Here is a 57,671-nt window from a genome sequence, read left to right as displayed (position 1 = left end):
AGCTGGCGGCGGCCTTCTACCGCTACCTGTGCTCCGGCAACGACGTGGCCGAGGCGGTGCGGCAGGCGCGCCTCAGCATGGCCGGGGCCCACCCGGCCAAGATGGGGCTGCTGGTGGCCTACGCCTGCCACGCGGCCTGGAGCGCCCTGCCGCTGCCCGGCGGCGCGCCCGACTGCGACCTGGCGCTGCCCGCGCGCCTGAGCCTGCCGGAGAACGTCATACCGCCCGCCGGCGGGCTGCTGGGCCGCAACCGCGAACTGGCGGCGCTGGCCCGGGCGCTGGACGAAAGCGCCGTGGCGACGGTGGCGGGGGCCGGGGGCATGGGCAAGACCGCCCTGGCGGCGGCGTTCGCACGGCGCTTCGGCTGGCGCTTCCGGCGGGTGGTGGGGGTGAGCTTCGCCGGCGCGCCGGTGGACGAGGCGCGGGTGTGCCGCGAGCTGATCGAGCGGCTGGCCGGCCCCCAGGCGCTCCAGGCGGCGCTGGAGGGGGGCGATCAGGCCGGCATGGCCGCCCGGCTGCGCGCCACGCTCACGGCGCTGGTCCAGCCCGGCGATCTGGCGCTCTTCGACAACTACGAGAGCGTACTGACCCCCGACCCCGGAGGCGAGGAGGCGGCCGAGGCGGTGGCCCGCCTGCCCTGGCTATTGCTCGACCGGGGCGCGAAGCTCCTGCTGACCAGTCGGGCCCGGCCCGCCGGGCTGCCGGGAGAGCGCCTGATCCCGAGCCGCGAAGGGATGGGCGGGCTGGCGCGCGACGCGGCGCTGGCGCTGTTTCTCCAGCACTGCCCACGGGCGCGGGATGGGGCGACGCACCGGCAGGTCGCCGCGCGGGTGGCGGAGGAGACCGAAGGCTACCCGATCGCCGTACAGTTGCTGGCCGCCGCCTACGAAGCCTACGATGGCGAACCCCAACGCTTTCTGGCGGAATGGCCGCGCATGCTGGCCGAGGCGAAGGCGCGCATGCCCGACCCGCGGCATGCCTGCTTTGCCGCCGCGGTCGAGTTCAGCCTGCGGCCGCTGGCCGAGGAGGACCGGGAGCGGCTACTGGCGCTGGCGCGGCTGGACTTCCCCTTCTTCGCCGAGGCGGCGGCGCTGCTCTGGGGCCTGCCCACCGACGGCAACGGCGCGCCCACCGGGGAGGCCCTGGAAACAGCGCGGCGCGTTCTGGGCGATTTCACCCGCCGCAGCCTGTTGCAGGTCGAGAGCTATTTCAACGACGACGAGGGGAACCTGACCGACCGGCCGGCCATCTACCGCTTCCAGCCGGCGCTGGGCCAGGAACTGCTGCGGCGGAGCCACCCCGGCGCGCCGATGCCGGCGGGCTACGCCGCCTACGGCGCGTGGCTGGCCAGGCGGGCCCATGGCGAACTGGGGCGCTCGGCGGCCCTGGCGAACCTGGTATACCGCAGCATGCCCGCGCTGGAGGCCGCCACCCATACGCTGACCGGCGAGGAGCGGCTGCGGCACCTGGTGCGCCTGGCGAACTTCCGCCGGCACTTCGGGGCCCTCGACCGGGCGCGGGAAGAACTGGAAGCGGCGCGGGAGGCTGCCGCGCCGGCGACGGCTACCCGCGGCGCGTTGCTCCACGAGCTGGCCAACATCTATGTGGTGCAGGGGGAGCTGGGGCGGGCGATGGCGCTCTACGAAGAGAGCCTGGCGATCACAGAGGCGCTGAAGGACCTCAAGGGCAAGAGCGCCACGCTCGGCGAGATGGCAAATGTGCACATGGCGCGCCAGGAGTGGGACGCGGCAGAGGCGGCGCTTACCGAGGCCCTCGCCCTGGCCCGCCGGCTCAAGGATCAGAGCGGGATCGCCTTCACTACCGTCAAGCTGGGTCAGGTGGCCCGGGCCCGGGGCGATGGCGCGACGGCCCTGACGCGCTACCGCGAGGGCCTGGCGATCTTCGAGCGCCTGGGCATGGCGCGGGGGGCGCAGCAGGTGCGGGAGATGATTGCCGATCTCGAGTCGGGCGAACTCGTATGATTTTGGATTGGCGTTGCGGTGTCCTGATGGGACGTCGTATCTTGTATACGCAACTTTCCTAACAGTTGTACATTGTCCTTGTCCTCACGTACGCCGGCGCCGACTATCACCCCGAGCCCTGCGGCTGCGCTCAGGGCACACTCCGCCGCAGGGCTCAGAATGACAGGGGCCGTGCGCGGTATGACGGGCCGCGGGCGGCACGACCGGGACCGCGGGCGGCACGACCGGGGCGATAGTAGGCGAAACACAACGGTAGTAAAATCCAAAATCCAAAATCCGAAATCCAACACAGGGAGGAGGCGCTCCCCATGACGAAACCGCTGGAGAGGACGGTGATCTGCCGGCGCTGCGGCCATCGCCGGACGGTGGACCTGGCGCGGCTGGGCCGGGCGGAGCGGGTGCTGTACCGTGACAACAACCGGCTGCGGGTCGAAACCTTTCGCCTGGCGTGTCCCAACTGCGGCAACGTGGAGATGCTCGAGGTCACCTTCGAGGAGCGCGGCCATGCCTGAGGAGATCCGCGCCGTGCGGCAGCGCCCGCCGACGCCCGAGGAGGAGGCGCTGAACCGCTGGTTCGAGCAGCAGGAGAAGGACCCGCCGAAGCATCTGGAGGAGGGCGCGAAGCAGATCATTACCCTGGTGAGCGCGCTCTACGGGGTGATCTTCGGCATTCTGGCCCTGGCCAGCGATCCCCTGCCGGCCTACCTGGCGCGGCCCAGCGTGCGCGTTCTGGGCGTCGTGGTGGTGCTGGGCTACCTGGCGGCATTGCTGGCCGCGCTGGTGGTGGTGCTGCCGGGGGCCTACCGCTACGCCCGGGCCAGCCAGACCCAGCGGGAGCGCGTGTTTCGGGCGCTGATGGCGCGCAAGCTGATCGGGTTGCGGGTGGCGCTGGCGGCCTTCGGCATTGGCAGCGCGGCATTCGCGGCGTTGTTTGTGGTGGTGGTGTTTGGGGCGTGAAACGGCCCGGCGTAGTAGAGACGACCCGCCGGGCCGTCTCTACGCCGGGCCGTCTCTACCACGCCGGGCCATCTCTACGCCGCCGCCGGGCCACGGGATTACGCAATTGACAAATCGGCCCACTGGCGGTATGCTCGCCCCCACTTCTCACGGGGCGATGCACTGGCCTTTCCGCAAACCCTGGAACTGGCACGTAGCGGCAGTGGGCGATCCTGGAGCTTCGCATTTCCCTTCCTTGCGGTTACGATCCGGCGCGCTGCCGGCGCCGCGGCGCCGGGCGCTTCGACGCCGGGGCGCGCTGGCCCGCGCGGCGCTGGCCCGGCTCCGCGGCGAGGCGGCGAAGGTCGGGCGCCTGGCGGAGCCGGGCAGGGAAGGCCCGCGAATGGCGCTGCGCTGGCCGCGGGGCGACCTGGCGTTGCGGCTGTGGAGCCACGCCTGGGTAACGGCGCTGGTGGCGCTGGTCCTGGCAGCGGAGCTCGGCGGATGGCGGGGCGCGCCGGCGGCGGGGCCGCGGCATACCCTCCGCGACCCGCAGCCGTTGGAAGGGGTTGTGGCGGCGGCGGGGCCGCTGGGGGCCGGGCCAATCGTCCTGGAGCGGCGGCATGAAGCCCTGGCGCCGCCCATGCAGCGGCCGCGGCTCGTGCCGAGCGCCTACCAGGCGATCCATTACCTGGAGGAAGGTGAGACGCTGGGGGCCATCGCCGCGCGCTACCAGGCGCGGCTCGAGGCGCTGGTGCTGGCGAACGGGCTGGAGCAGGGCGACGCCCTGGTGGTGGGCCAGGCGCTGCGCATCCCGCGGGTGTCCGGCTTTCCCCACGTGGTTGTGGCGGGCGAGACGGTATTCGACCTGGCGGCGCGCTTCGGGGTGCCCTACGAGGCGATTGTTGCCTTTCCGGCGAATCGGATCGACGCTGACGGCGGTTTAACAGCAGGGAGCGAAATCTTCATTCCCAGCGAGCGACTGGAGCTGCCTGAAGGGTGGTTGCGGGCGGTTGGCGGGATAGAGGGGCTGGCGCGGCGGGAACCGGCGCCAGCGGCGGTGGTCAGGGCGGGGCCGGCGAACCTGCGGGCGGGACCGGGCGTGGAATACGAACGGGTGGGGCAGTTGGCCGGCGGGCGGCGGGTGGCGCTGCTGGGGCGTCACGGCGACTGGGTTCAGGTCGAGCATGGCGGGCGGCGGGCCTGGATGCGCGCCGATCTGTTGGAGCTTACCGCCGAGCGACTGGCGGCGATGCCGATCGCCAACGACGTGCCGCCGCCGCCGGAACGCTGGGTGTGGCCAGCGCGGGGCAGGATCACCTCGGGCTTTGGCCCGCGCTGGGGCGGCTTTCACAACGGCATTGACATCGCCAACCGGGCCGGGACGCCGATTGTGGCCGCCCGGGCGGGGCGGGTGCTGGAGGCCGGCTGGTGCCGGGGCTACGGCTACTGCGTGCGGCTGGGCCATGCCGGGGGCATCGAGACGATCTACGGCCACCTGCTGAACCGTCCGGTGGTCGCGGTCGGCGCGGAGGTAGCGGCGGGGCAGGTGATCGGCCACATGGGGAGCACCTACGACCGGCGCGGCGGCGGGTACGCAACGGGGGTGCATCTGCACTTCAGCGTGCTGGTCAACGGCCGGGCGGTGAACCCGTTGCGGTTTCTGCCGTGAGGGATCGGGCGTGTGTGGAGGTGTGGAGGTGTAGAGGTGTGGAGGCATAGGGGAATGGTCGGGACCGGGTCGGGCAATCCCGCATGACCAATTGACCTTCACCTCCACATCTCCACACCTCCACACCTCTACACCTCCACAGGGCTACTATGCGGCTCGCCGGGGTGACAGGCTGAAGCGGCCCTGTCCGTGATACAATGGGGCTGGTTCGATTGCAGATTCTGGATTGGGATGTCACTGTCAGGATGCCGTCCCTAAACCGACGGCGCGACTCTCGGCGTACTCTGCGTCTCTGCGGTATATATGCGAAACCGGCGTACCCAGGGGTGTTTCACGTGAAACAGGGTGGTGGCGCTATGGCCCCGTACACGATCGCGATTGCCAACCAGAAAGGCGGCGTTGGCAAGACCACTACCGCCGTGAACCTCAGCGGCGAACTGGTGCGGCGCGGGTATCGCGTCCTCCTGATTGACGCCGATCCGCAGGGGAATGCTACCACCAGTCTGGGTATTTCCAAACGCAATCTCGCAGCCACCACCTACGACCTGTTGCTCGGCGGCGAGGTGGAGGCGGCGGTAATGGCCACCGGCCGTGAGCGCCTCATGCTCGTGCCGGCGGACCAGGATCTGGCCGGCGCCCCCGTTGAACTCGCCAGCGCCCCGCAGCGCGAACAACGCCTGGCAACCGCCCTGCGCAGCGCCGACGCCTACGACTACATCATCATTGATTGCCCGCCCTCCCTGGGCCTGCTCACCCTCAACGCCCTGTGCGCCGCCGACAGCGTGCTCATTCCCCTCCAGTGCGAGTATCTGCCCCTCGAGGGCCTCGCCCAGCTCAAAACCACCCTGGAACGGGTGCGCGCCAGTCTGAACCCGCGGCTGCATATCCTCGGCGTGCTCATGACCATGTACGATGGCCGCACCAACCTGGCCCATGAGGTGGTTGACGAAGTGCAGCGCCATTTTCCCCGGCTCATCTTTCGCACCATCATCCACCGCAGCGTGCGCCTCTCCGAGGCGCCCAGCCACGGCAAGCTGATTACCGAATACGACCCCGCAGGTCGTGGCGCGCAAGCCTACGCCGCCCTTGCCGACGAAGTACTCCAGCGAAAGGAGCGCCGCCAATGAATCGCCGCCGAGGCCTAGGAAGCGGACTGGACGCGCTCATCCCCGGCGCCGCGGGCGACCTGGTGCGCCAGGCGCCGATCGAGGCCATTCGCGAGAACCGCAACCAGCCGCGCACCGTGTTCGACGAGCAGGCCCTGGACGAACTGGCGGCCTCCATCCGCGAACACGGCCTGATCCAGCCCTTGATCGTCAGCGAAGCCGCCGACGGCGGCTACGAGCTGATTGCCGGCGAGCGTCGCCTGCGCGCCGCGCGCCGCGCCGGGTTGCGCGAAGTTCCGGTTATCGTGAAGGATGTCACCCCGCAACAGGTGCTGGAGATCGCCCTGGTCGAGAATGTCCAGCGGGCCGACCTCAACCCGCTGGAGGAGGGGCTGGCCTACCAGACCCTCAAAGACGAGTTCGGCCTGACTGACGACGAGATCGCCCGGCGGGTGGGCAAGAGCCGCGTGGCAGTGGTGAATACCCGCCGGCTCATCCGGCTCGTGGCCCCGGCGCGCCAGGCCCTGCTCGACGGCGCCCTCAGCGCCGGGCACGGTCGCGCCCTGCTGCGCTTTGAGGACCCCGCGGACCAGGAGGCGGCCTTCCGCCTGGTGCGGCAGCGCGACTTCAGCGTGCGCGAGGCCGAACGCCTCGGCGACATCGCCAACCAGCCCGCCCTGGCCTCCGCGACCCGCAGCGCCCTCTTGCGCGGCCAGATCAGCCTCGCTCAGGCCGAGGCCCTGGCGCGGATTGAAGATGCGGACCTGCAAGTGCTCGTGCTGGAGCGGATTACTGCGGTGGGGTGCGATGAGCGCGAGACCGCTGTCCTGGCCGATCTCGTTAATAGCGGATTGCCCCTGGAGCAAGCCCTGGCGCGCGTGCGCCCGCCCCTCACTGCCGGTGAACCAGGGCGCCGCCAGCGTGATCCCCGCGGCGCCCAATCCGAGACGCGCCGGACGCGGTCCCGCGTCCAGTCGCCGGAAGATGCCGAGGCCCAGCGAATGTTCGAGGAGATCCTCGAGACCCCTGTGCAGCTTTCGCGCAGCGGCAATGCCATTCGCCTGACCATAACCCTCTACAGTGATGAACAACTCCAGGCGCTGTATGACCGCCTGAGCAGGTAGGGCAAACGATTGTGGATTTTGGATTTTGGATTTTAGATTTTGGGTTTGGAAGCAGGGGGCCGGACCGGGCCGGGTAGGGCAGACGATTGTGGATTGTGGATTTTAGATTTTGGATTTGGAAGCAGGGGGCCGGACCGGGCCGGTCGGGGCGCCGGTGCCTGAGTATGTCTCCTGTACCTTTCTAACCCGGGCGACCCGGCGCGACCGGCGCTCCGCGATGAACTACTGGTGCATTTCTCCGCCGTGTCAAGGGGTGCGACTATGCTGCGCAGACGACTCGAGCAGACGGTGCGATCACGGGTTGAGATCCTGGTCACGCGTGTGCCGGCGCTCCACAGCCTCAGTCCCAATACTCTCACCGGTATGACCCTCGCGCTCACCATTGGCGTAGTAGCGCTGATCGTGCAGGGATCGCTTCAGTGGGCCGGGGCGCTTTTCCTCGTCGCCAGCGCCTTCGATATGCTCGACGGCGCCGTCGCTCGCGCCAGACGAGCAGCCACACCCTTCGGCGCCTTTCTCGACTCGACCGTGGATCGCTACTCCGAGTTACTGGTCTTTCTAGGATTGCTGATCCACTACCAGCGTGCAAGCAGCGACTCGCTCCTCGTCACGGTGTTGCTCTTCCTTGCCGCCACCGGGTCCATACTGACCAGTTATATCCGCGCGCGGGCCGAGGCCCTGGGATTCAACGGCCGCGGCGGGCTGCTCGAACGCCCGGAACGGGTGCTTATCCTGGGGATGAGCCTGATTACCGGCTGGACAATGGCGGGTCTCTGGATTCTCGCGATCTTCTCCCACCTGAGCGCGCTGCAGCGTTCAGTGCGAGTCTGGATGCGGAGCCGCAGTGGCGCCGAGCGCCTGCCCTCGATCCGGTGACATGCTCAGGAACGATGACCGGCGTCCGGGGTGTATGGCCGAAGCATTCGCGGAGCCAGTGCTTCAGCCGACGCGGCAACGAAGCTCGGACGCGGTATGTGAGAGGGGTGCAACGGTCGTGTACAGCTCTCCCCTTCGCCTGGCCGCGCTCCTGCACGTGCTTCGCCCCCACGTCGCCGCGCAGGCGGCTGCCTACACCTTTCTCGGGGCCTATCTGAGCGCCGGCCCCCGGTTCACCCTCACGCCGCTCACCGCTCTCGCCGCCCTGATCGTAGCCGTGGTAGTGGCCTTCGGGTTCGTTATCAACGACTATGCTGATGCAGACATTGATCGCCTGACCAAACCCGAACGCCCCATTCCCTCCGGCGCTATCTCTCGCTCCCAGGCCGTGGCGCTTGCGCGCCTCCTGGCCGGCCTGACCGCCGTGCTGATCCTCTTCGCACCCGTTGTGCTGCAAGCCATTGCAATCCTTAATCTGGCCCTGACCACGGCTTACGCCCTGGTGCTCAAACGCACCGTGCTGATCGGCAACGCCACGGTTGCCCTGCTCAACAGTTCGATCCTGGTGTTCGGCGGGCTGGCGGCGGGAGGCGTCTCCACCGTGGTCTGGGCGGTGGCGGGTATGAGTTTCCTGTACTCTCTGGCTCAGGAGGTGTTGTACACCGTTGACGACGTAGATGGCGACGCGCGGGCCGGGATCATGACCACCGCGGTCTACTTCGGGGTTGAGCCTGCGTTGCGGCTCTTCCGCGGGTTGATCGTTCTGGCCCTGCTCTGCGCCACAGCGCCTGCCTGGCTTGCCGGTGTTACGCCGCTCTACCCGGCGGCGCTGCTGGTCTGCGTGGCGCTGCCGGTCAGCCTGTACATACTGCCGCGTATCCGGCGCTACGAACCCCGCGCCGTCCGCCAGGCCTGCGCGGCCATAAAGGCAGTGCGCATCGCCGGTCTGGCCCCGTTGATGCTGCTGGGGCTTCCGCCGGGGTGAGGATGGCAGTGCGGATCGGACGAACCTCTGCTATTATGTGCGGAGAAGGTGATGGAACGGTCTGAAAACCTGGCCGGCCATTCTAAACCTGCACATACAAGGAGATTTCCTCATGGCGCTGTCACACCAGGAAGTCCTCCATGTTGCCCGCCTCGCCCGCCTGCGCCTCGATCCTGAAGAGCTTGAGCGCATGCGTTCGCAACTCTCGGCGATCCTTGATCACATCGCCATGTTGCAGGAAGTTGACGTCTCCGGCGTGCCGCCGACGGCCCAGGTGACCGAACTGGTCACCGTGCTGCGGCCTGACGAGGTCACCGAAGAGCTCAGTCGCGAGGCGGCTCTGGCCAACGCCCCCGATCAGCGCGATGGCATGTTCCGCGTGCGCGCCGTGTTCGATGAGTGAGGCGCCTCGGCGCCGTTGCGCTGAGGGAAGGGGATTTTCGCCGTCTGTTCTGGTGATCTTCCGCCTCCCGCGCAACATTGCCGCCAGCGGGCCCGTCAAAGCAGCAGGAAAGCACGACACGGTTCGCGCCGACTGCAGCCGACCATCAACGAAAGGATCGCCAATGTACAACGGGAATGGATCAAACAACGGCGGCCGATACACCCGCATCGCCGGGGTTCCCATCAAGCCCGTCTATCTCTACATCGCCGCAGCGGTTGTCTTGCTGGTGGTTATCTATCTGGTCATGCGCTTTCTGAGCACCAGCCTGGTTATGCACTTCAGCGCCTACGCTGGCGTCCTGCTCCTGATAGCCAATCTCCGCGAACTCCTTGGCAATAGCTACGGACAGCGCGGCAGCACGGCCCTGCTCAACGTGATGGTCGGCGGCGGGTTGATCTTCGCCTGGCTGACACAGTTCTTTGGCGTCTTCTTCTGGATTCCGGCCCTCATCCTGGTGGCCGTGGCCACCCCCCTCATCTTCGGGCGCGCCAACGTCTACAATGTTTACCTGGATATGGCCCGCTCCCTCGCCATCAACGTGCGCCGTACCTTTGTGCGCTAAAACCCTTCGTTGACGCGAAGGCGCAACGACGCAAGGAGGTTGCATTCGTACCGCAACCTCCTTGCGTCGTGATTCGGACCTGTAAGCAAGCAGTCCAGGTTTGAGCTATGTACGCAATGCTGTGGCGCGTCTCATCTGCGCGCCGAGTGCGCGGTGCTCAATTCCTTCTCTCTGTCACTCCGAGCCCTTCGCTCAGCGTGACCGGGCGAGCGAAATACCGGGAAACGTAGTTCACAGACTACTTAAGGGTAGATGCGGTAGAGCATACGCGGGAAGGGAATGGCCTCGCGGATGTGCCGGGTGCCGGTGATCCAGCACACCGCGCGTTCGATCCCCATGCCGAAGCCGCTGTGCGGTACCGTGCCGTAGCGTCGCAGGTCGAGGTACCACTGGTAGTCCTCGACGTTCAGCCCATACGCGCGAATGCGCCGTTCCAGCAACTCCGGATCGTGAATGCGCTGCGAGCCGCCGATGATCTCGCCGTAGCCCTCGGGGGCAAGCAGATCCGCGCACAGCGCCACCTCGGGACGCTCCGGGTCGGGTTGCATGTAAAAAGCCTTGATCGCCGCCGGAAAGCGCTCGACGAAAACGGGCCGGTCAAAGCGCGAGGCGATCAGTTGCTCGTGAGGCGCGCCGAAATCCTCCCCCCACGGCAGCGGATCGGCCCCCTCCACCTCTCCCTGGTGGTCGGCGATGATGCGCAGCGCCTCGTCGTAGGTGATCCGCGGGAAGGGCGGGACGCAGCGCTCCAGCGGCGCCGTGTCTCGCCCTAGCGCCTTCAGGTCCTCGGCCCGGCGCTCCAGCACCCGCTGGACAATCGCGCTGACGAACTGTTCCTGCAACGCCAGGTTGTCTTCGTGAGTGGCGAAGGCCACCTCTGGCTCGATCATCCAGAACTCGGTCAGATGGCGCCGGGTCTTGCTCTTTTCCGCCCGGAAGGTGGGCCCAAAACAGTAGACCTTGCCGAAGGCCATCATCCCCGCCTCGACATAGAGCTGGCCGGTCTGCGCCAGATAGGCCTTGCCCAGGTCGAAGTACTCGGTGGCGAAGAGGTTCGTGGTGCCCTCTGCGGCAGTCGCGGTCAGGATGGGGGTGTCGAAGCGCACGAACCCCTGGGCGTTCAACCACTCCTGCGCCGCGGCGATCACTTCGGCCCGCACTCGCAGCAGGGCATGCTGCTTCGCCGACCGCACCCAGAGGTGGCGGTGCTCCATCAGAAACTCGACCCCGTGCTCCTTCGGAGTGATCGGGTAGTCCACGCTCTGACCGATGATCTCCAGATCCTCTACGTTGAGTTCGTAGCCGCCGGGGGCCCGGGCGTCGGACCGCACCGTCCCGATAATGCGCAGTGATGTCTCCTGCGTCAGGCTCTGGGCCCGCGCGAATACCGCCTCGCTCACCTGGGGTTTGAACACCACGCACTGCATGGTTCCGCTGCCATCGCGCAACTGGATAAAGATCAATTTGCCTTTCTCGGTTTTGTGGTACACCCAGCCCGCCAGGGTCACCCGTTCGCCCTCGAAGGCCCCGATGGCGGCAACGGAAGCGGTTGGCAGCAGAGACATAGCACGCTCCTCGATGGCATCTACACGCTTTTCTGCGTCAGTATGCCATGAGTTCCAGAGCCTGGCAAATTGACAGCCTCGCGTTCATCGGTGATAATTTGTGAATCATGGATCCAGGTAATGACCTGACTACCTCCGCGGAGTTGCCAACAGAGTGTGCAGGGTTGTGGAGGTGAAGATCAAGCTGCTTATAGCCTGGTCTTAGCGTGGTTCCAGGCGACCTGTTCGGGCGTCAGCGCGATGCCGACCGTGCCCGGATGCGCTGTTCCATTGCGCGATCTATAACCGGCAATCTGCAAGTGCTTTGTCTGCCAGGTGCTTATGGAGATCCTGCGGTGGTGCGATGTTCCAGCCGTGCGGCGCGCCCTGTCCGAACTGGCCGATTACCGGCCCGTGCTCGAAACTGCCATTGCCGTGCAGCAGGTGCCCGCGCCGACCTTCGATGAGGGTGAGCGCGCGGCGCTGGTGCTGGATCGCCTGCGGGCCCTGGGCCTGAGCGATGTCGCCAGCGATGCGATCGGCAATGTCTATGCTCGCCGTCCTGGCCGCGCGCCCCGCCCCGCTGTGCTCATTTCGGCCCACCTTGATACGGTCTTTCCCCGCGAAACCGATCTGCGCCTGCGCTACGAAGGCGATCGAGTCTACGGACCCGGCCTCGGCGACAACAGCATCGGCGTGGCCGGTCTCATCCATCTCGCGCAGGCCCTGCAGCGCCACGATCTGCCCAATGGCGGTGATATCTGGTTCGTTGCCAATGTCGGTGAGGAGGGTCTCGGCGATCTGCGGGGGATCAGGGCCGCCGTCAACCGCCTCAGGGATCGCATCGGCGCCGTTATTGTCCTCGAAGGCTGCGATTTCGGCACCCTCCACCACCAGGCCATCGGCGTGCGCCGCTATCGCATCGAGGTGAGCGCCCCCGGCGGTCATTCCTGGGGCAACTATGGCACCCCCAGCGCCATCCATACCCTCGTGCGGCTCGCCGCGCGCATTACCGACATCCAGGTGCCGCGCTCGCCCCGCACCACCTACAATATCGGGGTCATCGAGGGCGGCACGTCGGTCAACTCGATCGCCGAGTCGGCCAGCATGCTCCTCGATATGCGCTCGGTCAGCGCCACTGCCCTCGACCACCTCATCGCCCAGGTGGATCGTCTCATCGCCGCTGCTGCTGGCGATCATCCCGATGTGCAGGTGCGCGTGCAGATGGTTGGCAACCGTCCCTCCGGAGCGATTGAGCGCGACCATCCGCTGGTCCAGGCGGCCGTGGCCGCCTTTCAGTACGTTGGCGCGACGGTCAGTTTCCAGCAGAGCAGCACCGACGCGAATATTCCCCTCAGCGAGGGCATCCCCTCGGTCTGCATCGGGTTGACCGATGGCGGCAACGCCCACCGCCACGATGAGTATATTCAGCCGGCCAATCTCGGTCGCGGTATGCAGGCGCTGCTGCTCCTGACCCTCGCCGCCTCCGGCTGATGGTTTTTGCGCATCTGTAACGTGCCCTAGCTCGCTAAAACTTCCTCAATCGCTTCCAGCGCCTCCGCGCTCAGGGTGATCTCTGCCGCGCCGGCGTTGTCGTCGATCTGCTCGGGCCGCGTGGCCCCGATGATCACGCTGCTCACCTCCGGCCCCCGCAGCGCCCAGGCCAGCGCCAGTTGCGCCCGCGAGACGCCTAACCCATCGGCGATCGGCTTCAACCGCCGCACCCGCTCCGCGTTCGCCGCGGTCAGGTAGCGCTCCCGCGCCCACTCCTCGCGCCAGAAGCGCGTACCCTCCGGAACCCCCTCGTCATACTTGCCCGTCAGCATCCCCATGGCCAGGGGCGACCAGACCACCAGGCCGATCCCCCGGGGGCGCGTTACCGGGGCGATCTCGCGCTCCACCCGTTCGCGCCAGAGCATGGAGTACTGGGGCTGTTCCACCTTCGGCTTCGCCCACCCGTAGCGCTCGCAGATCGCGTGCGCTTCGACGATCTCGGCTGCGCTCCACTCCGAGGTGCCCCAGTACAAGATCTTGCCCATCCGCACCAGGTCGTGCATCGCCTGTGCCGTTTCCTCAATCGGGGTCTCGGGATCAGGACGGTGGCAGAAGTAGATATCCACGTAGTCGGCGCCCAGCCGCCGCAGGCTCTTATCAATGCTCTCAAAGATGTGCTTGCGTGATAGACCCCGGTCGTTCACATCGTCGCTCATGGGCCAGAACACCTTGGTGGCGATCACCAGCGTGTGACGCGGGAATTGCCGCAGGATCGCGCCCATCTGCGCCTCGGCTTCGCCTTTGCCATAGATGTCGGCCAGATCGTAGTAATTGATACCCCGCTCGTAGGCCCGCTCGACCACGCGCCGCGCCACCTCCGGAGCAACCTTGCCCTCTCCAAAGTTGATCCAGCCTCCCAGCGCCACAACGCTGACTTTCATCCCCGCATCGCCCAGCCTGCGGTACTTCATGATTGCTGTTCCCCCTGTTGTCGTGAAACCATAGCGCCACTCTATCTGCCAGGGAGGGTACAACCCCTGCGGCTGCGCCGCACATAATGAGAGCCCGGCAAGCTATGCCCTCCCGGACCATCCTGATTGGAGCGATACGCAAACCGGAACGCCCGACGGCCAGACCGGCTTCTCCAGAGGCCGATTCCGTTCCAGGAGACCTGTTCGGCCAATCCAAAATCCAAAATCCCCTACGCTTTCCACTCCTCCAACCGGGGGCGGTACCCGCCATGCCCGTCAGGTTCCAGGAGCACGTAGGTGTAGGTCGCCGTGTAGTTCGCCTCGTCGGCGATCTCCGCCCAGGTATAGCTCAGTTGCTGCTCGTCTTTGAGGTGTAATGTCCAGGTTCCGCTGTTAAAGTAGTACCCCTGTCGCCCGTCGCTCAGGATAAGCGGATCGGTCAGACCATTGAGCGCTACGTGCGTATGTCCCATCACCACCGCACCCACGCGCGGATCCTCCTCCAGCACCGCGAGCGCCGCGTTGCGAAAGGCGTCGCCGCCTATGCCGCCAAGCACCACTTCGCCCCCGGTGGCGATTTCCGTCTCGTCCAGGGTCAGTTGGGGCGCTGCGCCGCTCAGGGCCAGCGCCAGGTCGCCGCTCCTCGCTCCCAGGACGCTGCGCTCAAACTCTTCGCGAAACGCCGGTTCAGCAATCCGCCTCTCGAGCACCTCCCGCAAGTCGGGATCGGCCAGGGCGGCCACAATATCCTCGACCTCCGGCGCTGCTCCTGCTTCCGCTTCGCTCCACCCTAGCAGCGGCGGGAGACCGCTGGTGAGCAGGAAGCGCGCCACCAGGCCCAGCGCCGTGGCGGTGAAGATCGGGTCATGCCGCAACCCCAGCTTCACCACGCGCAGGATGGGTTTCACATTGTCAATGAACCAGCGTTGCCGCTCCAACTGGTTATAGACCTTGTCCACAAACAGCGTGCCCCAGCAGCGCTTCAGCCGGCGCACCCCCATGCGGTCAATGCCGAAAGGCTGCTCCATGCGCTCCCCAAAACGGTTGGCTCGGTCGTGCTCGTGCCCATGCTCGATATGTACGCGCCCGCGCGGGCCTTCGCCCACGGTGTAGGCGTAACGCACCCGGCGCAGATCGCCCGCTGCGCCGGGCGGGTAGATCGCCTCGAATATGCGCGCCCAAACCCCCGGCCATAACAGATCAATGTCGTGGTTTCCCGCGATGATCGTGATCGAATTGCCCTCGACCATGAACCGCCGCAGGGCCGCGAAGACTTCTGAGTGCCCCGAGGCGATCCACGGCGATCGCCCCAGGATTACATCGGTGCGACGGATGGACTCTTCCTCCGTGCTGCCCAGGTCGTCTTCCGGCGAGGCCAGGCCGATTTCGGGCAGCGTCTGGCAGTACTCCAGAAAATCGCCCGCGATCACCAGTTCCACCGGCCTGCCGGTCGTGCCAATCGTGTCCAGAAAGCGGGCGAAATCAGCATCAGCCGTAAAATCCTCCAGCGGGTCAGGCTCGCCGTTGGGCAGCCAGCCCGGCCCCAGGTGCAGATCGCTGACCACGTATACCAGACGCTCCATGAGCGGTTCTCCTTGCGTAATTGGATTTGCCGCGGAGCACGCAGAGGATGCGCTTTTTGAAGCCCCTTGCGCCCCTCCGCAACCTCTGCGGTGCCACTGTATTCAGTGGATATGTGAACCCGATCCTCCTCGCCGCGATCCCACAGGCTCCCGTTCCGCGGTATCATAGCATGCCGTGCATCACCAGGCGGGTTTAACGACCCGCACCCGGAACGACCTCCCTGCCGGCAGGGGCATTGTTCCTCACTCTGCTGCGCCTCGCCGTTCTCGGCGCGCCCTTTCGCTCCACGGCCGGTGAAGCGGAGGAGTGGGAAGGGCAAGGACCATTCGCGCCCGCGAGCGCCTAGAAAGGTATTCGCTGCCGTGTCCGCCCAGGAGTTTTTCGCCCGTGTGGGCCTGCACGGGGAGCCGGTCGCCGATCCCTCTGCCAGCGTCGTTCACGGCGAGACGCGCTTTACCATCCTTACTCCGCGCCTGATCCGCATCGAGTGGGCGCCCGACGGCGCCTTCGACGACCGCGCGACCTACGCCTTTCCCACTCGCCGCGCCCCCGTCCCTCCCTTCCACCTCAGAGCGTCTGGCGAGACCCTGACTATTGATACCGGCGCCCTTCGCCTCCAGCGTATCGGGATGCGCGGGCCGCATACTTCCGACAACCTTAGCCTGGAACTGCCCGTCGCCGGCAGGATTGCCCGCTGGACCCCCGGCACGCCCGACCCGCTCAACCTCCGCGGCGCCCGGCGCACCCTCGATGGCTGTCACGGGCAGGCGGCCATTGAGCCGGGGTTGCTCTCCCGCTCTGGGTGGGCGCTGCACGATGATAGCGCCGCCGTGCGTTTCGATCCCCGGACCGGCTGGGTGCAACCGCGTCCGGAGCCGCCCCGCCAGGACTGGTACTTCTTCGGCTATGGTCACGACTTCCGGGGCGCTCTGGCCGAGTATGCCCGCTTCGGCGGCGCTGTGCCGCTCATCCCCCGCTGGGCGCTGGGGGCCTGGTGGTCACGCTATTATGCCTACAGCGAGCAGGAGCTTCGCGACCTGGCGGCCGCTTTTGCCGCCCACGACTTCCCCCTCGATGTGCTGGTGATTGATATGGACTGGCACACGCCCCACGGGTGGACGGGTTACACCTGGAATACCGACCTGTTTGCCGACCCGTCCGCCTTCCTTGCCTGGCTCCACGAGCAGGGGCTGCGCGTAACCCTCAATCTGCATCCCGCTGACGGGGTCCAGCCCCACGAAGCCGTCTATCCCGCCTTTGCCGCAGCCATGGAGGTCGAACCCGGCCAGGGAGTGCCCTTTCGCATCGGCGACGCGCGCTTCGCTCGCAACTACTTCCACCTCCTGCACCATCCCCTTGAAGATCAGGGCGTGGACTTCTGGTGGATAGACTGGCAACAGGGGCGCGCGTGTGAAGTTCCAGGACTCGACCCCTTGCCCTGGCTCAACCATCTGCATTTCAGCGACATGCGACGCCGCAGGGATCGCCGGCCCATCATCCTGTCACGCTGGGGCGGCCTGGGCAACCATCGCTACCCGGTCGGCTTTTCCGGCGATACCTATGCCACCTGGGAGGCCCTGCGCTTTCAGCCGTACTTTACCGCCAGCGCCGCCAATGTGCTCTATGGCTGGTGGAGCCACGACATCGGCGGGCACTTCGATGCCGCTGAACCGGAACTCTACACCCGCTGGGTGCAGTTCGGGGCCTTCAGTCCCATTCTGCGCCTCCACTCCACGAAGGACCTCGCCGCCGAACGGCGCCCCTGGGCCTTTCCCCCCGCTGCGCGCGACGCCGCCCGCGCGGCCTTTCAGGCGCGCTACGCCCTGCTGCCTTACCTCTACACTCTCGCGCGCATCCACACCGACACCGGCCTGGCGCCCTGCCGTCCGCTCTACTATGAATGGCCCGACGCTGAGGCCGCCTATGTCGCTCGCGAGCAGTTCGCTCTCGGCGACCAGATAATAGTCGCCCCTATCGTCCATCCCTCCGACCCCTCAACCGGCCTGGCCCCCGCCGACGTCTGGGTTCCGCCGGGCGAATGGATCGAGCGCGCTTCCGGCGAACGGTTCCGCGGCCCGGCCTGGATGCGCCTGGTGGGCGATCTTCACGCCATTCCCCAACTTGTGCGCGCTGGCGGCATTCTGCCTCTGGCCCCCGTAACATCCCGCAGCCACCAGCAGGCACATGATCGGCTGATCCTGGCGATCTTCCCCGGAGAACACGGGATGCTGCGCCTGTATGAAGATGCGGGCGAGGGCGAGGCCTATCGCCAGAATGAGTATGAGTGGACCCCGGTCGAGGCGCGCTCTGCCGATGGTGGCCGGACCGTCGAGGTTTCGATTGGCCCGGCTGAGGGCCATTGTCCGGCTCTCCCGCCGGAGCGGGCAATCACGGTGCGGTTTGAGCATTGCCGCCCGCCGACCAGGGTGTGGCTCGACGGAAGGGAGCACGCCGGCTGGCGCTACGATGCGGCCACGCAGACGATCATCGTTGACATCACGGCCCGCCCCAGGACCATCTCCACCTCACTCGTCGTCCAGGGTGACGCGCCGCTCACCTTTGCTGGCGACGAGCGCAACGCCGCCCTGCGCCTGGCCGACGCGCGGCGGCTGCTCCGGCTTCCCGACGCCGCCAGCGAGACGTTGCTGGCCGCAGCTCTCGCCGGCGACACCGCCGCGCACCGCCATGCCCTCGCGCGGCTCGGCGGGCCGTTCGCCCGCGTCTTTGAGTACACTACCCCCGAAGATGCCGCTCGAACCCTTGGCGCACTGGTCGTCGCTGCGCCCCGCGACGGAGCGCCCGTCCGGGTTGCCGGCCACTGGCGCCTCCACGGCCCTGGGGGGGTCGCCGAGATCCCCTGCGACCCTGGCGATCTCTACGCCGATACCATTGTGTATGCTCCCTTCGCCTGGGACGGCTCATCCGCCACCTGCCGCTGGTCGCTGGATCTGCGCCTCCACTGGCGCGGCCACGCCATCGCGTACAGCTTTACCTCGGCGACCCTCTTTCCTGCCGTTAGCGCCTGGCGCACCCTCGCCACCCCGGCGATTTCGCCCCTGAGCCTTGATGCGCTGCTCGACCTGGCTGGCGCGCCGCGCCGCGAACTGCCCTGGGATCATCACACCCTCGCCTCAGCGCCTGATGAGATGCGGAGTCTCACCGAACCGTTCCCTGTACCCCTGAGCCAGTACGCCCGTGCCAACCGCGATGCTGCGCTGGTTGGCTACGCCGTGGCTGAACTCCGCGCTCCGACCGCCCTTGAGGCGCGCGTCGCCTACCAGTCGCCCCGTCTCGTGCGGGTCTGGCTCAATGGCGTCGAGTTGATGACCGAGAGCTTCACGCCCTGCGCTGTCAACAAGGTTAATCCCCGCTGGTCGCGCACCATTCCCGCCACGCTGCGTCCTGGCGCGAACGTGCTGCTCATCGCCAGCGATCGCCCCGCAGGCGAAGAACCCTGGTTCTGGTTTCTGCACGTCGCCATCGTCGGACCCGATGGCCTGCCCGCGCCGGAGGTGGCGGTTGTAACCCCTCATCTTCCCTGAACGGGGCGCTTCGTAGCGGGCTGTAGCGCAATCCTCCGGGTTGCGACGGGCAACCTGCTTGCTATATATCCGACGTGCTACAATACAATCACACCGTACCTGACCCGGACGTAGTTTGCGATCCCGGCGGTTGCGACGGTCCTGTGGAGGAAGGCTATGCAGCGCAGTGAACGAGGGGGCGGCTGGGTCGGCTGGCTTATCTTCTTTTTGCTGATCTTCGGTTTCCGGTTTTTGCCGCCGATCGCTAACTGGCTCACCCAGGTCACCGGTATCACAATCACGGTGCCGATGCTGATCATTGCCTTCACCGTTCTGGCCGTCGTAGTGAGCATCGGCGGTTCGCTGGTGCGCGCCGCGGGACGATCCGGCACTTCGGGCCGGTCTCGTCTCCCTTCGTCGCTGCCCCTGCCTCCCCAGCCCTCGGCCCCGCCGAAACCCGCCGCGCCACCCTGGCCCCCTACGATCCCCTCCACCAATCTCCCCCGCGCCCGCCTGCCCGGCGGGCAGGAACAACTTCCCAGACCGCCCCGTTTCGAGCCGATCATCGATCCGCGCATTTTCGCCGCGGGGATCGCCGGTCTGGTAATCCTGGGGGCGCTGACCCTGTTCTTCCTCGTACTGGCCGGCGCCCTGCCATAGGCCGCTACGAAGAGCGTCCATTGGTCATAACTCATGAACGCCTACGACGTGCTGGCCCGGTACTACGACGCCGATCTGCGCGATTTTCATGAGGATCTCCCCTTCCTCCGCGAGATGGCGCGCCGCGCCGATGGTCCGTTGCTCGAATTGATGTGCGGTACCGGGCGCCTGCTGCTTCCTCTGGCCGAGGCGGGCTTCACCATTACGGGAGTTGACAGCTCGCCGGCAATGCTGGACATCGCCCGCGCCCGTGTGCAAGAGGCCGGGCTGGACGACCGGATAACGCTTCTTCAGGGTGATGTGCGCGATGTCACTCTGCCTGCCGGCGCCTTCAGCCTGGCCTTCATCGCAGTCAATTCGTTCATGCACCTCGAAACCGTGCGCGACCAGCTAGCCTGCCTGACCAATGTCCGGAGGGCCTTGCAGCGTCATGGCATGCTGATCATTGACCTTTTTAACCCCAATCCCACAGAGATCCTCCGTGAGGATAACCGCCTGGTGCTTGAGCGCGAATACGAGCTCGACGGGCGGCACGTGCAGAAGTTCGTAGCCATTGACAGCGACATCGCTGCTCAAATCAGCCGCGTGACCCTGCTTTATGATGAAACCGACGCCGATGGCCGCGTCACCCGCCGCACGCTGCGCTTCGTCCTGCGCTGGCTCTACCGCTTCGAGGTCGAGCATCTCCTCGCCCGGACGGGATTCATGACGCGCGCAGTCTACGGCTCCTACGATCTCAACGAGTACGACAGCAATAGCCCGCGCCTGATCGTCGTGGCCTCGCCGGCTCGTTGAGGCCAACGTGCGGAAGCCAGATGACCCCACATTCACCCGGAGCGTGCGGAAGGGCGAAGCTCTCAAAATAATCCTGTGCTGTCTCTCCGTTTTGAGCGCGTAGCCTGTGCGGCATTGCTCGCACATCTTCAACCGAGGCTTCCCAATCGTTCGTGACCCCTGGGATGCAACCGCGCAAAGGCCGGCATGGCCACCACGAACTCGTTGCGCCTTCGCGCCTTTGCGTCAACCTTTCCGAGCAATGCGCTAAAGCGGCAACGGCTGCTCATAACGAGCAGCCGTGGGGGAAAAGGGAGGCGGTGTGAGTTGGTGGAGGATTGGCTGTGCTGGGCGACGACCACCGCAAATCGTGCATCCCTCATAAGCCGATGGGAGTATAAACCATCCAGATTAGAACCTGATTAATCCTCTATTAGATGTTTGTTAATTCTCCCACAAAGCCGGCTGAGAGGTCTGTGAACGGAGTTTCCTCGCAGTCTGCCCCCCTCCCAGCCTCCCCCCAACGGGAGGAGGGTTGGGGAAGGAGCGGGGTTAGCGGAAACCTTCGTTCACAGACTACTGAGCAGCGGCCGCCGGATCTCTGGTGGGGAATCCTGGCCTCCCTGGCCCCCTTGCCCCTGGAAGGGCGCGGCCGCCCGGCCTTGCTGAAGGGCAGGGTGTGGGAGGGCTCCGCCCTCCGCCCTCTCACAGAAACCTTCTCACGCCTTGACGTTCGATCAGCGCGGTAGTATCATTCAGGCGGCACATCACAACGCTGGCTTGGAACGCGGTGATGAGGACGAGTAGCCCGGCGACTGCAGTCAGGGAGGGTGCGTCGCGACTGGAAGCGCACCTCTGCACGGCCTGGTGAAAACCCCCTCGGAGCGGTCCCCTCAACGTCGAATGGCCAGTATGGGGATCCGGGAAGCGCCCGTTACAGCGCTCCACGAGGATGTCTTCCGCTGCCGTGGAAGGCATTAAAGATGGGTGGAACCACGAGGCAACCCTTCGTCCCATTGGGAAGAGGGGTTTTTTGTTGATACGCGCCGTCCTCGCCGGCGTCCCGGCGGCCAGGCGCGACCGGTAGGCGGGTTTGTGAACGTTGCCCCCTCGCAGGAGGTGTCGTTCTTTTTGTGCGGCGAAGCCGCATGAGGCATCCCTATGCGCTCATCGTATCGGCGTCCACAAGCTGCTCGCGTTGCCGGCGCCCGCCGCGGATGTCTGCGCGGCAGCGCGGCGTTGCTGTTTATCGCCGCCCTGCTCTTGCTGGTATATGCCTTTGGGCTGCGCCCTATGCTAAGCCGCGCCGTGGCCGACCGGATCGCGCCTCTCCCCGTGGCGACGGCTATGGCCGCCGATGGCGGCGGGCGCGTGGACGGTCTCCTGCCCACCGCGATCGCCGCCCTGCCGCCTGGTGAGGTGGTGTTGACCGAGGAACGCGCCAATGAGTTTCTCGCCGCCCGCCCGGACGCCCTTGCGCCCCTCGAAGCGGCGCGCCTGAGCTTTAGCGAGGGTCGCGCCAGCGCCGCTATTCGCGCCTACGGGGTAGTCAGCGTCGCCAGCGTCTCCCTCGCCGCCGAACAGGGTCGCCTTGTGGTGACCGGCGCGCGCCTGGAACCGCCGCTCGCCTATGTGCTCTCCGCCAACGAACTGGCGCGTCTGCTGGCCGAACGGCTCAATGCCGAACTGACTGCCCAGGGGCGGCGCATTGACGTAGTGCGTATCGAAGAGGGCCGCCTGATCCTGGTTACCAGTTGATTGCCGCCCACCCGCGGGCCATGCGCGCCGCGCAACGGAGGAGAACCGGAGAACCTGGTTTTCCCGGCCCCTGCCAGATGAAATAAGGAGTCTCATCATGCCCGTCAATCCCAACGACGATCCATACTATCGCCTGCGCCACTCCCTGGCCCACGTGATGGCCCAGGCCGTGCTTGAGTTGTTCCCGGAGGGCAAAATCGCCATCGGCCCGCCGATTGAGAACGGGTTCTACTACGATTTCGATCTGCCCCGCGCCCTCACGCCCGAGGATCTGGTCGAGATCGAGGCGCGCATGCGCCGGATCATCAGCGGCAACCATCCGTTCATCTACCGCGTTGTCAGCCCGGAAGAGGCCCGTGAGCTGTTTAAAGATCAGCCCTACAAACTCGAGTTGATCGAGGGTCTCATCCAGGGCGCCGATGAGTATGGCGAGCGCTCCGAGGGCAACGGCGCTCGCCCCGGCGGTACGATCATCTCAACCTACCGCCAGGACACCTTTGAGGATCTCTGCCGTGGACCCCATCTGGAGCATACCGGCCAGATTGACCCCGAGGCCTTCAAGCTGTTGAGCGTCGCCGGCGCCTACTGGCGGGGCAATGAGAAGAATCCGCAGCTCCAACGCATCTACGGCACCGCCTGGAACAATCGCGCTGAGCTTGAACAGTACCTCTGGCGCCTCGAAGAGGCCAGGAAGCGTGACCATCGCCGCCTGGGCAAGGAGCTTGACCTCTTCAGCATCTCCGACGAGGTGGGTCCCGGGCTGATCCTCTGGCATCCCAGAGGAGCCATGATCCGCGTGATCGCCGAGGATTTCTGCCGGCAGGCCCATCTCAACGCTGGCTACGAGTGGGTCTTCTCGCCCCACGTGGGCCGCGCCCACCTCTGGGAGACGTCCGGCCATCTCGATTTTTACAAGGAGAACATGTATGCTCCGATGGATGTTGAAGGTGACACGTACTACGTTAAGCCGATGAATTGTCCTTTTCACATTCAGATCTATAAGTCTCATTTGCGCTCGTACCGCGATTTGCCGCGGCGCTACGCTGAGTATGGCACGGTCTATCGCTTCGAGAAGAGCGGCGTGCTCCACGGCCTGACCCGTGTGCGCGGCTTCACCCAGGACGACGCGCACATCTTCTGCCGGCCCGATCAGGTAGAGGAGGAGATCGGCCGGGCCCTCGATTTTTCGCTCTACATCCTGCGTTCATTTGGCCTGAGCGAGTTCACCGCCTACCTCTCGACCCGCCCCGAGAAGTACGTCGGGCGGCCCGAAGACTGGGAGCGGGCCACCGCTGCCCTTGAGCGGGCCATCGAGGCCCATGCGCTGCCCTACAAGCGCGATGAGGGTGGCGGCGCCTTCTATGGCCCCAAGATTGACCTGAAGGTCAACGACGCCCTGGGCCGCGAATGGCAGTTGAGCACCATCCAGTTCGACTTCAATCTGCCCGAACGCTTCGATCTGGAGTATATTGGCGAGGATGGCCAGCCCCATCGCCCCTACATGGTTCACCGTGCGCTTATGGGAAGTATGGAACGCTTCCTGGGCGTGCTCATCGAGCATTTCGCCGGGGCTTTTCCCCTCTGGCTCGCTCCCGTGCAGGTCAGCATCATTCCCATTACCGATAAGCAGATGGAGTATGCCTCCCAGGTGCGCCAGCGCCTGACCGATGCGGGCCTGCGCGTCGAACTCGATGACAGCCGCGACCGCATGCAGGGCAAGATCCGCCGGGCGCAGTTGCAGAAGGTGCCGTATATGCTTATAATCGGCGCCAGGGAACAGGAGACCGGGTCTGTGGCTGTGCGCACCCGCGCGGGCGAAGATCTGGGCGCAATGCCGCTGGCGGCATTCGTTGAGCGCGCGCTGGAGGAGGTTCGCACTCGGGCCGCCTGAGCGGCTGCGGAGCAACGATCAAGGTGGGCGCCTGGTAGAATCTGCTTTCACTTCGGTTCACTTGCAGGAGCGTCAGGTATGGCACTGGAGTCCGACACGCTCGCCGATATCGCCCGTCGCTTTAGCGAGACCATTCGCGCCGAGCGCCAGAGCACCCTCGAGGCCCTGGCTGCCGAACGTCAGGCCGTTCTGGAGATCATCAAGGCGCTGCGGCAGGAAACCGCACGCCGGCGCAGGGCGGCCTCCGGACGGTTCGTCTTCGGCATGCTGCTCGGCGCGACTGCCGGCGCCCTGACGGTCTATGTCGCCAACCAGCGCGCCAGCGAGGAGACGCGCCTCGGCCTCACCGCCCAGGCCTCCGCCGCTCGCGGGTCGCTTGCCGAGCGCTTCAAACAGGCCCTTGAGGCGGGCCGCCGCGCCGCGCAGAGCCGTGAGGAGGAGCTCTGGGAGCGATATCGCCGCCAGGTGTCCGAGGCGCTCCAGCCTCCCCCCCCGAAGCCTGAAGAGCCGCTTTTCTAGCCCGCCCCGGTCGTCTGGAGGAAGGTGGGGAGCCCCGGGTGGCCCACGCTCCCGCCTGCCGGGAGGGTCAGGGCGGGCATAGCCCTCCTTGACGGATGCCCCTGGCATTCGAATATCTGCTTGATCGTTTGTATCGCTACATCCCCGCCCACCTCCCAACCTCCCCCCAACGGGGGGAGGAGCCGGACCCCCTCCCCCAGCGGGCGAGGGTTGGGAAGGGGGAGGAGTTGCCAAAAAACTTGGTTCACAGAGTACTTAATCCTGAAAGCTCTCAATGATGGATGCCGAGATCATCGCTATTGGCTCCGAGTTGCTCCTTGGCGCCACGATTGACACCAATAGCGCCTACCTGGCCCGTGAACTGGCCGCTGCCGGCGTCAATCTCTATCGCAAGACGGTGGTGGGCGATAATGCCGATCGTATCGCCCAGTGCATCCGCGAGGCCCTTGGCCGCGCCGATCTGGTGATCTGCTCTGGCGGTCTTGGCCCCACGCCCGACGATGTGACCCGCGAGGCGGTCGCCCTGGCCCTCGGCCGCCCGCTGGAGTTTCGCCAGGAGTTGCTCGACCAGATCCAGGCCCGCTTCAGCGCCATGGGCCGCACCATGAGCGAGAGCAATCGCCGCCAGGCCTATGTGCCCGCCGGCGCCCGTCCTATCCCCAATCCCCGCGGCACCGCGCCCGCCTTCATCGTTGAAGACGCCCGTGGCACGGTGATCGTGCTTCCCGGCGTGCCTTACGAACTGCGCTACCTGTTTGAACACGCCGTGTTGCCCTATCTGCGCGAGGAGCGCGGCGTCACCGATGTGATCCTGGTCAAAACGCTCCACGCTGCTGGCCTCGGCGAAAGCGTGATCGGCGAACTCCTGGCCGACCTGATGCAGCAGGCCAACCCCACCCTGGGCATCTCCGCCAAACAGGCGCGTTACGAACTGCGCATCGGCGCCCGCGCCTCCAGCCGCGCCGAGGCCGAGGCGCTTATCGCCCGGGCCGAGGCGACCATTCGCGAGCGCCTGGGTCCCCACCTCACCGGCGACGAGCCGCTGGCGGAGACGGTAGTGCGCCTCCTGCGCGAGCGCAATCTCACCCTCGCGCTGTTCGAGGGCGCCGCCGAGGCGCCGATCTACCGCGCCCTGGCCCGTGTTCCCAACGCCTTGCAGCGCCTGCGCGGCCTGATCGTCCATCCGCTGGATCAGCCCGCCGATGAGTCCGCCGCTGCCGCCCTGGCCCTCGTCGGCGCCCGTGAGGCTGCCGCGCGCCAGGGCGCGACCCTGGCCCTGGGGGCGCAGGCCGCTTCCACCCCCGATCCGAGCGGCCTCACGCCCGTCTGCGTCGCCCTGGTCACCCCCGAAGGCAGCCGCGAGGTGACCCGCCGCTACGACCTCCGCCAGCCCGAGGGCTGGGAGTTCGTCGCCACCCTGGCCCTCGACCTCACCCGGCGCTACCTGTTGGGAGACGCGGCTTGAGGCCAGCGCCCGCGGCGTCCGGCATTCGCCTCGGTGCGGCCCTGGCCGTGGTGCATCGGGACCGGCGGTGGTGGCTGAAGTGCCTCGGCTACGGGGCCGCCGCCGCCACCGGTCTGGGCCTGCCCCTGGCTGCAGGCTTCGTGATGGAGAGTCTCGACAACAGCCGTCGCGGCTACCCTACGCCCCTGCCGCCCTGGAGCGACCCCTTCCTGCGCGTCCTCACCGGTCTCTTTGCCCTGCTGATCGACTTTGCCTTCTTCGTCCTGCCTCTGCTCATCGGCGGCATGCTGATGGTCGGCGTGAGCCTGGCCTTCCTCGTCGCCGGCCCGCCGGTCGCCCCGATCCTGCCCTGGCTGCTGACCGCCATCGCGCTGCTGACCGCCCTGGTCGTGTTGCTGATGTTCGTCGCCGGGGCGGCGCCGGTGGGCCGGCTGCGCTTCGCCCGCGAGGGGCGCATCGAAGAGGCGCTCGACCTGGCCACTCTGCGCGAAGCCCTGACGCCCCCGCAGCGGGGTCGCTTCCTGCGGGCGCGCCTGGCCTCTCTGCCGGCCTACCTGCCGGCCACGCTCATCGCCGGTCTTACCTGGGGCCTGGCCTCCATGCGCTTCCCCGGCCAGGCCCTCGTTTTCGCCCTGGGGGTCTGGTTGACCATGGCGGCCCTCGTTTATGCCCATCTGATCGTGGTGCAACTGTATGTGGCCGCCGAGTGAAGGATTGGCGCAGCCAATCCTTCGGCCCTACGCCAGCGCCCCGCGGATCGCCTCCACCGCCTCCGCCCGCGCCACCCGCGCCGCCTCGCCGCGCCGGGGCTTCAATTCGACCTCGCCCGTGGCGAGGAGCTTTTCGCCCACCACCAGGCGCAGCGGCAGGCCGATCAGGTCGGCGTCGTTGAACTTGACCCCGGCGCTCTCGTCGCGGTCGTCGAGCAGCGGGCGCAGCCCCGCCGCGGCCAGTTCGTCGTACAGCCGCGCCGCCTCGACCCGCGGGGCCTCCCCTTTGCCCAGGGCGATGATGTGCACATCGGCGGGGGCCACAGCGGCCGGCCAGATGATGCCGCGCTCGTCGTGGTGCTGTTCGATCACCATTTGCAGCAGCCGCTCGACGCCGATTACATACGCTCCCAGCGCCAGCGGGCGCGCTAAGCCCCGCTCATCGAGGCAGGTCGCCCCCAGGACCTGGCTGTACCCCGTGCCCACCTTGCGAATGTGGCCGATCTCCACGCCCTGCTCCAGCCGCAGGGGCGCGCCGCAGCGGGCGCAGGGGTCGCCTGCCCGCACCGCGGCGATGTCGGCCACCAGGGTGGCATGCCAGTCGCGCCCGTGGACCACGTTACGCAGATGGTAGCCCGGGCGGTTGGCCCCGGCCACCAGCGGCCCGGCCTCGACCACCGAACGGTCGGCGACGACGAAGACCCCCTTCAGGCCCACCGGCGAGGCATAGCCGGGGGTCGTGCCGGTAGCGGCGATGTGCTCGGGTTCGGCAGGGCGCAGTTCGCTCACCCCGGCGGCGGCCCGCAGGCGGGCCTCGTTCACCTCCAGATCGCCGCGAATGACCACGAAGAGCAGGCCCCGCTCGGGGGTGTCGAAGAACACCGCCTTGGCCGTCGCCGCCTCGCTGATGCCCAGGAAGGCCGCCAGGCCGGCGATGGTGGACGCCCCGGGCGTGGCTACCTCCTCCAGCGGCGGCGCCTCAGCGGGTGGCGGCGGCGTTGTCCGCGCGCATGCGGCGACCTCGATGGCAGCCCCGTAGCCGCAGGCCCTGCACACCGCGAGCGTGTCGTCGCCGAACGGCGAGAGGGCCATATACGCCCGGGCCTCGCCCTCGTCCGGCGCGCTGCCAGCGGCCTCGACGGCGACGCAGCGCACCCCGCAGCGGGCAAAGACGCGCTCAAAGGCCGCCCCGACACGTGTGAAGGCCGCATCAAGGCCGGCGGGATCGGCATCGAAGGAGCAGGCTGTCAGAAGGGTGAACTCGCGCAGGCCCAGCAGGCCGCCCCGGACGCGCGCCTCGTCGCGGTAGACCGGCTGGATGGCGTAGACCAGTGCCGGCAACTGGCGGTAGGAGCCGATCTCGCGCCGGGCCAGTTCGACGAGCGCCGCCTCGTGGGTCGGGGCGAGCGCCAGGGGCCGCTCGGCGCGATCGCGCAGCCTGAGCATCAGCGGGCCATAGACGGCGTCGTGTCCGGTCCGTTCCCAGAATGCGACCGGCAGTACCAGCGGGAGGCGCGCCTCCTGGCCGCCTAGGCGCGTTAGTTCTTCGCGCATCAGCGCTTCAATGCGCCGCGTGGCAGCCAGGCCGAGGGGCAGCAGGGCGAAGCTGCCGGGGGCCAGCGCCCGCGCCAGTCCGGCGCGCAGCGCCAACTGGTGGCCGATCTGTTCGGCTTCCGCTGGAGGCTCGCGGAGCGTGCGACCGAGCAGTGAGGAAAGGCGCATAGTGGGTCTCCTGATATGAACATGCTCCCCGCGCGGGAGGGTCCGGGGATGGCAGTGTCGTTGTCAGCGCTGTAGATGACACATGCTCCCCGCGCGGGAGGGTCCGGGAGGGCGCAGCCCTCCCGGAAACGTTCTCTCACCCCTCGGTGATTGCAAACAGCAGCCCGGCCTCGCAGGCCACGTCTCCCTCGACCATGGCGCGGCCCCGGGCCTTGCCCACCCCGCGCCGGAACTTCTCGACGCTGACTTCCAGCCGCAGCACATCCCCGGGGCGCACTACCCGCCGGAAGCGGCACTCGTCAATCCCGGCGAAGACCGCCAGCTTCCCCCGGTGCTCGGGCAGGCTCATGGCGGCGACGGCCCCCGTCTGGGCCAGGGCCTCGACAATCAGCACCCCGGGCATGATCGGGTTGCCGGGGAAGTGGCCGGCGAAGTGCGGCTCATTGGCGCTGACCAGCTTCTCGGCCACCGCCCGCGCCCCCGGCTCAAGCTCCAGAACGCGGTCAATCAGCAAGAAGGGATAGCGATGCGGGATGATCGCCATGATCTCCTGGGTGGATAGCATCGGGTAGTCCTCTCGTACCATTTCGGATTTTGGATTTTGGATTGGAAGCGGCATCGGGACACTGTAGACAGCAATCCAAAATCCAAAAATCGCATCAGGCCATAGGGTACCATAAAAACGCCGGGCAACCCGCTCGCCCCGCGCCACCTGACGTCCGGCAGTCAGAACGGCTTGTTCAGGTTACCACAGAGAGCGCGGATGGGCGCGGAGGGCTTGAAACGGCCCCTCCTCCGCGCCCTCTGCGGTGATCCTGCTGCGCCCCTTTGACGCTCACGCATCTCTGCTGCTATAATCCCGCCCATCACTGCTATACAGTCGCCGCGCGCGACCCCGCCTCGCCTGGACGTCGCCGCCGATTATTCCCACGTGGAAGGTGAGCAGTCTGTAAACAAAGTTTTTCCCTGAATCCCCAACCCCCTCCCCAACCCTCCCTCGCTGGGGGAGGGCGCCCACCGCCTCCCCCAACGGGGGGAGACCGGGAGGGGGGCGGAAAGGCCGGGAAACTTAACTTTACAGACCAGTGAGCCTTCCACGCGCTGCTCGTGATCGCTCCCGCATTCTCATGAGCATCCGAGGAGGTGATGCCTATCGCCGGTCCCCCGTTCCCTGGCGGAGCCTTGCATTGCGGTTTCAGTTGATTCGGTCGGGGCAGCGGCGCGACCTCCGGCTCGTCCGGCCGGGTTCCATCGCCACCGCCCTCAATCGGCAATCCACAATCCGCAATCTAAACGAAGGTGCTTCCTATGCAAACAGACACCCCTGTGCGACGACGGGCGCTTGTCGTCGCCATGCTCCTGGCCCTGCTCGTCCCGGTGATCGCCGCCTGCGGCGGCGCCCCGGCCACCCAGGCCCCCACCACTGCGCCCGCGCCCACCGCGGCGCCCACTGCCGCGCCCGCGGCCACCACCGCGCCCGCGGCGACCGCCGCGCCCACCGAACCCGCCGCCGAGAGCCAGGCGGTCTACACCACCGAGAACGGCCTGATGACCGTTGCTGCCGTCGAGTGCGGCGGCGATTACACCGGCCTGCTCAAGGAGATCGCCGCGGTGGACCCGCTGACGGTCCGCTTTACCTTCTGCGTGCCCGATCCGGCCTTCCGCGCCAAGGCCGCCTTTACCCCCTTCTCCATCCTGCCCAGCGAGTACCTCGAGTCCACCGGCGGGACCGGCGAGCTGATCGAGCGGCCCATCGGCACCGGCCCCTACCAGGTCGAGAGCTGGACCCGCGGCGATAATATCACCCTCAAGCGTTTCGACGACTACTGGGGCGATCCGGCGAAGACCGAGACGCTGATCTTCCGCTGGAGCGCCGAGGCCGCCCAGCGCCTGCTGGAGTTGCAGTCGGGCACTGTGGACGGCATTGACAACATCGCCCCCGACGCCTTCGAGGTGGTCGCCGCCGACCCGAACCTGCAACTGATCGAGCGCGAGGCCCTCAACGTCTTCTACGTCGGCATGAACAATACCTCCCCGCCGTTCGACAACGAGAAGGTGCGCCAGGCTATCGCCATGGGCATTGACCGCCAGCGCATCGTTGACAACTTCTACCCGCCCGGCTCCGAGGTGGCGAGCCACTTCACGCCCTGCGCCATCCCCAATGCCTGCGTCGGCGAGGAGTGGTACAAGTACGACCCGGAGTTGGCCAAGAAACTGCTCGCCGAAGCCGGCTTCCCCAACGGCTTCGAGACCGTGCTGGAGTACCGCGACGTGGTGCGCGGCTACCTGCCCGAGCCGGGGCGCGTGGCCGAGGACATCCAGGCCCAGCTTGCCGAGATCGGCATCAAGGTGACGATCAACGTGATTGAGTCGGGCACCTTCCTCGACAAGGCCGACGCCGGCGAGTTGAAGGGCCTGCACCTGCTGGGCTGGGGCGCCGACTACCCCGATATGACCAACTTCCTCGACTTCCACTTCGGCGCCGGGGCCTCGAAGCAGTTCGGCGACAAGTTCCCCGACCTGGTCGAGGCGCTGAAGCAGGGCGCCTCGCGGGCCGACGACGCCGAGCGCGAGCCGTTCTACGTCGAGGCCAACAACCTGATCAAGAAGTATGTGCCGATGGTGCCCATCGCCCACGGCGGCTCGGGCGTGGCCTACAAGGCTGACGTTAAGGGCGCTCATGCCAGTCCTCTGGGCAACGAGTACTTCGCCGTGATGGACCCCGGCGGGCGTGACACCTTTGTCTGGATGCAGAACGCCGAGCCGGCCGGCATCTACTGCGCCGACGAGACCGACGGCGAGGCCCTGCGCGTCTGCGAGCAGGTGACCGAGGCGCTGCTCTCCTACGAGATCGGCGGCACCGAGGTGGTGCCCGGCCTGGCCGAGGAATGCACCCCCAACGCCGACCTGACCGTGTGGACATGCAAGCTCCGCTCGGGCGTGAAGTTCCACGACGGCTCCGAACTCGACGCCAACGACGTCGTCATGTCCTGGGCCGTGCAGTGGGACGCCGCCAACCCGCTCCACAAGGGCCGCGACGGCAGTTACACCTACTTCTCGGCGCTCTGGGGCGGCTTCCTGAACGCCCCGGCGGAGTAAGGAGGTTGGGGAAACCATGTTTCCCCGGGCCCCTTCTTGCCAGGTGCGAGGGCACGGCCCCCTCCCAGCCTCCCCCCGTTGGAGCGAGGCGCCGGACACCCTCCCCCAGCGGGGGAGGGTTGGGGAGGGGGCCGGACGCCACGAATGGCGCAAAGACTCAAAGCGTTGCAATCAGCGCCGCCAGTTCCTTGTGCCTTTGCGTTAAACGCTGCGACAAACGCGCTAACCTCGAAATTAAGACCATGCTCCGCTACACCCTTCGCCGTCTGATCGTGGCCGTGCCCGTGCTCTTCGGCGTGCTGCTGGTCACCTTCGTGCTGGTGCGCCTGATCCCCGGCGACCCCTGCACCGCCCAGCTCGGCGAGAAGGCCACCGAGGCCATCTGCGCCCGCTTCAATGCCGAGAAGGGCCTCGACAAGCCCATCCCGGTGCAGTTCGGCATCTACATCCGCGACGTGTTGCAGGGCGACCTGGGGACCTCCATCCGCTTCAACCGCCCCGTCACCCAGTTGATCGCCGAGCGCCTGCCGGTTACCCTGGAGCTGGGCTTCTTCGCCCTGCTGCTGGCCTGCATCGTGGGGGTGCCGCTGGGCATCATCGCCGCGCTGCGCCGCAACTCGGCGATTGACGTGGCGACCATGGTCATCTCCAACATCGGCGTCTCCATGCCCGTGTTCTGGCTGGGGCTGATGCTGGCCTACATCTTCGCCCTGCTGCTCAAGGACACCCCCTTCCAGTTGCCGCCCTCGGGACGCCTGACCGCTGGCGTCACCAGCGTGCCCTTCTACGTCGTCTGGGGGTGGGAGGTTGATCTCAAATCGGGCTTCGGGCAGGTGTTGCAGTTCCTCGCCAACATGTACCTCTTCAACAGCCTGATCACCTTCCAGTGGGAGGTCTTCCGCGACGCCCTGCGCCACCTGATCCTGCCGGCCATGGCCCTCGGCACCATCCCCATGGCCATCATCGCCCGCATGACCCGCTCCTCGATGCTCGAGGTCCTCGGCCGCGACTACGTGCGCACTGCCCGCGCCAAGGGCCTGGCCGACGTGGTGGTCACCATCCGCCACGCCCTGCGCAATGCTCTCCTGCCGGTGGTGACGATCATCGGCCTGCAACTGGGCACGATCTTCAGCGGCGCCGTGCTGACCGAGACGATCTTCAACCTCGCCGGGGTGGGCCGCATCCTCTACGATGCCATCTCCACCCGCGATTACCCGATTATTCAGGGCTTTACCCTGGCGATTGCGTTCAGCTATGTGATGATCAATTTGCTGGTGGATCTGTCCTATGGGTTTCTCGATCCGCGGATCAGATACTAGCAGAGGTTTCGCAGGAGCGCAGCCCTCCTATCCCTTGCCCAGGGGAGGGTCCGGGAGGGCTGCGCCCTCCCGGAAATGATCCTTATTACAGTCCCGGGGTCAGGGGCGCAACCCCTTGCGCCCCTGACCGCACCACAGCCTATGAGCAGCACGTCAACCACCACCACAGCGGTGACCCTGGTCACCCCCATGCGCCCCGCCGAAGGTCCCTGGCGCCGAGCATGGCGCCAGTTCATCCGCCAGCGTTCGGCGATCATCGGCATGGCCATCATTGGCGTGCTCGTCTTCACCGCCATCTTCGCCCCCTGGATCGCCCCCTTTGACCCCACCGAGGTCCTGCTGGGCAAGCAAGAGGGCATTCAGAAACGCTCCGGGCCGTGCATCCACCTCTTCGGCTGCCCGCCCGACCAGCCCCAGCACATCATGGGGGTGGACGGGAACTTCCGCGACCTCTTCAGCCGCGTGATCTACGGCGCGCGGCTGTCGCTGTTCATCGGCTTCGTCACCGTGTCAATCTCGGTGGCCGTCGGCGTGCTCCTGGGGGCCGTGGCGGGCTTCGTCGGCGGCTGGGTAGACAATGTGATCATGCGCGTCCTCGACGTGGTGCTGGCCTTTCCCTTCTTGCTGCTGGCCATCGCCATCGTGAGCGTGCTCGGTCCCGGCCTGCTCAACGCCATGCTGGGCATCGCCATCGTCTCCATCCCCGCCTACGCGCGGGTGATCCGCGCCAGCGTGCTCTCGGCGCGCGAAGAGGAGTACGTGCTGGCGGCCCGTACCATCGGCCTGGGGCCGCTGGCCATCCTCTTCGGGCACATTCTGCCCAACGCCATCTCGCCGCTGATCGTGCAGGCCACCCTGGGCATCGGCACGGCGATCATCGAGGTCGCGGCGCTCTCCTTCCTCGGCCTGGGCGCGCAGCCCCCCACCCCCGAGTGGGGCTCCATGCTCAGCGCCGAGCGCAACCAGGTCTTCACCGCCCCGCACCTGGTCTTCTTCCCCGGCCTGGCGATCATGCTCACCGTCCTGGGCTTCAACCTCCTCGGCGACGGCCTCCGCGACGCCCTTGACCCGCGGTTGAAGGTGTGAGGTGGATGGGGAAACCAGGTTTCCCCAGGCCCCTGCCCCTATCCAATACGCGAAACGCACGCCAGGGTTGTTCCGGGGCGCCGAGCCCGCTTCCGGCCCGTGTCGTCCTGCCCCCTCCCTGACCCTCCCCTGCTGGGGAAGGGAACCGCGCTCCTCCCCCCAGCGGGGGGAGGCTGGGAGGGGGGCAAAAGACATCCATAGCGCCATGCCGCATCGCCACGCCTTATTGCGACGCCAATACACCAATCCAAAATCCAAAATCCAAAATCCAAAATCCAAAATGCTATTACCCCCCTTGCCATCCCCCCGCGCAAGCGGTATAACTGCTCCAGAATCGCCATTCGCGTCCAGGAGCCTGCCGTGTCGGCCCATCCCGACGATCTCGCCGCCCTGATCCGTCGCCTGCGCGACCTGTGTACCGAGTTCGATGCGGCCACCGCCCGCGCCGCGTTTGAAAAGAGGGCCGCTGAACTCGGCCTGTCCTCTGACCAGCGCGCCCGTGTTGAGGCCCTGGTCTTCTTCGGCGAGGGGAACCAGTTTGGTGATGTGTCGATCGGCGACATTGCCGGGCGCGATGTGCTGAAGGGCCACATCGCCGTCGGCGTTAACCTGGGCACGATCATCTACGGGCGCACGCCGGAGGAGGACGAGCGGCGCCGCCTGGTCTGGTATCTGGAAGGGCTGGCCGCGAAGCTGGTCCACCTGCCCCTGCGCGGCCTCGACGAGCGCCTCAGTCGCGGCCAGAGCCTCGAGTTGCCCCGCGTCTATGTCGCCCTGGCCACCACCCATCGTGTCGAGGTCGCCCGCGGCCCGGCCAGCCAACTGCGCGCCTATTTCCAGAACGATGACCCGCGGCGGCCCCTCAAGCGGGAGTTTGACCCCGACCACGCCCTGCCCGATGCGGCCCTCTACCGGCGCGACGCCGGAAGCGCCGATGCGATCGTCCTCGAGCGCGCCTTGACTGCGGTCGAGGCCCTGCGGCGCCATAGGCGCCTGATCCTCCTCGGCGCCCCCGGCAGCGGCAAGTCCACCTTCCTGCGCTACCTCGCCTGGGCGCTGGCCCGGCGAGAACTGGACCCGGAGCGGGCGCCCCCGCTCGCCGGCGGAGACGATCGCGCGCTGCTGCCGATCCTCGTGCCGCTGCGCGCGCTGGCTGGCCGCATCGCCCGCGATGGCAACAGCAATACGACCGTCTACGCCGCCCTCCGCGACGAGTTGCACGCCTGCTGCACCCACCAGGTGGACGATGCCCTCAGCGCCGCTCTCTCGCGCGGGGCGGCGCTGCTGCTCTTCGATGGCCTCGATGAGACGCCGCTGGCCGGCGCCCCCGGCGTCGCCGATCGCCTGACAACGCTCCAGGCGGTGCGCGCCATCACCCGGCGCTACCCCGCCTGCCCGGCGGTGGTCACCTGCCGCGTGCGGGCGTTCACCAAAGAGGTGCACGCCGAACTGAACTGGCCGGTCGAGACCCTGGCCCCCTTCACCCTGGGCCAGATGCGCCACTTCGTGCCGGCCTGGCACCGCGAACTGGTCGCCAGGGGCCAGATCGACCAGGCCCAGGCCGAAGGGCTCAGCGCCCGGCTCATCGCCGCCATCGAGGACCCGGCCCGCCCCCGGTTGCGCCAGATGGCCGAGACGCCTCTGCTGCTGACGATGATGGCCCTGGTGATCTACAACCGGGGTGAGCTGCCCCGTGACCGGCCCCAGCTCTACGAGCGCATCCTCGACCTGCTGCTCGGCCAGTGGGACCTGGTGCGCGACGGCCAGAGCCTGGGCCAGGCGATCGGCAAGCCGGAGTGGGATAGCAGCTACATTCGCCCGCTCCTCGACCGGCTCTCCTACCAGGCCCATGCGCGCGCCACCTCGGCTGACGGGCGCGGGCGCCTGGCGCGCGGCGACGTCTACACGGCGCTGATCGACTTCTTCCAGCAAGCCCGGGTCAGCGGGCCGGGCGACGCCGCCCTGAACTGCCTGGACTACTTCGAGCAGCGCAGCGGCTTGCTGGTGGCCGATGAGCGCGACTCGTTCGTCTTCGCCCACCTGACATTGCAGGAACACTGCGCCGGGCGCGAGATTGCGCTGAATACCGACGACCCGGTGGCGCTCATCATGCGCCACCGCGACGACGATCGCTGGCGCGAGCCGATCTTCCTGGGGGCCGGGCTGGCCGCGCCGCTGGTGCTCGACCGGCTGCTGGGCGACCTGATCGAGCGCGAGGAGGGCGGGGCGCCGAAGCCAGCGGCCCGCTGGTACCGTGACCTCATCCTGGCCGCCGAGCTTGGCGCGGATCGCGACTGGACCTACCTGCGCACCCGGCCGCAGATCCGGGTGGACCGCTGGCAGCGCGAGCTCAAACAGGGCCTCGCCACCCTGCTGGCCGACCGCGACCAGCCGCTCCCCCTCGCCGAGCGGCTGCGCGCCGGCGAACTCCTCGGCGACCTGGGCGACCCGCGCTTCCCCGTAACGATGGAACAATGGCGCGCGGAACTGGCCCGGCGCACCGCGACCTTCGGCCAGCCCGCCGGCTACTGGTGCTACCTGCCCGCGGGGACCTACCGCATCGGCGGGTGGGACGATGACGCAGCGGCGGACGTGCCGCTGGCCGCCTTCTGGATCGCTCGCTACCCCATCACCGTGGCCCAGTACAAACCGTTCGTGGCGGTGGGCTACGGCCCCGAGGCTGAACGCTGGTGGACGCCGGAGGGCTGGGAGTGGAAACGGTCGCTGCAGCGCACCGAACCCTGGTCGTGGGGGGAGTCAGGGTATAATGCCCCCAACCAGCCGGTGATCGGGGTGACCTGGTACGAGGCCGCGGCCTTCTGCGCCTGGCTGAGCGAGCAGCTCGGGGACGCCCTGCCGGCGGGCTACGAGGTGCGCCTGCCCACCGAGGCCGAATGGGAGGCCGCGGCGGCATGGGACGGGCAGGGCGGGCGCCGCCCCTACCCCTGGGGCGCGGCGGAGCCGACCCCGGAGCTGGCAATCTACGACGCCAGCGGCCTGGGCCGGCCCGCGCCGGTGGGTTGCTGCCCGGCGGGGGCGGCGGCCTGCGGGGCGCTGGACCTGGCCGGCAACGTGTGGGAGTGGACCGCGAGCAGCTCTGCGGGCTACCCGGCAGGGAGTGGGATGTTGGTGAAAGACTTTACACCTGGCGATTACGATGCGCCGCTGCGAGGCGGGTCGTGGCGGACTAATAGTACAACTGTTCGCTGCAATGCACGGTCCAGGAGTCGTCCTGACAACGCCTACCTCAGCTGGGGTTTGCGGGTGTGTGCGGCCCCTTGCTCGCACAGCAGTTCCGCCCCCCTCCCAGCCTCCCCCCGTTGGGGGGAGGCGCCGGACTCCCTCCCCCAGCGGGGGAGGGTTGGGGAGGGGGCGGAGTTATCGAAAAACTCTCAGAGTAGTTAGCGCATTCAGGTGCCGAACCTCCCACCCTACCCCGCTGCGAACACCTCGTCCACGCTCACGCTGAAGCCGGCGAGGAGTCGCGACGTTGCCTGCGCACCCCGGCGGAAGACGCCGTGCTCCACGTAGGTCCCCTCCTCCAGGACCAGCACCGTCACCGTCTCATCCAGCGGGTTGACGATCCAGTATTCAGGGATGCCCGCCTCGGCGTAGTCGGCGACCTTCTCCACCGTATCCCGCTCAGGGTCATCGGCGCTGACGATCTCCGCCACCAGATCCGCCCCGAGCCAGTAGCGGTTCTGCGCCCGCGGATCGTCCGCCCGTCGCAGCGCCAGCAAATCCGGCTCCCGAAACTTCTCGGGACGGATCTGGAGACGCAGGGCCGCGAACAGCACGATGCCCCCGAGCGGTTGGAGAAAGGCGAAGAAGGCGCGATACAGGAACCCGAGGATGAGCTGGTGCTGCTGGGTTGGCATTGGCAGGACCTCAATGCGGCCATCGGTGAACTCCACCAGGTGCCGGGTGTGATCGGTCAACCGCAGGTACTGTTCAGCCGTCCAGTGCCCCTGCAGCGGCGCCAGAGAAATCGAGACCCCATCGCTCTCGCGCACAAGGTGCATAGGCGCGTCTCGCAGATCGGTTGGCATGCCTGTTCCTCCGGTCCGGTGCGATTGCGGATTGTTGATCTGGCGCAGCGCAAATCTAAAATCCAAAATCTAAAATCCAAAATCGTACAAACGGGTTGCCTGAAAATGTGCCAGGCAACCTTCCCGCGAATCAGTATACCTACATCGAACATTCGTTACAACAACCCTGGATAAACACGAACGCATGTGTGTGGTAACTGGTTCGCCCGGCGTCCACGCAAACGTGACCCTGCCGGCGACGGTTTCACCCCCCGCCCCCCATCATCGCGCGCCCGCCTGGGGGCGACGTGGGGCCGGCCACCGCCCATAACCGCGTGCCCATCCCATTGGCGACGTAGAGACGTTCCGCCGGGCCGTCTCTACGGTTCGCCCCGGGGCCGCATGGCCGCCGGACGGGTGGGCGGATGGCCGCCGGGCCGTTCCGCGTATCGCCGCCGGGCCGTCATTCCACCGAACGGATGGGCCGTTTCGCTGCCGGGGGGCGCGGCCGTCCGCGCCTGGCGCGCACGCCGCCGCCCGGAACCGCGTGGCGGCCCCGCGCCGCCACGACGGTGTGCAATGACCGTATCCTCCCCTTGCCTGAAGCGGTACATACGGTGTGGTCCCGCGTACAGGAAGATGGAGGATTTCCCATGTCGTCTCGATGCGCCCGCTGGTTGCCGCGCCTGCGTCGCCGGGCATCGTTCCTCGCCGCGTGCGGCGCCTGCGCCGCGCTGCTTGTCGCCTGCGCCCCCGCTCCGCCGCCCGCCGGCGCCCCGGAGGGCGCCACCGCGCAGGTCGCCGCATCGCCCGACCCCGCCGCTTTGCCCGAACGCCCCACAGCTCCTGTGCCTGACGCCCCGCCGTCGCCTGCCGGCGCCCCGGAGGGCGCCGCCGTGCCCGCCCCCGCTGCTTTGCCCGTCCCCCCGGCTGCCGCCCCCGCCGCCGGGGATGCGCCGGTCGCCGCGGCGACCGACCCCGAAGCCGAAGAGGTCCATCACCGCTGGGTGCTGGCCATGCTCTCTGGCAACGAAACGGAGGCCCTGGCCATTGCGGCTGAGCCTGATCCCGAACGCCGCGCCGAGCACGTTCGCAAGCAACTGGAGGTGACAGCGACCTGGCTGAAGTTCGGCAGCCTGGTCAGCCTTGTCGGGCCGTATCTGGGTCGCTTCGAGGCCCTTGGGGTGGTTCCCGGCGCCGATGAGCAGGAACGCATTGGCCTGAGCAAGGTCCTGTTCGCCCGCGGCAGTTCCTGTTTCGCCACGCGCCTCGTGCGCGTCCCCGGGGCCTGGCGCGTCGTCGAGTGGGAGCCTGGCGTGAAGGTCTGCGACGAATATATTGACCAGCACTTGCCTGGCCCCCTTCCCGCCGAGGCAGCCCTCGCCGAGGCCGACGACACCCTCGCCGAGTGGGTCGCGGCGATGTTCGGCGGCGACTCTGCTCGTGCCGAAACCTTCCTGATCGCTGATGATGCCGAACGGCGCCAGAGCATGTTCCGAACCCTGGCGTTCTTGACCGATTATGTGGTCAAGGCCAACGAGTCGTCGTATGGCGCCTTCCAGCGCTACGAACTGATCCCCACCTTCGACGAGAGCCTGCGCTATCGAGTGGGCTACGCCCGCGTCGTCTACGAGCGCGGCCAGGCCTGTTTCCGCGCCGATCTGCACTATCTTCACGGGCGCTGGCATATAAAGCAGTGGGATAACGTTATTGCCCAGGCCTGCGAGTAGCAAATCCTAGAGAGAGTGGGCGAGGAGGGCGGAACGCTGCAAACGGCAACGCATGTGATGAACCTGCGTTCAGGCGAAACATGTCTCGCCGCTGCTCCCGGCGCTAGCCCTACTCCACCACCAGGCGGTACAGCCCCCCGCCGCCATGGTCGGTCAGGTAGAGCTCCCCGGCGTCGTCCTCCCCGAAGGAACTGGCGCGAATATTCAGAACTCCCAGCAGCGCGCCGCCCCATCCGCCGCCGGCAGCGCGCAACCCCCACAGGTTGCCGCTGCAATAATCGGCGTACAGGTATACCCCTGTGAGTTGCCGAAAGGCTGCGCCGCGATAAACATAACCTCCGGTGATCGAACAGCCCCCGCCGGGCGAACCATGGCTGTAGACCGCAATGGGCAATTCCAGGCCGCTCTGATCGCACCTCTCGGCGCGAAAGCATTCCCTGCCCTCCATAATCCTCCAGCCATAGTTCTCGCCGCCGCGGCTGCCGGCGGGCTGAAAGTGGACCTCTTCCCAGGCGTTCTGGCCCACATCGGCGATGAACAGGTCGCCCGTGGCGCGATCGAAGGAGAAGCGCCATGGATTCCGCAGCCCATAGGCCCAGATCTCTGGACGGGCGCCAGCGCGGTTAAGCATGGGGTTGTCGGGAGGAATAGCGTAGGGCGCGGCCCCATCCACATCTATACGCAGCAGTTTCCCGAGCAGCGTATCAAGGCGCTGCCCGTTGTTCCAGGGGTCGCCAGCGGCCCCGCCGTCGCCGGTTCCGATGTAGAGGTAACCATCAGGGCCAAACTTCAACAGGCCCCCGTTATGGTTAGCCGCGGGTTGTTCGATCCTCAGCAGCACGGCGGCGCTGGACGGATCGGCGCGGTCGGGGTCGTCCCGGCTGACGCGGTAGCGCGCTACGACGGTATGACCGTTGCGGTTGGTGTAGTTAACGAAAAAGAACCCGTTTTCGGCGAAACGGGGATGGAAGGCGATGCTGAGCAAGCCCTGCTCATTGGCTCGCGAACCGACCAGCCCTTCGATGTCGAGAAAGGGCCGGGGCAACAACCGCCCATCACGCACAATGCGCACCCGCCCGACCTGTTCAACCACGAAGAGCCGCCCGCTGCCGTCACCCGCGCCGGTCACGTGGGTGGGCCGGCGCAGACCCTGGACGACCGGCGCCAGGCGCGGGGAGAGTCGTTCGACATCCCCGGCGGGCGCGGCGGAGGTGGCGCGAGCCGCGGGCGCGGCGGGGGTCGCCGGGGGGCGGGCCAGGGTAGATGTGGGAACCGGCGCGGCCCCGAAAGCCGCCCCGCAGCCCGCCAGAAGTCCAATAACGAGCAAGGCGATAACAAGCCGTCCCGGCATGAGGGTGAGGTATCCTTTCCAGATGATCGGTCCCTGGAGTCAGGATACCATAGCGCCAGGTGGGGCAAAAGGATCGCCCCCTGGCGACACATTGGAGGGTGCTGCGCTACCGCTACTCGGAAGGCCGGTAGAGCGAAGTCTTGCCGACCTTCCGAGTAGCAAGCTAAAAAATCGTCTTCCGCTCGGCAAGTTTGGCGTCAATCGTCGCCTGAATGCGCTCACGGACCAGCTCGGTCAGGCCGAGAACGGTAAGGGGATCGTCAGCCTCGGAAGGGTCGTAGGTGTCGGTCGGCAGCGGCTCGCAGAAGGTGATTGACCAGCGCGTGGGCAGAGGAATAGCCCCGAAGACGCCCAGCCAGGGGAAGAAGGGCGTAATCGGGAAGTAGGGCATCCCCAGGAGCTTGGCGATCGGCTGGGCATTGGCGAGCATGGGGTAGATCTCTTCGGCGCCTACCACCGCCACGGGCACGATGGGTGCCTGGGCGCGCAGAGCCGCCTGCACGAAGCCGCCGCGGCCGAAGCGGGCCAGCTTGTAGCGATCCTTGTAGAGTTTGCCCACGCCCTTGAGACCCTCCGGGAAGACGCAGACCAGTTCATCGTTCTGCAGGAGGCGAATGGCATTTTCAGGCAACCCGGGCACCTGTCCCATCGCTGCCAGCGTCGGCGCGACGAAGGGCAGCGTGGTGAACCAGTGCAAGTGCAGGCTGCGGACGATGCGGTCGTTCTGCGCCGGATGGTCCTCGGCCACCGCCGCGGCGATCATGGCCCCGTCCCAGGGCAGCACGCCACTGTGGTTGGCGACCAGCAGCGCGCGCCCCGTGGCCGGCACATGCTCCAGCCCCTCGGCCTTGACGCGCCACCAGGTGCGATACATAAAGCGCACGAAGGGCCGCACCACCGCGATCACCTCGGGATCCATGCCAAAGGGATCGGTGCTGTACTCGCCATTGAGCCGGCGCTTGATGAAAGCGACCTGCTCGTCGATCTGATAGCGCAGCACCATGCCGATACCCTTCCAGAAATCGGGATCAAGGTAATCTTTCAGGTCAATGTTCCGCAGAATCTCATTGACCCGCTCGACCTGCTGGTCGGTCATGCGGCGCAAATTTTCGCTGATCAGCCGCAGCAGATCGTTGGCCATGTTCTGGATCTCGTTTCCTTCGCTGGCAGGGCTCTCAGGCACATTGTTACGCACTTCGACCTCGAACTCGAAGAGCGTATTGGCGGAGCCGGCGGCGCGTTCGGCGTTGGAGGCCTCGTAGAGGCTCCCGGCAGAGGGAGGGGGAGAGACTTCGACGGGCCGTTCGGACCAGAACGACGTGGACGGGGCGGCGGTTGGAGCAGCGCCTGGCGAGGGAGAGGCCTCGGTTATAGGCACATCGAACCAGCTCGGCGCGGAAGCGGAGCGCGCCGGCTCCTCGGGCGCGTCGGCGCCCTTTACGGCGGGAATGGCCCCCTCCTCGCCGGGGGCCGCTTCCATTGCGGCCGCAGGCGCCTGTTGCGCCTGACCTCCCCGCTTCGCCCGGCTCGACTTCGCGGCGCCGGCGGCCTGGGCCGCAGCATTCTTGCGGCTGCTTTTGCCGCTCGTGGCAGCAGACGACGCGGCGCGCCGGGGGCTTTGTTTCGGAGCAGCAGCCTCGAGAGGCGCAGGCACGGGCTCATCGGGGCCGGGAACGGCCTCTTGCGCAGCCTCGGGCGCGGGTGCGCCGTCGGTCACGGCGTCCTGCGCGGGTTCAGGCGCCGGCTCATCGGGACTGGGAACGGCATCCTGCGCGGCGATCTGATCCACAGGAGAGGCGACCGCCTCGGGGAGGCCCTCGGTCGCATCGCCAGGAGGCGCCTCGGTGGGGCGCCCGTTGGGGCTGGTGTCATCGCTCACAGGCTAACTCCTTCGGGCAAGGAACTCGCGCAGCGCCGCCTCGGACGCCGCGCGATCCTCAACAAGGTGGCCATTGGCGCGCAGCGTCTGGATCAGTTCGGCGGCGCTGCGTGTCGGCGCCCAGCCCAGCTCGCATTTCGCGCGCTGCGTATCCACCACACAGCTATAGCGCAGAAAGCTCGGGCCATACGGCCAGTGGCCGAGGATGCCGGTATTGCCCAGCGAGAGCGCCAGCTCCACCACCGGTTCGAGCACGGCCACGGGCTGCTGGCCGGCCAGGCGGATGGCCTGCGAGAGGCGCAGCACATCATCGGAGGCCAGGTTAAACGGGCCGGCCACGCTGGAGAGGGCGGCCCGCGCCAGGCCCTCGGCTGCGTCATCAAGCCCTAGCAACTGGATGCGCGGATCGAAGCCCGCCAGCATCCGCGGGCCAGGACCGGTCAGATACTCAACCATCGGCGACCAGCCGCCGACGAGCGGAGCCAGGCGCATGGGCACGACTTGCAGCATCGGACGCCGGGCGACGAAATCCATGGCGAATTGCTCGACCTCGGCAAAATCACGCAGGAGGCCGCTGAGGGTGGCGAGGGCGATGGGGCGTTCCTCGGTGATCATAGCAGGGTTGAGGGCGCTGGCGCCATAGACGCCGACGTGGCTGAGCAGAATGATGCGCCGGACCCCCGCGGCGGCGCAGGCGCCGAACAACTCCATCGAGCCGATCACATTCTGCTGAACCGCCTGTTCGCGATCCTCAGCCGGCCGTTGCGCGCCGGCAAAGTCGAGATGCACCACCACCTCGATCCCCTCGGCGCGCAGCAACTCGACGAACTGCTTTCCCGAAAGCTTTGCGGCGAACCATTCGGCGCGTCCGACGGGAGCGGGAGGGCGCGCGCGCCCCAGGCCGACGATGCGCGCCTCGCGATCACGGCTGATCAACTCCGCCACTCGCGCGCCGAGCAACCCATCAATCCCGTTGATGAAAACCCGGGTCATGGCCTTGCTCCTACGCAACACTGTCGCGCAGCCACTGCTCGAGACCCTCTTTGTCCATGTCGGAGTTGCTCAGCGCCCGGAACACATAGGCAAGTTCGCTGGAACTGATCTCGGGTTTTAGCGCAACCCCGTTCAATTCAAGAAACCGCAGCAGGGCCAGCAACGCCGTCGCCTCATTCGCACCTACGAACGGATGGCTCTTCACGATCAAATAGACCAGCACAGCCGCCTTGGCGCACACATCGGGATACAACTCGGCGCCAAACATCTCCTGACGCGGTGCATTCACCACGGTCAGCAACCGGTCCTGGCTCTTGATCCCAAGGAGGCCCCCATAGCGTTCCACAGCGTAGGCATGCAGGTCGAGAAGCTCTTCTCTGGTGAGGTACTTCATGTTCCGAACCATCTGCCGGGGCGGCGCTGCTCCGGCAGTCCATACGCTTACAGCCCGGCGATCTGGCGGAAGGCCTTGTCGTACTTATCGCTCACCTCTTTGGCCCAGGCGCGGAGCTGCGGGCTCATCGGGCGGCGCAGCAGCACCTCTTGATCGGTGAAGACGATTTCGACGATCTCCTCCTCTCCCAGACCTACGGCGCGCAACCACCCCTGCACCACCGGGGGCAGATTCTCACGCTCGACCGTGAACGATCGGGGCATCGGCATACTCCTTGCATCGGACTTTCCGACGACGACACGGACGCTGTCGCAGCGCCGCCGCTCCAGATAAACCGCCTTGCCTTATCCTACAACACCCCGCCACATCTCCAAAATCCAAAATCCAAAATCAGGATCACTCTTCGCGTTTCCGCATATGGGGAAAGAGGATCACTTCACGGATGTTCGGCTGGTCGGCCAGCACCATCATAATCCGATCGATCCCCATTCCCAGGCCGCCCGTCGGCGGCATGCCGTAGAGCAGGGCGTTGAGAAAATCGGCGTCCATCTGGTGGGCCTCTTCGTCTCCGGCGGCGAAGTCGCGGCCCTGTTCCAGAAAGCGTTGTTCCTGGTCGAAGGGGTCGTTCAGCTCGGTAAAGGCGTTGCCCACTTCCATCCCGGCGACGAAGGCCTCGAAGCGTTCGGTAAACGCGGGATCGTCAGGCTTGCGTTTCGCCAGCGGCGAAAGCTCCACCGGGTAGTCGAGAATAAAGGTCGGCTGCACCAGATGGGGTTGCACATACTCGCTGAACAACTCATCAACCTGTTTGCCCCAGGTCGGTTTGGGTTCGAGCTTCAGATGAGCCGCTGCAACGGCCTCGCGCAGGGCGCCGAGGGTGCTCGCCTCGCGGATGTCAATCCCGGTTCGCTCAATGATCGCCTCGGCCATGGTCATGCGCGCCCACGGGCGCGCGAAGTCAAGCTCCTGGCCTTGATAACGCACGCGCGGCGAGCCGGTGGCGGCGATCGCCATCTCGCGCAACAGTTCCTCGACCAGCAGCATCATATGGGTGTAATCGGCGTAGGCCTGGTAGCACTCCATCATGGTAAACTCGGGGTTGTGGCTCCGGTCAACGCCCTCGTTGCGAAAGTTTTTGCCGATCTCGTAAACCGCGGGGTAGCCCCCGACAATCAGGCGCTTCAGGTAGAGTTCGGTGGCGATGCGCAGGTACAGGCCCTGGCCGAGAGCGTTATGGTAGGTGGTGAACGGTCGCGCCGCGGCCCCCCCGTAGATCGGCTGGAGCACCGGGGTTTCCACTTCGAGGAAGCCCCGCGCGTCGAGCACGCGCCGCATTGCGGTGATGGCCCGCGCCCGGGCGCGAAAGGTCTCGCGCACGTCATGGTTGACGATCAGATCGAGGTAGCGCTGGCGGTGGCGCTCTTCGACATCCTGCAGGCCGGCCCATTTTTCAGGCGGGGGATTGATCGCCTTGGCCAGGAGCGCCAGTTCGCTGACGAAGAGGGAGGCTTCGCCCGTTTTGGTGCGGCGGAGCGTGCCACGGGCCTGCACGATGTCGAAGGTGTCGAGTTCGTCGCGGAAACGCTCGAACCAGACCTCGCCCAGGTCGGCCCGGCTGATCCACAGTTGCAGCGTCCCCGTGCCGTCGTCGAGATGGGCGAAGGCGATCTTGCCCATGATGCGGCGCGCGCCCAGAATGCGCCCGGCGATGGTTACCGGCGCCGCGGCGGCGGCAAGTTCGTCGAAGCGCGCCAGCACTTCGGCCACCTGGTGGGTAGGCGCGGCGCGGGGAGGATACGGATCAATGCCCGCGGCGCGCAGCCGTTCCAGTTTGGCGGCCCGCTGGGCCTGCAGATCGTTTAGCTCCATAAGCGCGTTTCGTCGAAGACAACAGGTAGCAACGCCGACGCGGCACACTCGCCTCATTATACCATCGCTTGCGCCTGTCGCCGCGCAGGTCTGGACCATCAGCCAGGCGCGGCGCATGGCCCTGGCCCTCGGCGCGGGCGCGCTGACGGCCATCGGCGGCGCCCTGCTCCTCGCCCCGAGCCCGGAGCCTGATGCGGCGACCCTGCGCTCGCTGCTGCCGCGTTCGGTGACGACCCCGATCGCCATGGGCGTGGCCGAACCGATCGACGGCGAGCCGTCGCGCACGGCGGCGCTAGTTATCCTGACGGGCATAATCGGCGCGCTCATCGCCGATGACCTGCTCAGCCTCCTGCGGGTCGAAGAGCCGGCCATTCGCGGCTTCGCCATGGGCCTGGCCGCTCACGGCATCGGCGCCGCGCGGGCCCTGCACCTCCACGCCGAGGCGGGCGCCTTCGCCACCCTGGGGATGATCCTCAACGCGGTGCTGACAGCGGCGCTCCTGCCTGTCCTGGTAAACTAACGCCAGTAACTGTTGATAGCGATAGCATCTCTATGCAGGGATTCCATCTACGGCGATCCACAATCCGCAATGGCATAGGCCCCTGAGAATAATTCCAGCGCAGACTGCGCTGCGTTGGAATTGCTCTCAGGGGCCAGAAACTTTTGACAGGTTCGTATTAGTGGTCTGTAAACATAGTTTTTCGCTCAACCCCTCCCCCTCCCAACCCTCCCCCGCTGGGGGCGGGAGAGCGGCGCCTCCCCCCGTTGGGGGAAGCCTGGGAGTGGGGCGGAAATGCAAGGAAACTTCGTTCACAGATAATCCGTTTCGCCGTCGAATGGTTGCTGACATGCGCCTGGGCAGTACAGATCACGGTCGCCCCCCGCGTTTCGGTCCACCGGCCCAGGGCGGCGGGCCATCGAAGGCGCAGTCGCGAATGTTCAGCGTCTGGTTCGGGGTCTCAATCCGGCAGGCGTCGAGGTCAATGCCGCGACGGTTGCCGGGCGGTCCCATCCAGTCAATCTTACCGGTAGCCTTCACCGGCGTGCCGGTCGGGATGCTGATCCGCTGATACCACGGCGGGCCGGCGTCTACAATAATCTGGCCGGCGCCGTCATCAAGCAGGAATTCATTCATGTCAATCGCCGTCCTGACCGTCCCGGAAAGGGTGACCACCTGGCCCAGAAAAGCGCTCGGGTTGCTCTGGATGTCGGCAATCGTCGGGTTGTTGCCCTGTGCGGCCACGGGCCAGGCGAACTCGATTGTCACAAACAGGATCAGGAACGTAATGCGCATGAGATATTCCTGAGTTCTAGATGGATTTCTGCGGCGTGTTCACCAGACAATCGTGATCGTCCTGAGGAAGGCGACCTTGCCGCATTGCGCTTGCTCGGACCGGGGTTATGCGACCAGCCGCAGCCGCCAGTAACTATACGAACGGTATGCTACTATGCTATGCCACACCAGCAGAATGTGAGATGCTGAGGAGGAAGGTATGCAACGCAAACGCTGGAGCGAACTAAGCCCGACCACGCGGCGGCTCATCCTCGTGCTGGGCAGCATCCAGGTGAGCCTGCTGGCCGCAGCGCTGGTTGACATCGTCCGCCGGCCGCAGGAGCAGATCCGCGGCAACAAGTGGCTCTGGGCCGGAGTGTCGTTTATCAGCTTCGTCGGGCCAATCGCCTATTTTCTCTTCGGCCGCGAACGGCGTACCGGCCAGGTCGCCTGAGGAGCAGGCCACACCTCCACACCTCCACAGACCGTCTGTGTGGAGGTGTGGAGAAGCCGAAACGGTAGCAAAGGCGACCCTGAACCGCTACGTCACCCGCGTGCCGCAGTTGGGGCAGAACATGGCCGTTGCCGGCATCTGGAAGCCGCAGACGCCGCACTGCTTCGTGGCGGGGGCGCCGGGAGGCGGGCCGTAATCAATCGGCGCCGACTGCCTCGGAGGCGGCGGCGGGGGCGGTTCGACGTAGACCTCCGCCTGCGCCTGCTTCAGTTCCTCTTCCTTCATGACCAGCGCCGAGCGCAACTGATCCACCGCCGCGCTCAGTTCCGCCAGGGTGGCTGACTGGATCTGGCCGGCGCGGAGCAACTCGTAGGCCCGCTGGCCCAGTTCGTTCAGCTTTGCGTCTATCTGGCGACGCAACTCATTCGCTTCGCTCTGCAGGCGCGTGGTCCGCTGGAACTTCTCGGCCTCGAACCTGGCCCGGTCAACGCTCTGGGCGATGGTGCGGCTAATCTGATCTAACAAACCCATCGGGACGCCTCCTTGGACGTGCTGATCGCGCGCGCGTCTGCGCGTGGTTGCCAATAAGACGCGCCGGTGAGCACCGGGGATGCAGCTACCGTTATTCTAGCACACCGTCCCTCCGATGCCCCGTAGTAAGTCCCACGGCAAGCAAGCACGTAAGTACTATGGACGGCTCGAAACCGGGTTCGTACCATAGCAGTGGCAGGTATGCGTCGCTCCTGTCATCCGGAACAAGCCTGCCAGTGTTTGAGGTTTTCCCCTATGGAACACTTCCCCGTTGTTGAGGCTGCCAGAGGGCTGGTCGTTTTGCTGGAACGTCACAGTGCTGCGTTTCCCCAACTCGGTGAGGAACTCGAACGACACCGGCGCCTGAGCGACACCCTGGCCGAGCAGCGCGCGCGCTGCGCGCAGGCGCTCACCGCCTGGCGCGCCGCCCTTGCCCGTCGCTGGCAGTGCGAAGTCGCCGCCCAGCGGATCTACGCCGATGCCCGGCGCAAGTTGCGACGCTACTACCACGACAGCCCCGCCCATGCTCGCGTGCTTGCCCCGACCCACGCTGATCACGCCTACACCGCCAGCGCATTGTTGCAGGAGGTGCTCCGCCTCGCCGCGACCCTGGAGGTGGTCGCGCCCCTTCCGCCTTTCGCCGCCGAACTGCGCGCCGAGCTGCGCGCCGCCGCCGATGATCTCGCCGCGGCGATTGAGCAGACCGCAGATTGGGAAGTTGAGTTGCGTCGCCAGCACACCGCGGAGCGGATGGCCGTGCAGATGGCGTTGCAGGCAAGCGAACGCAGTCGCCGCCTGCTCAGCCAGTATGTCGGTGATGAGGTTTGTTGCTGAATACGGCAATCCAAAATCCAAAATCACACTACACCGTTCCAACCGATGGAGCAAGTGAACTGAGCTGGGCGCGCAGCGCGGCGATGCGCGCCGTGTTGCCGCGCTCCTCACCGAGGGTCGCCAACTGATGCTTTTTCTGCGCCAGTTCAGCGCAGGCGCCGTAGAAGCGCCGCCACGTTTTGCCGCGCATCCGCGCCCGCGCCTGCCGGCGGATCGAGATCGCCGTGCGGTAGTGCGCCTCGCTGATGATGCCCAGGTCCACCTCCTCGCGCAGGTAGACGCGCATCCAGCGCCGTTCGCGCAGGATTTCCCCGATCACGATCCCAAATACCACCAGCCAGCTTACCCAGTCCACCATCAGGGTGGCGACCAGGCCGCCCAGACTGCCCGCCAGAACGGTGGCCATGGCGTTGTGCAGGGCGTGGAGGAACACGGCGATGGCCCATCCCAGCAACGGGGCGATGACCCTGATGGGCCAGCGGGGACTCAGGCGCGCCACGGCCAGGCCGATGCCGATGAAAGCGGTGTAGACGGCGTGGCCCCATCCGCCGAGGATGACCCGCAGGACAAACAGCGCGATCATGCCCGGATAGCCGTCCTGGACATATCCCCCCAGGTAGAGGTAGAGCACGTTCTCGGTGGCGGCAAAGCCCAGGGCGGTGATCGCGCCGTAGACCATGCCATCGAGGATCGAGTCGAATTCGTGGGGAAAGGCGACGAAGATTATCGCGACGGCCAGGCCCTTGAGGGTTTCCTCCACCAGCGGCGCAACCAGGGCGGCGCCGGTCAGGTCAATCAGGAACGGGTCGTTGATGAAGATCTCGAAGCCTAATTGGAGCACGGCGCCCCAGATGATTGCCCCGGTAGTTGCGACAAAGGCTCCCCAGCCAAAGGCTCCGACGAGCAGTCGCAGCGGTTCTTTCTCGAAGCGATCAAGCCAGTAGACAATCGCGGCATAGATCAGGGCGGGTACGAAGCTGAGCAGGACGGCGATCAGAAAGGGCATAGGGCGCTTCTCCGGGAGAGGGACGTAGCGGCGAGGGTGCCCTCATAGCACCCCCTTGGTGCTGGGAACGGCGCTGGCCAGGCGCGGATCATGGCGCGTGGCGGCGTCGAGAGCGCGCCCGAGGGCCTTGAAGAGGGCCTCGACCTTGTGGTGGTCGTTGTGGCCGTAGAGCACCCGGGCGTGCAGGTTCAGACGGCCATGGATGGCGATGCTTTCGAGCAGATGGGCGATCAGGTCGGTGCCGAGCTGGCCGACGCGGGGGGTGGCGAATTCGGCCTGCACCACGCAGTAGGGTCGCCCGCCCAGGTCTACGGCGACGAGGGCCAGGGACTCGTCCATAGGCACGAAGCTATGGGCGGTGCGCACGATGCCGCGGCGCTCGCCGAGGGCCGCGTCGAGGGCGCGCCCCAGGCAGATGCAGGTGTCCTCGGCCGTGTGGTGCTCATCAACGTGCAGATCGCCGCGGGCGGTCACGCTCAGGTCGAACAGGCCATGCTTCGCCCAGAGGGTCAGCATATGGTCGAGAAAGCCGATGCCGGTATTGACGGCGGCCTGACCGCTCCCGTCGAGGTTGAGGCTGAGACTGATCTCCGTCTCGCCGGTGGCCCGTTCAATACTGGCGGTGCGCGGCGCTTGCATAGGTTCGGCCCCCCTACTCGGCTTTGCGCCGGAGACTGCGCGCGCTGCTGAAGCCATCAGGGTAGCGGCGACGCAGGTTTTCGATATTCTCCCGCATCGCCTCGCCGAGGCGCCGGTCAGGCGCGTCACGGGCGAGGGCGACGTACCAGAGTGCGTCGCCGAGTTCGGCGCGGAGCGCGCCCTCGTCCAGAGGATGGAGGTGTCTCTTGAGGGCGTCGCTGAATTCGCCGGCCTCGCCGGCGAGGCCCAGGGCGGCATTGAGCAGGCGCGCGCGCTCGTCGCGCCCCGGGGCCTCGCTGCGCAGGGCCAGGCGCCGGCGCTCATTGGCGTCCATCGTTGTTATGCTCCAATCAGGCGCAGCACCTCGTCGAGCACGGCGCCGTTGGCCCCGATGCCCTCGCCGCCCTCGATGGTCGGCGCGCCCTTCCAGTCGGTGAAGCTGCCGCCGGCCTCGGTGAGAATGGGGAGCAGCGCGGCGGCGTCCCAGACATTCATCACCGGGTCGAGGGCCACCTCGGCTCGCCCGGTGGCGACCAGCATGTAGCCGTAGCAGTCGCCCCAGGTGCGAAACAGCCCTGCGGCGCCGAGGATGCGGGCGAACGCTTCGGCCTTGCCGTAGCGCTCGTAGCCCTCCGCAACGGTGGCCACCACCAGGCTCTCGCGCAGGGTCTTCACCGTCGAGACGCGGCATGGGCGCCCGTTCCAGGTGCAGCCCAGGCCGCGCGCGCCAGCGACGATCTCGCCAAGGGCCGGCATGTGCACCACCCCGGCCACCGGCTCGCCCTCGCGCAGGATGCCAATCATCACTCCGTAGAGCGGCACGCCATGGATGAACGATTTCGTTCCGTCAATTGGGTCAAGCACCCAGCGATAGGTCGCTCCGGGGGGGCCGCTGAGGCCCTCCTCTTCACCGAGAACGGCATGGTTGCGGTAGCGCCCCTGGATGGCCTCGCGCAGATAGGCTTCAGCCTCACGGTCGGCCACGGTGACCGGGGAGGCGTCAGTCTTGCGCTCTACCACCAGGTCGCGCTGGAAGTGACGCAGGGTGATCTTTCCAGCATGGATGGCGATCTGGGTGGCAAAATCGAGCAGTTCGCGCAGTTCGGCGCCCATGGGTCTCTCCTTAGGACTCGAGCCGCCACCAGTGTACCATGCTCGTGCGATTTCGGATTTTGGATTTCGGATTTCGGATTTTGGATCTGGCTTCGCAGCGGGACCTGGCGGCGAGGGGCGCGCCGTCCATCCAACAGCGACCGCCATCAGTTGGTAAGAAAGTACTCGTCACGCGGCAACAGGTCGGTGTTGATCTCGCCATGGCGCGGCGTTTCCGGCGTCCAGAACGTCGCCGGCTGGGAGCGGATGAAGGCGCGCACCAGTTCGGGATCGATCCCGCCCCGCTGGAGGTGGGAGCGCACTGCCGGCTCATCGAGGCGGCGCAGCAGCGCCTCCGGCTCGTAGGCGACCGGCTCGTTGCTGCCAAGCAGCATAAAGTCGCCAATCTGGACGCCGTAGGGAAAGACCTGGCGGAAGGTGACGCCGGTGCGCCTGGTGGGCATCCACTGGGCCATCAGCCCGCCCGCGGCCAGGCGCGCGCGCGCCTGTTCAAAGAACTCGCGCGAGTAGAGCAGGCCGCTGCCCGCGCGCCAGGGCTGGATGGCATCGGCCTGGATCACATCGAAGCGCCGGTCGGAATGGGCCAGGGCGCGCCGTCCATCGCCAACCTCCAGGCGGTAGCGGGGATCGCCAAGCAAGGCCTGGAGCGGCGCGCTGGCCGTTTCCCGGGCGAAGGTCGTCAGCGCCGGAAGCTGCGATCCGATCAGTTCGACCGCCAGGATGCTCTGCGTTTCCGGGCGCAGACCCGCGCTGTAGGGGGTGCCGCCGGAGCCGATCCCGATGATCAGCATCTCGCGGGGATGCGGATGCGCCAGCGCCGGCAACGCTCCGAGGATGACGTGCACATCGAGGAACGGCACTGCGCCTTGCTCGTTGCCGCTGGAGTACAGGACAGCCTGTTCGCCGCGGCTGATGATCGCCGTAACGCCGCTGGAGTCCTCCACCACCGTCGCCCCGGCCTGCCCGCTGCCGTGCAGCGCGGCCCAGAGCCGGCTGTTCGATGGCATAAGGGCGATGAGCGCAGCGAGCGCCAGGGCCAGGGCAAGGGGGAACGCGCAGCGGGCGCCTCCCGGGCGCGGGAAGGCGCACGCCAGCGCCCCGAGGGCGAACCCCAGACCGACCAGGGCGAAGATAACCAGCACCCCGCTCGTGCCGAAGGCGTCGAGGAGGATGGTGCCGGTGAGGGTGGCCCCGGCCACGTTGCCGAGCAGGTTCGCCATCTGGAGCAGGCCGACGTTGCGCCCGACGCTGCCCGTCTCGGTCTGCACCGCCTTTTGCACGAAGGGCAGCGTCAGGCCGATCAGCAGATTCGGGGGCAGCAGCAGCGCCAGCGGCAGGAAGGCCAGCAGAGACACAGACGCGCCGAAGGAAGAGACAGCCATCGCGGACGGCGCGCTCAGGCGGGCGGCGAGGGCGGAGAGGGCCAGAGCCGAGGCGAGCACGTAGAGCATCACGGTCGCCTGGGTCAGCATGAACCACGGGCGAGGATCAGCGGCGCGCCGCACCAGGCGGGCCCCGAGGGCCGTGCCAACCCCGTCGCCGAGCAGCACCAGGGCCACCAGAATGGCGAAGGTGTAGGCGAAGGACTCCAGCGGCACGCTGAGGAGACGGAACCAGACCACCTGCAAGCCAATGGCGAGAAAGCCGGAGACAAAGACGAGCGCGCTCCAGAACCACAGGCGCGCCGAGCGGCCGCCCGGCGCGCCCTGCCGCGCGTGCCGGCGGCCGTCGCCAGCGGCGAAGGCCGGCGCGACAACCAGCGCCGCCGCCCCGACCACGGCGCTGAGCACGGCCCCGGCATACGAGGCGCCATCGAAGCCCAGCGCGCCGACGAGCAGGCATCCGCCCACCAGCGCCCCCAGGGCCGCGCCGATGATATTGATCGCCTCCAGACGCCCGATGGTCTGCGGCGCTTCATCAATCGAGCGCACCAGCGCCCGCGCCAGGAGCGGCAGCGACAGGCCCATCAGGGTGGTGGGGATCAGCAGGGTGAGGAACGAAGCGGTCATCAGACCCGCCAGACCGGCGGCCAGGGCGTGCAGACGCAGGAACAGCAGATCGTAGAACAGCAGGCGCGCCACGAGGGCGAAGGCGGCGATCCCCAGGTTGCATAGCCCGAACAGGCGCACCGCCGTCCGGCTGGAGAGCCGATCGGCGATGCCGCCGCCAATCAGACTGCCGGCCCCCAGCCCGGCCAGATAGGCCGCCACGATGATAGTCACCGAGCGCACGTCGGCGCCGGTGAACAGGCCCAGGAGCCGCTGCCAGGCGGTCTGATAGAGCAGGGCGCAGAACCCCGACAGAAAATAGATCCCCAGGATGATCGGCACTGCCAGGTTCCGCCGTAACGCGACAATCGCCGGGGGCAGGCTTCGAGGGTGGGTTGCAGACTTCATTGATCCCCGCGGGCAGGTGAAGCTATTCCGGATTGTGGATTTTGGATTTTGGATTCTGGATTGCCGTAAGCAGGGAACCCTGGTTGCCCTGCTGCCGGATCGCCGCCAGTCGTCTGCTATCTATGATACGCGAGGAGTATTACGAGCGTCTATCGAGAGTCAGGGTCAACGATAGATGCGCGGCGCCGGATAGGCCCGTCGGCGCCGGCGAGGCATGATCAGGGTAAGGGCCAGACCGGCGACGAAGCCGCCGATGTGGGCCCAGAAGGCGATGCCGCCCTCGGTGATCTGCCCCAGATCCTGAATCCCCAGAAAAAGTTGCATCACGAACCAGAATCCGATCCACAGGAGGGCGGGGACGCCGAAGACGCCAAAAATGAGCGAAAACGGCCAGATGAAGAGATTGACCCGCGCCGCCGGAAACATTAACACGTAGGCCCCCAGCACGCCGGATATGGCTCCACTGGCCCCCAGGTTGGGGATCGGCGAGAGCGGCCCGGTGACATACTGGGTCATTGTAGCGGCAACTCCGCACATCAGGTAGAACAGCAGATAGGGAATGCGTCCGAATACATCCTCGACATTATCGCCGAAAATCCAGAGGAAGAGCATATTGCCGAAAATGTGCCCGAAGCTCCCGTGCAGGAACATGGCCGTAAAAATGGTGGCCAGCACCCAGAGCGTGCCGCGTCCTTCCAGCCAGGCGGTAAGCTCCAGCGGCACAAAACTGAACCGCAGGGTGAACTCAATACCGCGCAGCAACTGAAGCGCGAACACGATGACGTTAATGATCACCAGCATGCGGGTGACAATCGGGGTGTGGTGCGTCGGGTTCTCGTCGCCTATGGGTATCACGCCTCCGCCTTTCTGCGCCGCGAGCGCATTAATCGTGAGCGATGTTTTCTGATATTGACTGCAGGGGCACAGAGGACGTAGAGAACCGCGGAGTTCGTCCGGGTCACGCATCTCTGCTTAAAGCGCGCCTGGATGACACGGCTGGCGGCTATCAGAGCACATCGTTCACCAATCACCGAGATGCTCCGGTCTCATTGTACACGGCGCAGGCGCGCCGGCAAAGCCTCGCCGGGCGCGACAGGCCAGGTTTCTCGCGCATGGGCTCAGGCGGGGCGTGCAGCTCCGCTCTTCCTGCCGGTTCGCGCGGCGGCGCCCGGCGCTTCGCCGGCGCCCTAGGTAGCGGGCACGAAGGCATTTTCGGCATCCCACAGCCGGGCGACGCGGGCCTGGCCGTCGTCGTCGAAGGTCAGGGCGTAGAGGTCAGGCAGGGTCATGCGCTGCTGGAAGGCGAAGTCCACCGTGGGGTCAACGTGCTGGAGAATGAGCGCCAGCAGGGCGCCGTGGGTGCTGGCAGCGATCTGCTGGCCGGCGTGGCGGCGCGCCAGGTGCTCAATGAGCGCGACGCCGCGCCGTTGCGCCGCGGCGTTGGATTCACCGCCGGGAAAGGCGTATTGGGGGTCGGCCCAGGTGACGGCTGTGGCCGCCTCGCGCTCCGCGTCGGGCACGTCGCCGAGCTGGCGCTCGCGCAGGTCGTCGAGTTCGAGCACCTCAAGGCCGAGGGCGCGGGCCAGGGGCGTGAGCGTCTGGCGCGCGCGGCGGGAGGGGCTGCTGTAGAGGGCAACGATGGGCCTTCCGGCGAGCAGCCCCGCCACGTGCTCGGCCCCGGCGCGCCCGGCCGCCGAGAGGGCGCGTTTGCCCTCCGGGGTGCGCACGGCGTGCGCGTGACGGATCAGGTAGATCGTGGTGGGCATGGGGAGTCTCCAGAAGGCAGTCAAGCTGACCTCGGTCCACAATCATTGTACCCCTCTTGCGAGGATTGAGGGGTGTGCGGAGGGAGCGGCGAGCAGGAAGCGGGAAGCGCGAGATGGGGGATTGTACGCCCTTAGCAGGGATTGAGGTTATTCGGACTGCCGGCATACCCGGCAAAGACTCGACGGGTGCAGGTTTTAATCCCCTCGCGGGGATTGAGGTTATTCGGACCTAACCTCGCTCCGGCTCGGCCAGGGTCACGTGACCTTAGATTTTAATCCCCTCGCGGGGATTGAGGTTATTCGGACGGGGGGGATTCGAGGGGCTTCCTTCGAGGGGCTTCCGTTTTAATCCCCTCGCGGGGATTGAGGTTATTCGGACATCATTGGAGCTGACGCGCGTCCAGCTCGACTGCGCGCGCAGTTTTAATCCCCTCGCGGGGATTGAGGTTATTCGGACCGTGGTCCAGGCACGACGCGAACAGGCGCATCGCCTCGGTTTTAATCCCCTCGCGGGGATTGAGGTTATTCGGACTCCACGTACTCCGAGACTGTTAATGATCGCGACCATTTGCTGTTTTAATCCCCTCGCGGGGATTGAGGTTATTCGGACGCAGAGCGAGCGGCACGTTGCTCAGCACACGCGTTTTAATCCCCTCGCGGGGATTGAGGTTATTCGGACTCCACGTACTCCGAGACTGTTAATGATCGCGACCATTTGCTGTTTTAATCCCCTCGCGGGGATTGAGGTTATTCGGACATTATCCTCTACCTCGCCTACGTCGCGGTCAAATTCATGTTTTAATCCCCTCGCGGGGATTGAGGTTATTCGGACCCGAGGGTGAGATACCCTCGGACGAGCTGGCGCGGGGGTTTTAATCCCCTCGCGGGGATTGAGGTTATTCGGACCCGCATCGCAGCGCACGAACGATCGTCGTTGCGCAGTTTGCGTTTTAATCCCCTCGCGGGGATTGAGGTTATTCGGACGGTATGAGGATGGATTATTGTAGCTGGGGGTGATGACGATGAGTTTTAATCCCCTCGCGGGGATTGAGGTTATTCGGACATAGCGGCGTGCCTGGGGGATATGCATACGCGGTATACGGTTTTAATCCCCTCGCGGGGATTGAGGTTATTCGGACAGCGCTTGGACCGCCGAGGACATCACCGCTCGGATTGCGTTTTAATCCCCTCGCGGGGATTGAGGTTATTCGGACAAATAGGATTAGAACGTAATGGAAAATATCTCCTCTCTCCGTTTTAATCCCCTCGCGGGGATTGAGGTTATTCGGACCATTCCTAATGCTCTGTCATGGACGGAGGTTCTCGCCGGGTTTTAATCCCCTCGCGGGGATTGAGGTTATTCGGACCGGGCGGCCTCCTGGCGATTTTGCCTGGCTCCAGCGCGGCGTTTTAATCCCCTCGCGGGGATTGAGGTTATTCGGACTGAGGTTTACGCGTACGCTCACCCGGCGCGTCCTTGACAGTTTTAATCCCCTCGCGGGGATTGAGGTTATTCGGACGCCCTGAAGTGCCAGGAAGAGCACACACCGAACCGCGAGAGAGTAAATCCAAACGCTGGGAAAAAGGTGATGAGGAAGGAAGAGGACGAC

Annotated in this window: 48 protein-coding genes and 1 CRISPR repeat array (1 of these 49 running past the window's edge); of the genes, 27 read left to right on the top strand and 21 right to left on the bottom strand. The window is 66.6% G+C overall.

What is annotated here, in order from left to right; translation table 11 throughout:
- From NZU74_08595 to NZU74_08550, 10 genes are all read left to right on the top strand, one after another.
- Positions 1-1,982, top strand: the 3' portion of a protein-coding gene (locus NZU74_08595) for a CHAT domain-containing protein (GenBank protein ID MCS6881379.1). It extends 430 nt beyond the left edge of the window; 1,982 of the gene's 2,412 nt are visible here — the last part of the coding sequence; its start codon lies off the left edge, out of view; the stop codon is at positions 1,980-1,982.
- Positions 1,983-2,290: 308 nt separating this feature from the next.
- Positions 2,291-2,494: a hypothetical protein gene (locus NZU74_08590; protein MCS6881378.1), complete on the top strand. Its 204-nt coding sequence runs from the start codon at positions 2,291-2,293 to the stop codon at positions 2,492-2,494.
- Positions 2,487-2,939, top strand: coding sequence for a hypothetical protein (locus NZU74_08585; protein ID MCS6881377.1), 453 nt, complete (start codon positions 2,487-2,489; stop codon positions 2,937-2,939). Before NZU74_08590 ends, NZU74_08585 begins: the two co-directional genes overlap by 8 nt.
- Positions 2,929-4,590 (top strand): LysM peptidoglycan-binding domain-containing M23 family metallopeptidase, encoded by a 1,662-nt coding sequence (locus tag NZU74_08580; GenBank protein ID MCS6881376.1) that lies wholly within the window; start codon positions 2,929-2,931, stop codon positions 4,588-4,590. The genes NZU74_08585 and NZU74_08580 overlap by 11 nt, the downstream gene beginning before the upstream one ends.
- 356 nt (positions 4,591-4,946) lie before the next feature.
- On the top strand, positions 4,947-5,717 hold the full coding sequence (locus NZU74_08575) for an AAA family ATPase (GenBank protein MCS6881375.1): 771 nt from the start codon (positions 4,947-4,949) through the stop codon (positions 5,715-5,717).
- Positions 5,714-6,820 carry a ParB/RepB/Spo0J family partition protein gene (locus NZU74_08570; protein ID MCS6881374.1) on the top strand — a complete coding sequence of 369 codons (1,107 nt, stop codon included), beginning with the start codon at positions 5,714-5,716 and terminating at the stop codon, positions 6,818-6,820. The genes NZU74_08575 and NZU74_08570 overlap by 4 nt, the downstream gene beginning before the upstream one ends.
- A 261-nt stretch (positions 6,821-7,081) precedes the next feature.
- Positions 7,082-7,696 carry a CDP-alcohol phosphatidyltransferase family protein gene (locus NZU74_08565; protein MCS6881373.1) on the top strand — a complete coding sequence of 205 codons (615 nt, stop codon included), beginning with the start codon at positions 7,082-7,084 and terminating at the stop codon, positions 7,694-7,696.
- 118 nt (positions 7,697-7,814) lie between these two features.
- Positions 7,815-8,681 (top strand): UbiA family prenyltransferase, encoded by an 867-nt coding sequence (locus NZU74_08560; GenBank protein ID MCS6881372.1) that lies wholly within the window; start codon positions 7,815-7,817, stop codon positions 8,679-8,681.
- Positions 8,682-8,793: 112 nt separating this feature from the next.
- Positions 8,794-9,084, top strand: a complete 291-nt coding sequence (gatC, locus tag NZU74_08555; protein MCS6881371.1) for an Asp-tRNA(Asn)/Glu-tRNA(Gln) amidotransferase subunit GatC — start codon at positions 8,794-8,796, stop codon at positions 9,082-9,084.
- A 163-nt stretch (positions 9,085-9,247) separates the two neighbouring features.
- Positions 9,248-9,688, top strand: coding sequence for a hypothetical protein (locus NZU74_08550; GenBank protein ID MCS6881370.1), 441 nt, complete (start codon positions 9,248-9,250; stop codon positions 9,686-9,688).
- 242 nt (positions 9,689-9,930) lie between these two features.
- On the opposite strand, the gene asnS is transcribed toward NZU74_08550, so the two are convergent.
- Positions 9,931-11,253: an asparagine--tRNA ligase gene (asnS, locus tag NZU74_08545; protein ID MCS6881369.1), complete on the bottom strand. Its 1,323-nt coding sequence runs from the start codon at positions 11,251-11,253 to the stop codon at positions 9,931-9,933.
- 321 nt (positions 11,254-11,574) lie between these two features.
- On the opposite strand from asnS, the gene NZU74_08540 reads away from it, so the two are divergent.
- Positions 11,575-12,726 (top strand): M20/M25/M40 family metallo-hydrolase, encoded by a 1,152-nt coding sequence (locus NZU74_08540; GenBank protein MCS6881368.1) that lies wholly within the window; start codon positions 11,575-11,577, stop codon positions 12,724-12,726.
- 26 nt (positions 12,727-12,752) lie between these two features.
- On the opposite strand, the gene NZU74_08535 is transcribed toward NZU74_08540, so the two are convergent.
- Entirely contained in the window at positions 12,753-13,697 is a 945-nt protein-coding gene (locus tag NZU74_08535; GenBank protein ID MCS6881367.1) for an aldo/keto reductase family protein, read from the bottom strand.
- A 230-nt stretch (positions 13,698-13,927) separates the two neighbouring features.
- On the bottom strand, positions 13,928-15,280 hold the full coding sequence (locus NZU74_08530) for a metallophosphoesterase (protein ID MCS6881366.1): 1,353 nt from the start codon (positions 15,278-15,280) through the stop codon (positions 13,928-13,930).
- Positions 15,281-15,643: 363 nt separating this feature from the next.
- Between NZU74_08530 and NZU74_08525 the strand changes: the two genes are divergently transcribed.
- From NZU74_08525 to NZU74_08490, 8 genes are all read left to right on the top strand, one after another.
- A complete protein-coding gene (locus NZU74_08525; GenBank protein ID MCS6881365.1) occupies positions 15,644-18,823 on the top strand; it encodes a DUF5110 domain-containing protein in 3,180 nt (1,059 codons plus the stop codon).
- Between the two features lie 156 nt (positions 18,824-18,979).
- Positions 18,980-19,462: a hypothetical protein gene (locus tag NZU74_08520; protein ID MCS6881364.1), complete on the top strand. Its 483-nt coding sequence runs from the start codon at positions 18,980-18,982 to the stop codon at positions 19,460-19,462.
- A 33-nt stretch (positions 19,463-19,495) separates the two neighbouring features.
- Positions 19,496-20,257 carry a class I SAM-dependent methyltransferase gene (locus NZU74_08515; GenBank protein ID MCS6881363.1) on the top strand — a complete coding sequence of 254 codons (762 nt, stop codon included), beginning with the start codon at positions 19,496-19,498 and terminating at the stop codon, positions 20,255-20,257.
- A 1,140-nt stretch (positions 20,258-21,397) separates the two neighbouring features.
- The gene (locus NZU74_08510) at positions 21,398-21,994 is read left to right on the top strand and encodes a hypothetical protein (GenBank protein ID MCS6881362.1); all 597 of its coding nucleotides are present in this window, start codon (positions 21,398-21,400) and stop codon (positions 21,992-21,994) included.
- A 97-nt stretch (positions 21,995-22,091) separates the two neighbouring features.
- Positions 22,092-23,885: a threonine--tRNA ligase gene (gene thrS, locus NZU74_08505; protein MCS6881361.1), complete on the top strand. Its 1,794-nt coding sequence runs from the start codon at positions 22,092-22,094 to the stop codon at positions 23,883-23,885.
- 78 nt (positions 23,886-23,963) lie between these two features.
- Positions 23,964-24,404, top strand: coding sequence for a hypothetical protein (locus NZU74_08500; protein MCS6881360.1), 441 nt, complete (start codon positions 23,964-23,966; stop codon positions 24,402-24,404).
- 274 nt (positions 24,405-24,678) lie between these two features.
- Positions 24,679-25,869 (top strand): CinA family nicotinamide mononucleotide deamidase-related protein, encoded by a 1,191-nt coding sequence (locus NZU74_08495; GenBank protein ID MCS6881359.1) that lies wholly within the window; start codon positions 24,679-24,681, stop codon positions 25,867-25,869.
- On the top strand, positions 25,866-26,579 hold the full coding sequence (locus tag NZU74_08490; protein ID MCS6881358.1) for a DUF4013 domain-containing protein: 714 nt from the start codon (positions 25,866-25,868) through the stop codon (positions 26,577-26,579). The genes NZU74_08495 and NZU74_08490 overlap by 4 nt, the downstream gene beginning before the upstream one ends.
- A 27-nt stretch (positions 26,580-26,606) precedes the next feature.
- Here NZU74_08490 and proS read toward each other — a convergent pair whose 3' ends face one another.
- Entirely contained in the window at positions 26,607-28,301 is a 1,695-nt protein-coding gene (gene proS / locus NZU74_08485; GenBank protein ID MCS6881357.1) for a proline--tRNA ligase, read from the bottom strand.
- A gap of 136 nt (positions 28,302-28,437) precedes the next feature.
- On the bottom strand, positions 28,438-28,866 hold the full coding sequence (gene fabZ, locus NZU74_08480; protein ID MCS6881356.1) for a 3-hydroxyacyl-ACP dehydratase FabZ: 429 nt from the start codon (positions 28,864-28,866) through the stop codon (positions 28,438-28,440).
- A gap of 743 nt (positions 28,867-29,609) precedes the next feature.
- On the opposite strand from fabZ, the gene NZU74_08475 reads away from it, so the two are divergent.
- The 4 genes from NZU74_08475 to NZU74_08460 all read left to right on the top strand — a co-directional run bounded on the left by NZU74_08475 (position 29,610) and on the right by NZU74_08460 (position 37,210).
- On the top strand, positions 29,610-31,400 hold the full coding sequence (locus NZU74_08475) for an ABC transporter substrate-binding protein (protein MCS6881355.1): 1,791 nt from the start codon (positions 29,610-29,612) through the stop codon (positions 31,398-31,400).
- A 242-nt stretch (positions 31,401-31,642) separates the two neighbouring features.
- A complete protein-coding gene (locus NZU74_08470; GenBank protein MCS6881354.1) occupies positions 31,643-32,719 on the top strand; it encodes an ABC transporter permease in 1,077 nt (358 codons plus the stop codon).
- Positions 32,720-32,860: 141 nt separating this feature from the next.
- The gene (locus NZU74_08465) at positions 32,861-33,805 is read left to right on the top strand and encodes an ABC transporter permease (GenBank protein ID MCS6881353.1); all 945 of its coding nucleotides are present in this window, start codon (positions 32,861-32,863) and stop codon (positions 33,803-33,805) included.
- 360 nt (positions 33,806-34,165) lie between these two features.
- Positions 34,166-37,210: an SUMF1/EgtB/PvdO family nonheme iron enzyme gene (locus tag NZU74_08460; protein MCS6881352.1), complete on the top strand. Its 3,045-nt coding sequence runs from the start codon at positions 34,166-34,168 to the stop codon at positions 37,208-37,210.
- A 26-nt stretch (positions 37,211-37,236) separates the two neighbouring features.
- Here the strand turns inward: NZU74_08460 and NZU74_08455 are convergent, their stop codons facing one another.
- On the bottom strand, positions 37,237-37,854 hold the full coding sequence (locus tag NZU74_08455; protein MCS6881351.1) for a Uma2 family endonuclease: 618 nt from the start codon (positions 37,852-37,854) through the stop codon (positions 37,237-37,239).
- A 632-nt stretch (positions 37,855-38,486) separates the two neighbouring features.
- Here NZU74_08455 and NZU74_08450 point away from each other — a divergent pair.
- Complete coding sequence (locus NZU74_08450; GenBank protein MCS6881350.1) at positions 38,487-39,563, top strand: hypothetical protein; 1,077 nt, start codon at positions 38,487-38,489, stop codon at positions 39,561-39,563.
- Positions 39,564-39,672: 109 nt separating this feature from the next.
- On the opposite strand, the gene NZU74_08445 is transcribed toward NZU74_08450, so the two are convergent.
- The 6 genes from NZU74_08445 to lysS form a co-directional block, all read right to left on the bottom strand.
- Positions 39,673-40,914, bottom strand: a complete 1,242-nt coding sequence (locus NZU74_08445; protein MCS6881349.1) for a PQQ-dependent sugar dehydrogenase — start codon at positions 40,912-40,914, stop codon at positions 39,673-39,675.
- A 163-nt stretch (positions 40,915-41,077) separates the two neighbouring features.
- Positions 41,078-42,793: a 1-acyl-sn-glycerol-3-phosphate acyltransferase gene (locus tag NZU74_08440; GenBank protein ID MCS6881348.1), complete on the bottom strand. Its 1,716-nt coding sequence runs from the start codon at positions 42,791-42,793 to the stop codon at positions 41,078-41,080.
- 3 nt (positions 42,794-42,796) lie between these two features.
- Complete coding sequence (locus NZU74_08435) at positions 42,797-43,786, bottom strand: NAD-dependent epimerase/dehydratase family protein (protein MCS6881347.1); 990 nt, start codon at positions 43,784-43,786, stop codon at positions 42,797-42,799.
- A gap of 10 nt (positions 43,787-43,796) precedes the next feature.
- Positions 43,797-44,180: a Fic family protein gene (locus NZU74_08430; GenBank protein MCS6881346.1), complete on the bottom strand. Its 384-nt coding sequence runs from the start codon at positions 44,178-44,180 to the stop codon at positions 43,797-43,799.
- A gap of 47 nt (positions 44,181-44,227) precedes the next feature.
- The gene (locus NZU74_08425) at positions 44,228-44,443 is read right to left on the bottom strand and encodes a hypothetical protein (protein ID MCS6881345.1); all 216 of its coding nucleotides are present in this window, start codon (positions 44,441-44,443) and stop codon (positions 44,228-44,230) included.
- Positions 44,444-44,576: 133 nt separating this feature from the next.
- Positions 44,577-46,049 (bottom strand): lysine--tRNA ligase, encoded by a 1,473-nt coding sequence (lysS, locus tag NZU74_08420; protein ID MCS6881344.1) that lies wholly within the window; start codon positions 46,047-46,049, stop codon positions 44,577-44,579.
- Between the two features lie 115 nt (positions 46,050-46,164).
- Between lysS and NZU74_08415 the strand changes: the two genes are divergently transcribed.
- Positions 46,165-46,569: an LrgB family protein gene (locus NZU74_08415; protein ID MCS6881343.1), complete on the top strand. Its 405-nt coding sequence runs from the start codon at positions 46,165-46,167 to the stop codon at positions 46,567-46,569.
- A gap of 348 nt (positions 46,570-46,917) precedes the next feature.
- Here the strand turns inward: NZU74_08415 and NZU74_08410 are convergent, their stop codons facing one another.
- Positions 46,918-47,343: a hypothetical protein gene (locus NZU74_08410; GenBank protein ID MCS6881342.1), complete on the bottom strand. Its 426-nt coding sequence runs from the start codon at positions 47,341-47,343 to the stop codon at positions 46,918-46,920.
- A gap of 199 nt (positions 47,344-47,542) precedes the next feature.
- On the opposite strand from NZU74_08410, the gene NZU74_08405 reads away from it, so the two are divergent.
- Positions 47,543-47,776 (top strand): PLD nuclease N-terminal domain-containing protein, encoded by a 234-nt coding sequence (locus NZU74_08405; GenBank protein ID MCS6881341.1) that lies wholly within the window; start codon positions 47,543-47,545, stop codon positions 47,774-47,776.
- Between the two features lie 87 nt (positions 47,777-47,863).
- Here the strand turns inward: NZU74_08405 and NZU74_08400 are convergent, their stop codons facing one another.
- Positions 47,864-48,307 (bottom strand): zinc-ribbon domain-containing protein, encoded by a 444-nt coding sequence (locus tag NZU74_08400; protein ID MCS6881340.1) that lies wholly within the window; start codon positions 48,305-48,307, stop codon positions 47,864-47,866.
- Positions 48,308-48,562: 255 nt separating this feature from the next.
- On the opposite strand from NZU74_08400, the gene NZU74_08395 reads away from it, so the two are divergent.
- Positions 48,563-49,141 (top strand): hypothetical protein, encoded by a 579-nt coding sequence (locus tag NZU74_08395; GenBank protein MCS6881339.1) that lies wholly within the window; start codon positions 48,563-48,565, stop codon positions 49,139-49,141.
- Positions 49,142-49,169: 28 nt separating this feature from the next.
- On the opposite strand, the gene NZU74_08390 is transcribed toward NZU74_08395, so the two are convergent.
- The 7 genes from NZU74_08390 to NZU74_08360 all read right to left on the bottom strand — a co-directional run bounded on the left by NZU74_08390 (position 49,170) and on the right by NZU74_08360 (position 56,061).
- Positions 49,170-50,147 carry a PrsW family intramembrane metalloprotease gene (locus NZU74_08390; protein ID MCS6881338.1) on the bottom strand — a complete coding sequence of 326 codons (978 nt, stop codon included), beginning with the start codon at positions 50,145-50,147 and terminating at the stop codon, positions 49,170-49,172.
- A 42-nt stretch (positions 50,148-50,189) separates the two neighbouring features.
- Positions 50,190-50,786: an imidazoleglycerol-phosphate dehydratase HisB gene (hisB, locus tag NZU74_08385; GenBank protein MCS6881337.1), complete on the bottom strand. Its 597-nt coding sequence runs from the start codon at positions 50,784-50,786 to the stop codon at positions 50,190-50,192.
- A gap of 13 nt (positions 50,787-50,799) precedes the next feature.
- The gene (locus NZU74_08380; GenBank protein MCS6881336.1) at positions 50,800-51,120 is read right to left on the bottom strand and encodes a nucleoside triphosphate pyrophosphohydrolase family protein; all 321 of its coding nucleotides are present in this window, start codon (positions 51,118-51,120) and stop codon (positions 50,800-50,802) included.
- A 5-nt stretch (positions 51,121-51,125) separates the two neighbouring features.
- Complete coding sequence (locus NZU74_08375) at positions 51,126-51,899, bottom strand: inositol monophosphatase family protein (GenBank protein ID MCS6881335.1); 774 nt, start codon at positions 51,897-51,899, stop codon at positions 51,126-51,128.
- A gap of 146 nt (positions 51,900-52,045) precedes the next feature.
- Positions 52,046-54,295 (bottom strand): fused MFS/spermidine synthase, encoded by a 2,250-nt coding sequence (locus NZU74_08370; protein ID MCS6881334.1) that lies wholly within the window; start codon positions 54,293-54,295, stop codon positions 52,046-52,048.
- Positions 54,296-54,460: 165 nt separating this feature from the next.
- Complete coding sequence (locus tag NZU74_08365) at positions 54,461-55,150, bottom strand: rhomboid family intramembrane serine protease (GenBank protein MCS6881333.1); 690 nt, start codon at positions 55,148-55,150, stop codon at positions 54,461-54,463.
- Between the two features lie 332 nt (positions 55,151-55,482).
- The gene (locus NZU74_08360) at positions 55,483-56,061 is read right to left on the bottom strand and encodes a histidine phosphatase family protein (protein ID MCS6881332.1); all 579 of its coding nucleotides are present in this window, start codon (positions 56,059-56,061) and stop codon (positions 55,483-55,485) included.
- Between the two features lie 44 nt (positions 56,062-56,105).
- A CRISPR array of direct repeats spans positions 56,106-57,581; the repeat unit is 37 nt; unit sequence GTTTTAATCCCCTCGCGGGGATTGAGGTTATTCGGAC.
- Positions 57,582-57,671 lie beyond the last annotated feature (90 nt).

This window comes from Chloroflexaceae bacterium, from assembly GCA_025057155.1.
Classification (GTDB): Bacteria; Chloroflexota; Chloroflexia; order Chloroflexales; family Chloroflexaceae; genus JACAEO01.
This window is presented reverse-complemented; position numbering and strand designations above follow the sequence as displayed.

Coding starts and splice junctions, on each gene's coding strand:
- NZU74_08590 (MCS6881378.1), top strand. CDS start 2,291: ATGACGAAACCGCTGGAGAGGACGGTGATCTGCCGGCGCTGCGGCCAT.
- NZU74_08585 (MCS6881377.1), top strand. CDS start 2,487: ATGCCTGAGGAGATCCGCGCCGTGCGGCAGCGCCCGCCGACGCCCGAG.
- NZU74_08575 (MCS6881375.1), top strand. CDS start 4,947: ATGGCCCCGTACACGATCGCGATTGCCAACCAGAAAGGCGGCGTTGGC.
- NZU74_08570 (MCS6881374.1), top strand. CDS start 5,714: ATGAATCGCCGCCGAGGCCTAGGAAGCGGACTGGACGCGCTCATCCCC.
- NZU74_08565 (MCS6881373.1), top strand. CDS start 7,082: ATGCTGCGCAGACGACTCGAGCAGACGGTGCGATCACGGGTTGAGATC.
- gatC (MCS6881371.1), top strand. CDS start 8,794: ATGGCGCTGTCACACCAGGAAGTCCTCCATGTTGCCCGCCTCGCCCGC.
- NZU74_08550 (MCS6881370.1), top strand. CDS start 9,248: ATGTACAACGGGAATGGATCAAACAACGGCGGCCGATACACCCGCATC.
- asnS (MCS6881369.1), bottom strand. CDS start 11,253: ATGTCTCTGCTGCCAACCGCTTCCGTTGCCGCCATCGGGGCCTTCGAG.
- NZU74_08540 (MCS6881368.1), top strand. CDS start 11,575: ATGGAGATCCTGCGGTGGTGCGATGTTCCAGCCGTGCGGCGCGCCCTG.
- NZU74_08535 (MCS6881367.1), bottom strand. CDS start 13,697: ATGAAGTACCGCAGGCTGGGCGATGCGGGGATGAAAGTCAGCGTTGTG.
- NZU74_08530 (MCS6881366.1), bottom strand. CDS start 15,280: ATGGAGCGTCTGGTATACGTGGTCAGCGATCTGCACCTGGGGCCGGGC.
- NZU74_08520 (MCS6881364.1), top strand. CDS start 18,980: ATGCAGCGCAGTGAACGAGGGGGCGGCTGGGTCGGCTGGCTTATCTTC.
- NZU74_08515 (MCS6881363.1), top strand. CDS start 19,496: ATGAACGCCTACGACGTGCTGGCCCGGTACTACGACGCCGATCTGCGC.
- NZU74_08510 (MCS6881362.1), top strand. CDS start 21,398: ATGCGCTCATCGTATCGGCGTCCACAAGCTGCTCGCGTTGCCGGCGCC.
- thrS (MCS6881361.1), top strand. CDS start 22,092: ATGCCCGTCAATCCCAACGACGATCCATACTATCGCCTGCGCCACTCC.
- NZU74_08500 (MCS6881360.1), top strand. CDS start 23,964: ATGGCACTGGAGTCCGACACGCTCGCCGATATCGCCCGTCGCTTTAGC.
- NZU74_08495 (MCS6881359.1), top strand. CDS start 24,679: ATGATGGATGCCGAGATCATCGCTATTGGCTCCGAGTTGCTCCTTGGC.
- proS (MCS6881357.1), bottom strand. CDS start 28,301: ATGCGCCTTTCCTCACTGCTCGGTCGCACGCTCCGCGAGCCTCCAGCG.
- fabZ (MCS6881356.1), bottom strand. CDS start 28,866: ATGCTATCCACCCAGGAGATCATGGCGATCATCCCGCATCGCTATCCC.
- NZU74_08475 (MCS6881355.1), top strand. CDS start 29,610: ATGCAAACAGACACCCCTGTGCGACGACGGGCGCTTGTCGTCGCCATG.
- NZU74_08470 (MCS6881354.1), top strand. CDS start 31,643: ATGCTCCGCTACACCCTTCGCCGTCTGATCGTGGCCGTGCCCGTGCTC.
- NZU74_08465 (MCS6881353.1), top strand. CDS start 32,861: ATGAGCAGCACGTCAACCACCACCACAGCGGTGACCCTGGTCACCCCC.
- NZU74_08455 (MCS6881351.1), bottom strand. CDS start 37,854: ATGCCAACCGATCTGCGAGACGCGCCTATGCACCTTGTGCGCGAGAGC.
- NZU74_08450 (MCS6881350.1), top strand. CDS start 38,487: ATGTCGTCTCGATGCGCCCGCTGGTTGCCGCGCCTGCGTCGCCGGGCA.
- NZU74_08445 (MCS6881349.1), bottom strand. CDS start 40,914: ATGCCGGGACGGCTTGTTATCGCCTTGCTCGTTATTGGACTTCTGGCG.
- NZU74_08435 (MCS6881347.1), bottom strand. CDS start 43,786: ATGACCCGGGTTTTCATCAACGGGATTGATGGGTTGCTCGGCGCGCGA.
- NZU74_08430 (MCS6881346.1), bottom strand. CDS start 44,180: ATGAAGTACCTCACCAGAGAAGAGCTTCTCGACCTGCATGCCTACGCT.
- NZU74_08425 (MCS6881345.1), bottom strand. CDS start 44,443: ATGCCCCGATCGTTCACGGTCGAGCGTGAGAATCTGCCCCCGGTGGTG.
- lysS (MCS6881344.1), bottom strand. CDS start 46,049: ATGGAGCTAAACGATCTGCAGGCCCAGCGGGCCGCCAAACTGGAACGG.
- NZU74_08415 (MCS6881343.1), top strand. CDS start 46,165: ATGGCCCTGGCCCTCGGCGCGGGCGCGCTGACGGCCATCGGCGGCGCC.
- NZU74_08410 (MCS6881342.1), bottom strand. CDS start 47,343: ATGCGCATTACGTTCCTGATCCTGTTTGTGACAATCGAGTTCGCCTGG.
- NZU74_08405 (MCS6881341.1), top strand. CDS start 47,543: ATGCAACGCAAACGCTGGAGCGAACTAAGCCCGACCACGCGGCGGCTC.
- NZU74_08400 (MCS6881340.1), bottom strand. CDS start 48,307: ATGGGTTTGTTAGATCAGATTAGCCGCACCATCGCCCAGAGCGTTGAC.
- NZU74_08395 (MCS6881339.1), top strand. CDS start 48,563: ATGGAACACTTCCCCGTTGTTGAGGCTGCCAGAGGGCTGGTCGTTTTG.
- NZU74_08390 (MCS6881338.1), bottom strand. CDS start 50,147: ATGCCCTTTCTGATCGCCGTCCTGCTCAGCTTCGTACCCGCCCTGATC.
- hisB (MCS6881337.1), bottom strand. CDS start 50,786: ATGCAAGCGCCGCGCACCGCCAGTATTGAACGGGCCACCGGCGAGACG.
- NZU74_08380 (MCS6881336.1), bottom strand. CDS start 51,120: ATGGACGCCAATGAGCGCCGGCGCCTGGCCCTGCGCAGCGAGGCCCCG.
- NZU74_08375 (MCS6881335.1), bottom strand. CDS start 51,899: ATGGGCGCCGAACTGCGCGAACTGCTCGATTTTGCCACCCAGATCGCC.
- NZU74_08370 (MCS6881334.1), bottom strand. CDS start 54,295: ATGAAGTCTGCAACCCACCCTCGAAGCCTGCCCCCGGCGATTGTCGCG.
- NZU74_08360 (MCS6881332.1), bottom strand. CDS start 56,061: ATGCCCACCACGATCTACCTGATCCGTCACGCGCACGCCGTGCGCACC.